Source organism: Pseudomonas sp. TTU2014-080ASC, from assembly GCF_001446935.1.
Classification (GTDB): Bacteria; Pseudomonadota; Gammaproteobacteria; order Pseudomonadales; family Pseudomonadaceae; genus Aquipseudomonas.
In genome coordinates, this window is the sequence record NZ_LKKK01000001.1 from 919,958 (window position 1) to 977,628 (window position 57,671).

Genomic DNA, 57,671 nt, shown 5'->3' on the forward strand with positions numbered 1-57,671 from the left:
AGGGCGCTTTATGCGCCCTTTGTTTTAAGACTGCGAGTTGTCCTGAGCTGTATCCGGTTTATCAACAGCACTTTCAAGTTGCTCCCACAAGTCCTCTGCACCGGCAAAGTCGCAACCTGTTTCAGCCGTCATTGCGTCAGGATCATATCGCTGCAAGCAGCCCTCTCCTACAACCGGGATCGGGCTTGACGCTGCACGCTGGAGCGGATCATTCATATCAACGCTCTACTCGCTGACTAAAGACAGGTTAAGACTAGTCGAACACTACAGTCTTATTGTCATGAACCAACACGCGGTCTTCTAAGTGGTAACGCAGGCCACGGGATAGCACCATTTTCTCAACATCCTTACCGAGGCGCACCATCTCTTCGATGCTGTCGCGGTGGCTGACACGCACCACGTCCTGCTCAATGATCGGACCGGCATCCAGCTCCTCAGTCACGTAATGGGACGTCGCACCAATAAGCTTCACCCCGCGCTGAGAAGCCTGGTGATACGGTTTAGCGCCAACAAAAGACGGCAGGAAGCTGTGGTGGATGTTGATCACTCGCTGCGAGTACTCTGCGCACAGCTGCGCCGGAAGGATCTGCATATAGCGCGCCAGCACAATCACATCAGCCTCGTGCGCCTTGACCAGGCGTTCAACCTCATCAAATGCAGGTTGCTTATCCTTAGGATCGACCGGGACATGGAAATAAGGAATGTCATGCCATTCCACCATGCTGCGCAGATCGTCATGGTTGGAAATAACGCAGGGAATATCGCAATCCAGCTCATCGCTATGCCAGCGATGCAACAAGTCGGCCAAGCAGTGTGAATCGCGGCTGCACATCAGCACCACACGTTTTTTCACTGCCGAGTCAGTAACCCGCCACTCCATGGAAAACTCACGGGCAATCGGCGCAAATGCTTGACGGAACCCATCTAGGTCAAACGGCAGCGAATCAGCGCGGATTTCATGGCGCATAAAAAACCAGCCACTCTCCGTATCCGAATGATGACTCGCTTCAGTGATCCAGCCGTTGTAAGTGGCCAAAAAGTTACTGACCTTGGCCACGATCCCTACCCGATCCGGGCAAGCGATCACCAATCGAAACGTACGCATTTACAACTCCACCACTTGGAAAAGTCGGCCATTTTAGTCGTTACGAAGAAAAACAACAGCCGTAGATCGCCCCAAGAGGGACTAAATCCCATTCTAGGGCCCTAGCAAGTTGAAGTAGCGCCAGCATAAATCAACTACAAATTGTGGGATTTTTCCGCGACACCCAAGTGTTAGTTAACTTTTTGTAGGACAAGCCTAATAGTCTTAATAATTAGAACAAATAAAACTTGGTCAAAATGGTTTACTTGTGAAAAGTGCATGACTATTATTAGTGCTACTTAGTAACCAATCGCTAGCACAGGTAATGCAGAATGTCCCTTATCAATGAATACCGCGCCACTGAAGAAGCAATTAAAGAGCTCCAGGAGCGTCTGAAGAACCTGTCCCAGGACGACAAGCTGAAAAAAGAGCTCGAGTTCGAAGGCAAACTGCGCGCACTGATGGGTGAATATCAAAAGTCCCTGCGTGACATCATCGCCATGTTCGACCCAGAAGCCAAGTCGACCAAAGCTGCTCGTGGTGCCAAAGCTGCAACCAGCAAACGCGCTCGCAAAGTTAAGCAATACAAAAACCCGCACAACGGCGAAGTTATCGAAACCAAAGGCGGCAACCACAAAACTCTGAAAGAGTGGAAAGCCAAATGGGGTAGCGACGTAGTTGAAGGCTGGGCCACCCTGCTGGGCTAACCCCAGTAGCTGTGCAGCGCTATGCACCAAAAAACGCCAGCTCTGCTGGCGTTTTTATTGTCTTTCCGGAACCTGACGAACAGCGAACGGGATTTGAAACTAATCACACACTTCAAGAATCAAACTGACTAACTCGTCAGTTCTATACGCGTAGTTATTCCAAGCCATAAACCGTTCTAATTCTGTTGCAGTAAGCGGTCCACGCATCCAATACCCCCTTCTGCTCTACCGACAAACTCCCCGAAAGTTCAGCCACTGCCTGAGTGAACTGCTGGATGGTATTCGGTGCACCATATTCCGGGTGACTCAAACGATTCCGGCAGAACTCTTGCCAAAGCGTTTTTTCGCTAGCCGTTAAAGTATCCGGGTAGTTGCGTGCACGGTAACGGAATAACAACTCTGGCAACCGTCCATCATCAAACATCCATCGCTCACCTGCTAATTGATGAGGATCGGAACTACGGACTTGCTCACACAAGCGTCGATCACGATCACCGATAAAACCGCTGTAGAGTTGCTGCTCGGGGTCTTCGGTGCCGGCGAAATTTTCCTCGGCATATACCTCCGGTAGTTTTTCCTTCCAATCGGACAAGCGGCTGCGCAATTGCTCTGCTCGCTGCTCACACAGCCCGATATCGAGCTGCAGGCGGGTTATATCCTGCTGACGTAATACATTCATCGGTGCAACTACAGGGCAACGGTTGATATGCAGCAACTTGAGCGGGACCGGCAATTGACCTTCAGACAATTCATCGCGGCGGGTATAGAGGCGGGTTCGCAAGGTTTCAGCAGACTCATCCAACAGCACTGAGATGTCGGATTGCAGATCACAGACGATCAGAGCATTCCGATTACGCGGATGCCACGCCAGGGGTAAAACCACTGCCAGATAGTGGCGCGCACCAGCGTAACGCCCGGAAATATGAACAAAAGGCTGCAGCAGTCGAATTTGATCCATCACCCGCTGCTTGCTGCGCAATTGGTAGAGGTACTGATACAGCTTTGGCTGCTTCTCTTTAAGCAGGCGCGCCAATGCGATTGTGGCCCGCACATCCGAGAGAGCATCGTGGGCCTGACCGTGTTCAATGCCATTGGCGACTGTCAGACGCTCCAGCTTCAAGCTGACCTGGCCATTATCCTCAGGCCAATTGATCCCTTCCGGGCGCAGTGCGTAGGCCGTACGCACCAGATCAATCAAGTCCCAACGGCTGTTACCGCCCTGCCACTCACGGGCGTAGGAATCAAAAAAATTGCGGTACAGGCTGTAGCGTGTGACTTCGTCGTCAAATCGCAAGCTGTTGTAGCCCACGCCGCATGTACCTGGCTGCGCCAGCTCAGCGTGCACACGGCTCATAAACTCAGCTTCATCCAGACCTTTACTCGCAAGGACATCTGGGGTTATTCCGGTGACCAGGCAGGCAGCTGGATGCGGCAAGATGTCATCACTGAGACGGCAATAGATGTTCAGTGGCTCACCGATCTCATTAAGCGCCTCATCCGTACGAATACCTGCCACTTGCAGCGGCCGGTCGCGGCGCGGGTCAATACCGGTGGTTTCGTAGTCGTACCAGAAAAGGCTTGCTGTCACGGTGTAATCCTTAAGTAAGGGCAGTGCAGTCTACCACTGGCTGAGTAACAGGCAGCGCAGTTTGCCGAGCCGACAACCTGCTGGTTGTACTGAAACTAACCCGCGCTAAGTGCCAGAAGAATCTGAATCAATAAGTAAGACAGGTTGCTTCGCGATCAGTCGCTGGCTAGCATCGGGCTTTACCCAACGTAATTTGCCGATGCCGCCAACCTCTCCTACCGGACTTGAAGCTTCGCAGCCTACTCGCCTGGACACCCGCCATCAGGTGGAAACCCCAGAAGGAATTGATCTGGTTCTGCGTCCTGCCGGAGCCGTACCCAGAGCATTGGCCTTCGCCGTCGACTTTCTGATTCGCGGCGCGCTGCTAGCGACCTTGCTTACCCTGTTTGCCTTCCTCGGTAAGTTGGGTGTGGGCTTATCCAGCATCCTTCTGTTCCTTGTGAACTGGTGGTACATGGTCTTGTTTGAAGTTCTCAATCAGGGCCGAACGCCTGGCAAGCACATGCTTGGTCTGCGGGTTATCCACGATGACGGCACTCCCATTGGCTGGGCGGCGTCCCTGACACGCAATCTGCTACGTACCGTCGACATGCTGCCATTTGCGTACGCTTTCGGCCTGATCAGCTGCCTCAGCCACCCTACATTCAAGCGCTTGGGCGATATTGCAGCCGGGACCTTAGTGGTGTACCGCGACACACCGCCGAATGCCAGACAGCTGGCAAGTGCCGATATCGTCCCAGCCCCCTTCCCCATGAGTCTCAACGAACAGCGCGCTATGATTGGTTTTTCTGAGCGAGCCGATGAATTGTCAGCCTCACGCCGCCAGGAACTGGCTGAAATCCTCGCCGAGCCGCTACGCGTCCCGGCGGAATTTGCCGAGTCGCGGATTCATGGCATTGCCCGTGGTTTGGTAGGGCCGACATGAAGCAGAGTCTGTTCGAACACCTGCATCAGCAGGACTGGAATGCATTCGATGAACGATTACAGGCGCTGGAGAGTGGTAAAGCCACGCAGGAGCAAAGCCGTGACTTTGCCCGGCATTACCGCCAACTCTGCCAACAACTGGCAATCGCCCAGGCAAGGGGCTATAGCAGCCATCTAGTTGATCGTTTGCAGCACCTGGCCATGCGTGGCCATCAGCAGTTCTACCGACACCGCAGCCCGTTGGGCGCACAGCTGTTGGGTTTTCTGTTAAGTGGCTTCCCCCGGTTGGTCAGAGCTCAGTGGCGCTTTGTCGCGGTAGCCAGCCTGATGTTCTTCGGCAGCCTGTTACTCATGGGGCTGCTGGTCTATAGCGTTCCGGAGTTGGTTTACAGCTTATTGCCGGTTGATCGTGTGGCCGAAATGGAGGCGATGTACGACCCGGAAGCGCACCGTATTGGGCGATTCAGCGAGCGCGGATCCAGCGATGACTGGGTCATGTTCGGTTTCTACATCATGAACAACATCGGCATCGCCTTTCAAACATTCGCCAGCGGCCTGTTGTTTGGCCTGGGCACACTGTTCTACTTGCTGTTTAACGGTCTGATGATCGGTGCCGTAGCGGGCCATCTGACGCAGATCGGCTTTGGCGAGACCTTCTGGTCCTTCGTTATTGGTCATGGTGCGTTCGAACTTACCGCCATCGCCCTGGCCGGTGCCGGCGGACTCAAACTGGGCTGGGCGCTGTTGGCACCCGGACGCCTGCGCAGAGGTGAGGCGCTGCGTCTGGCGGCCATTGACGGCGTCAAATTGCTCGGTGGGGCGGCTATTTTTCTGCTGATAGCGGCCTTTGTCGAAGCCTATTGGTCTTCGATGACGCTCGCCACTCCACAGATTAAATACTGGGTCGGTGCCGCACTGTGGATTATGGTGCTTACTTATCTGCTTCTGGCTGGGCGAGGTGACTATGCGCCCAAGTGATGCCAGCGTGATCATAAGGCCCCGTAACAGTTGGGAAGCGATTGATCTGGGCGTGCTGCTGGCGCGCAAACATGCCGGGCTGCTCATGCTCAGTTGGGCAATCGTCACACTGCCGCTCTTCGCCCTGCTGTGCCTGCTTTTCTGGGACAAACCGACCCTTGCCGTGCTGATCTTCTGGTGGCTGAAACCGGCTTACGAACGTCTGCCGCTGTATATCCTGTCCAATGCCCTGTTCGGTGCGACGCCCAGCCTCAGTCAGGCCCTGAAGGCCTTTCCGGGCCTACTCAAACCGCAGCTGATTACCTCCCTGACCTGGCGACGGCTGAGCCTGACCCGCAGCTTTGATCTACCCGTGGTGCAGCTTGAGGGGCTCTCAGGAGATGAGCGGAAAAAGCGTTTGATCGTCCTGTCCCAGCGTAATGCCCGACCGGCCAGTTGGCTGACGGTGATTGGGGTTCACCTGGAGACAGCTCTGTGGGTTGGCGGAGTCAGCCTGTTTTACATGCTGATTCCAGGCCAATTAGAGACCAACTGGCAATGGTCACAACTCATCGACAGCGCCGCTGAAGAGTGGCTGTGGTTAGAGCACCTATCCAACATGCTTTACGCCTTGGGCCTGATCGTCTGGGGCCCGGTGTATGTGGCGAGTGGATTTACCCTGTACCTCAACCGGCGGACAGAGCTGGAAGCCTGGGATATTGAGCTGACCTTCCGCCAGTTGGCGCAGCGCTTACGTAGTGTCGCCATAGCCCTGCTGCTGGGCTGCAGCTTGCTGTTGCTGCCTGCCACGGAAAAGGCGCTGGCAGCGGATCAAACCAGTTGCCCCATTCCTGCACAGGACCCGAACGGCCCACTCAGCGACCGCCTGCTCAACCAGCCCCTGACCAGCAAAGCCGCACAAGATGCGATCAGCGCGCTGCTGGAAAAGCCCCCATTCCGCAATACTGAAATGGTCACCCGCTGGCGATTCGGCGACGAACAGCCTGCCACCGATGATGGCTCATTTAACGATGCCATTAAGGCCTTTATGCGCGGCATGGAAGTCTGGCGTTACATCAACAGCATCAGCGCCGTGTTTGAGGCCTTGCTCTGGGCCGTACTGATCGGCCTGATTGGTTGGCTGATCTGGCGTTATCGGGAGTGGCTGACAACCTTCACGGCACGTTTGGGAATCAAGCGTCAGCAGACTGTTCAACCACCTCAACAGCTATTCGGACTCGATCTGGCACCACGAAGCCTACCGGATGACATTGCCGCAGAAGCCGAGCGCCTGTGGGATGAAGAACCACGCGCGGCGCTGGGCCTGCTTTACCGTGGCCTGCTCAGTCGCCTTGTGCACGACCAGCGGCTGCCACTACAAAGCTCCCATACCGAAACCGAAGTCCTGCATCTGGTTGAAGGCATCGGCCAAGCTGAACTTGATCAGTTCAGCCGGACGCTGACCGCTCACTGGCAGAATCTTGCTTACGGTCACCGACTACCACCCGCTGAACTCAAGAACACCCTCTGCTCGGCTTGGCGTCAGCTCTTTGCGCCCGGGGTTCAGGCATGAGTCGTAGAGCCCGAATCGTACTACTACTGGCCCTGTTGGGCGCGCTCCTGCTGCTGGGCGTGTACCTGGCCAGCAAACTAACGCCATACCAAGAGTCTGTTGAACACGGCCCGTCACCGGAAGCCCGCGCCACGCCATATCTGGCAGCGGAGCAATTCCTCCAGAAGCAAGGCCGACTCGTGACCCGTGCAGAAAATTTGGAGATTCTCAAAACCCTGCCCAGCAAAGGTCAGACCCTGCTGTTGCTCGGCGATCGCACCAACATGACGCCTGGTCAGACCCGACGCGCCCTGGAGTGGGTAGCAAAAGGTGGCCATCTGCTATTTGTCGCCGAACGACTGTGGGATGAAGACGAAGGTAAGAGCGGCGATCTGCTGCTCGACGCCCTGGGCATTCATCAGTACGAAACTGACGATCTCGACGACGAAAAAAACAGCGCTGAGGTCCCCGAGCATGATACCGACGGGCAAGCCTCCGATCAGCCTGAAGCGCATCAGCCAGACGCAAAAGATGGCACTCCAGCCAGTGAAAGCGTCAGCTATCCCGAACTCACTCAGCTGTATTTACAGAACGAGAAAGCACCGGCTTACATCAGTTTTGATACCAGCTTTCATCTCTACGATGCGCCCAACCGCGCACATGTCTGGGCCAACAGCGAATCGGCTACGCACATGCTGCAGACCTACCACGGTGACGGTCTGATTACGGTGCTGACCGACGCCTGGATCTGGCATAACGACAGCATCGGCGATTACGACAATGCCTGGCTGCTCTGGTACATGACCCAAGACAGTGAAGTGACGCTGGTCTACCGCTCCGACCGGGATAACCTATTCACCCTGTTACTACGCCACTTCCCGCACGCACTGGTGGCGCTGGCGCTGCTGATTGCTCTGGGCCTCTGGCATCTGGGCATGCGCCAAGGCCCGGTACTGCAACCGGCCAGCCGCAGCCGCCGGCAACTGCTCGAACACCTGCGTGGTAGTGCACACTTCCTCTATCGCCACAACGGACAACTGGCCCTGCTGCAGACCTTGCAGCAGGACATCCAGCGTCGCGCCCGACAACGTCACCCAGGCTTTGATCGCCTGCCAGTGGCGGAACAATGGCAGGTGCTTAGCCGCCTCAGCCGCCAGCCCACCAGCGCCATCAGCCAAGCCATGCGCCCCTTGTCCGCAGACAAGCTGAGCGCCGTCGACTTCACCCGCCAGGTCGCCAACCTGCAAACCCTCAGGAATGCCCTATGAGCGAACAACTGCCAGAACAGCCGGAAAACGTAGAAGCGCCTGACCAAGCACCGGAGCCAGCAGCGCCCGTGCCAAGCGCCAGCCCTCAAGCGACCCAGCGCCAGCGTGCCAGCCTGTTGGCGCAGACCTTGCGCAGCGAGTTGCAAAAGGCCCTGATCGGCCAGAGCGAGGTCATTGATGATGTGCTCAGCGCCCTGATCGCTGGTGGCCATGTACTGATTGAAGGCGTCCCCGGACTGGGCAAGACTCTGCTGGTGCGCTCCCTGGCCCGCTGCTTCGGTGGCGAGTTTGCACGCATCCAGTTCACCCCAGACCTGATGCCCAGCGACGTCACCGGCCACGCCGTATACGACCTGCAAAGCGAGCAATTCAAATTGCGCAAAGGTCCGGTGTTCACCAACCTGCTGCTGGCCGATGAAATTAACCGCGCCCCTGCCAAAACTCAGGCTGCTCTGCTTGAAGTGATGCAGGAGCGTCAGGTCACCCTGGAAGGCCGCGCACTGAATGTGCCGCAACCGTTTATGGTTCTGGCCACGCAAAACCCGATTGAGCAGGAAGGCACCTATCCGCTGCCGGAAGCCGAGCTGGACCGTTTCATGCTGAAGCTGCGTATGGATTATCCGCAGCAGCAAGAAGAGCTGGATATGGTTCGCCAGGTCGCTCGCTCCAGCAAAGCCGATATGCTCGAAGTCACCCCGTTGCGCACCTTGCTGCAAGCCCGTGATGTTCAGGCGCTGCAAAAGATTGCCAGCGACCTGCCGATTGACGATCAGGTACTCGACTATGCCGTCCGTTTGGCCCGAGCGACCCGCACCTGGCCAGGCCTGACGCTGGGAGCCGGACCTCGTGCATCCATTGCCCTGGTCCGTTGCGGCCGCGCCCGCGCTCTGCTGCGTGGCGGTGACTACGTACTGCCGGAAGACATCAAAGGCTGCGCCCTGGCGGTGCTGCGTCATCGCATACGTCTGGCACCTGAGCTGGATATCGAAGGACTGAGCATTGATCAGGTACTGCAACAGCTGATCAATCAGGTTCCGGCCCCCCGTCTATGACCTGCGCACACTAAGGCACGTGTCCATGAAACCGTCCCGCGCACTGATTCTCTGCCTGGCAGCCCTGTTCGTAATCGGCTGCCTGCTGGGCATTGCCAGTGCTGTAGAGCTCAAACTGCCAGCGCTCATCGACAGTCTGTACTGGGGCCTGCTGATTGCCCTGGCCAGCGCTGCCCTGCTTGATGCCTTGTGGCTGCGCCGCCTGCCGTCACCTCGCATTGAACGACAGCTGCCCGGCAACTTACCACTGGGGCGCTGGAGTGAAGTCACACTGGTGATCCACCATCCTTTCTCGCGGCCCACTCAACTGGAGATTTTCGACCACCTGCCCGGCACCGTGGCGTTTGAGAACCTGCCCTTGAGCGTCGACCTTCGCCCCGGCGAACACACCCAGAGCAGTTATCGCGTGCGCCCCTTGCAACGCGGTCACATCACCCTGCCCCGCTGTGAAATTGGCCTGCATAGCCCCTTGGGGCTCTGGCGCGGTCGCCGCTACTTGCCAATCAGGGGTGAATCCAAGGTCTACCCGGACTTCGCCCGTTTGTACGGCGCGCAACTGATGGCCGTTGAGGACTGGGTCAACCAACTCGGCATACGTCAGCATCAGCGCCGTGGTTTGGGCATGGAGTTTCACCAACTGCGCGAATTTCGTGATGGCGACACCCTGCGCCAGATCGACTGGAAGGCCACTGCACGTAAACGCACCCCCATCGCCCGCGAATATCAGGATGAACGTGACCAGCAGATCATCTTCCTGCTGGATTGCGGACGGCGTATGCGCAGCCATGACGGCGAGCTGGCGCACTTTGACCATGCACTCAATGCCTGCCTGTTACTGAGCTACGTGGCCTTGCGTCAAGGCGATGCGGTCGGCCTGGCCACATTTGCCACTCACCAACAGCGCTTTTTGCCACCAGCCAAAGGTCAGAGCCAGCTCAACGTGTTGCTCAACGGTTTGTACGACCTGGACAGCACACAGCAACCAGCCGACTTCAGCGCAGCAATCAGTGATTTACTCAAACGTCAGCGCCGCCGCGCCCTGGTGGTGCTGGTCAGCAACCTGCGTGATGAAGATGACCAGGAATTATTAGGTGCAGTTAAGCGCCTCAGCCAACAGCACCGCGTATTAATCGCCAGTTTGCGAGAAGATATTCTGGACACTTTGCGCCAGACACCTGTGGACAACTTTGATGCAGCACTGGACTACTGCGGCGGCGTTAATTACCTCACAGCCAGAGCAGAACTGCATGAGCGCTTAATCGCCAACCGGGTGCCAGTTCTGGACGTAAGGCCCGGCGAACTGGGCCCGCAACTGGTCAACAGCTACCTGACCTGGAAGAAAGCCGGGACGCTATAGGGCGCACCGGCTATGCCGATTTACAACCAGCTGACGTGCTGCTCCAACGGAAAACGTAAACGCGGGTTATACACTCCGCGCTCATCTTCCATGCCGACCGCCAGCAACATCACTGGCACGGCCTTCTTCGGAATATCCAGCGTCTTACGTAGGCGCACCTCATCAAAACCCTCCAGCGGACAGCTGGAGTAGCCATGGCTGTGAAAAGCCAACATCAAGTTTTGAGCCGCTAGCGCGGTGGATTTAACCGCCCAGACGCGCATCTGCGCATGACTATTCGGAGTGCGCATCAGCGGCTTGCGCAACCCAGCCACGCGTAACAGTTGACGCTTCAAGAAGCCCTTGATCCCCAGTGGCCCCTGGTCGTACTGAAACGGCGCTGTCTTGCGGTAGAACGCCTCAACTGCAGCAGGCACCTGAGGCTCGGGCCATTTGTCGATGATGTCCTGACAGGCCTGCTTCCAAGTATCCGGGCGCGCCAGTACGGCGATGATCAGTGGGGCTTTGGCCGCATGCTGAAACATGCATACGGTATGCAGCTTCTCCAGCAAAACCGGATCACGCACAACCTGAAAGTTCCACGGCTGTAGGTTGCAGGAGTTAGGTGCCAGTACAGCCATCTCCAGACAGTCCCGCACCACATCATCGGGCACAGGGTCCGTTTTAAAACGACGGACAGCGCGACGAGACTCAATCAGCGCTCTGAGTTCAGAGGCAGTGGCAGGTGTAACAGCGGGGGCAGATGTGAACGAGCTCATAGGGACTTCCTCGGCAGATCACCCCGATTAAGCCCGGATGCTCTGGTGCGGACAATCCCTACAGCGCATTGTCCGCAGCCTTGGCAGGAATGACCTCAACCCAGAGCTTTCTCGATGGCCTGGATGACCGCAGGATCATCCGGTGATGTGCGGGGGGAGAAACGTGCCAGCACACGACCGTCATGACCAACCAGAAACTTCTCAAAGTTCCAGGTGATATCGCCCGGAAATTCAGCTCCTTCACCGGCCAGCAAACGATACAGCGGATGGCGGTCCGGGCCATTGACCTCAAGCTTGCTGCCCAGCGGAAAGGTCACACCGTAGTTCAACGTGCAGAACTCGCGGATGGCCTCCTCACTGTCGGGCTCTTGTCCGGCAAACTGATTACACGGCAAGCCCAGCACGGTAAAACCACGGTTTTTGTACTGCTGGTAGAGTTTCTCCAGAGCCGCATACTGAGGGGTCAAGCCACACTTCGACGCAACATTAACCACCAGAACCAGCTGATCCTTGTAAGGTGCCAGTGGCAACTCCTGACCGTCCAATGCGCGCAGGCTGAGGTCGTGAAAGGCACTCATTGCTTTCTCCTTGAAATAACGCAGGCTCGTCACAGTGGATAAAAAAGGCGCCTCGGAAAGGCGCCCTTTATGTGTAGCAGCTTAGCAGCACGCTCCGAAAGCGTTGCAACCGCAAGTCGAAATCCGACAGTACTACTTAGTGGTGGTGACCACCTTCACCATGGATGTGGCCGTGCGCAACTTCTTCAGCGCTGGCATCACGAACGCTGACAACCTTGACCTTGAAGTTCAGGCGCTGACCAGCCAGTGGGTGGTTGCCGTCAACAATCACGTCGTCACCGTCCAGTTCACGAATCGTTACGATTTGCATGCCACCATCCGGTGCAGAAGCGTGAAACTGCATGCCAACTTCCAGCTCATCCACGCCTTCAAACATGGAACGGTTCAGGGTAGCAACCAGCTCCGGGCTGAACTCGCCGTAGGCTTCTTCCGGCTCAACGGAGACATTCAGTTCATCACCGGCTTGTTTGCCTTCCAGGGCCTTTTCCAGACCACGGATGATGTTGCTGGCACCGTGCAGGTAAACCAGAGGCGCTGCGCCTTCGGAACTGTCGATCACCTCACCGGCATCGTTAGTCAGGGTATAGTCGATGGAGACGGCCTTATTGGCGGCGATCAACATGGGGCGGGACCTTTTTTGAGGGAAAGAGAATGTGCAAGTTTACCCAAGGCCACGTGTGAAAGCTAACCACCACAGCCTCGGACGGACAAAATGCCATGCAAGTGAAGCTGATTGACTTTCGTCAGGATGAAGAAGGCCATTGGGTGGCAGTCTTGTCATGCGGTCATACCCAACACTTGCGTCATCAGCCGCCTTGGCAGAACCGAGCCTGGGTACTGGATGAGACTCACCGTAAAGCCCGCTTGGGCGAAGTTTTCAACTGCGGCTGGTGTGCAAAGAACCCTAACACCGGCGCGGCACTTCCCGAAGTCACAACTTCAGTAATAGCGCCAAAAGAGCGGAACAAGGAGCAGTAGATGCCCGCACGCAATATTCTGGTTATCAACTGTGGCAGCTCGTCGATCAAATTTGCACTGATCAATGAAAACCACACCGATACACGCCTCAGCGGCCTGGCCGAACGCCTGGGCAGCCCAGATGCACAGATTCGCTGGAAGCTGGATGGACAGAAAGAAAATCTGATCCTGCCCGGCGCCGACCATCGCAGCGCCCTGGCCAAGATTCTGCCGCTGGTGGAAAGCGCGACCAACGGTCAACTTCACGGCATTGGTCACCGCGTTGTCCACGGCGGCGAGCACTTCACCACAGCCTGTCTTCTAGACACGGTCAGCCTCGAGGGTATTCGCGCCCTGTCGCCACTGGCACCATTGCATAATCCTGCTAACGCTCTTGGCATTGAAGCCACCATGCGCCTCTTCCCCAATCTGCCACAGGTAGCGGTATTTGATACGGCGTTTCACCAATCGCTGCCTGAGCACGCCTACCGCTATGCCCTACCCGAGCACCTCTACACTCAGCATGCCGTTCGCCGCTATGGTTTCCACGGCACCAGCCACCGCTACGTAAGCGTACGCGCCGCTGAGCTCAGTCAATTGCCCGTCAATGACAGCTGCTGGCTGGTCGCACATCTGGGCAATGGCAGTTCCACCTGTGCCATCGTGAATGGACAGAGCCGCGACACCAGCATGGGCCTCACACCACTTGAAGGCCTGGTGATGGGAACCCGCAGTGGTGATGTGGACCCAAACCTGCACAGTCATCTGGCCCGTAATCTGGGATGGAGCCTGGAAAAGATCGACACCCTGCTTAACAACGACAGCGGGCTGCTCGGACTCTCCGGCTTATCCAATGACATGCGCACGCTTGAGCAGGCTCGCAGCGAAGGACACGCCGGTGCAACGCTGGCTATTGAGGTCTTCTGCTATCGTTTGGCTAAATCCTTGGCGTCTATGGCCTGTGCTCTGCCGCGCTTGGATGGCGTAGTGTTTACCGGCGGTATCGGCGAGAACTCGGCCCTGATCCGCAGCAAGACCATTGAACACCTGAAACTGCTCAACCTGGCGCTGGACAATGCACTTAATAGTGCAATGGTTGGCGGTCAGACTGGTGCCATCAATGCTGTCGGGCATCCGCGGGTGCTGGTGATCCCGACCAATGAAGAACGGCAAATTGCCCTCGATACACTGGAACTACTCAATCGCTGATTGCCGTCTTCCTGTTACAACGGAGCGTTTATGCACACCTTTTTCATCGCCCCCACCGGTTTTGGTGTGGGCCTGACCTCCATCAGCCTGGGCTTGGTTGGCGCACTTGAACGCGCTGGTCTTAAGGTCGGCTTCTTCAAACCCATCGCGCAGCCACATCCAGGCGATATGGGCCCGGAGCGGTCAAGCGAACTGATCGCCCGCACCCACGGCTTGAACTCCCCCAAACCGCTGGCACTGTCCCAGGTTGAGCACATGCTCGGCGATGGTGAGTTGGATGAGTTACTGGAGGAAATCATCAGCCTTTATCAACAAACCGCCACCGACAAAGACGTGGTGATTGTCGAAGGCATGGTGCCGACTCGCCAGGCCAGCTATGCCGCCCGAGTGAACTTCCATCTGGCGAAAAGCCTGGATGCCGAGGTTATTTTGGTGTCCTCGCCGGAACAGGAAAGCATCAACGAACTCTCAGACCGGATCGAAATTCAGGCGCAGATGTTTGGCGGCCCGAAAGACCCGAAAGTGCTGGGCGTAATTCTCAACAAAGTGCGTTGCGAAGAAGGCCTTGAAGCCTTTGCCGAACAGCTGACCGAACACTCCCCCCTGCTCAAGACTGATGACTTCCGCCTGCTGGGCTGCATCCCGTGGCGCGATGATCTCAATGCAGCCCGCACCCGAGATATCGCCGAACTACTGGGTGCCCGTGTTCTCAATGCCGGTGACTACGAACAACGCCGCGTGATGAATATCGTGCTGTGCGCCCGCGCCGTGGCCAATACTGTGCAGCTGCTCAAACCCGGCACGCTGGTTGTGACCCCGGGCGACCGTGACGACATCATCCTGGCCGCCAGTCTGGCCGCCATGAACGGCACCCAACTGGCAGGCCTGTTGCTGTGCAGCGACTTTGCCCCGGACTCGCGCATCCTTGAGTTATGCCAGGGAGCTCTGAACAGCGGTTTACCGGTGATGACCGTAAGCACCGGTTCCTATGACACCGCCACCAACCTGAACAGGTTGAACAAAGAAATTCCGGTAGACGACAAAGATCGTGCAGAGAAAGTCGCTGACTTTGTCGCCAGCCATATCAATCAGGAGTGGCTCCTGGCCCGCTGCGGCACGCCCCGCGAACTGCAGTTGTCGCCTCCCGCATTCCGCTACCAGCTGGTACAGCGTGCCAAAGCCGCGAACAAGCGCATTGTGCTGCCAGAAGGCAGCGAACCGCGCACCGTTCAGGCAGCGGCCATTTGTCAGGCTCGCGGCATTGCCCGCTGCGTGCTGCTGGCCAAACCTGATGAAGTCCAGGCGGTGGCCCGCACCCACGGCATCGATCTGCCGGAAGGGCTGGAGATTCTCGACCCGGAACGTATCCGCGAGCGTTACGTCGAGCCCATGGTTGAGCTGCGCAAGAACAAAGGCCTGACGGCACCGGTAGCCGCTGCGCAGCTAGAAGACAGCGTGGTACTGGGCACCATGATGCTCGCACTGGATGAAGTAGACGGCCTTGTTTCGGGTGCCATCAACACCACCGCCAATACCATCCGCCCGGCACTGCAACTGATTAAAACCGCGCCAGGCTACAACCTGGTGTCGTCGGTGTTCTTTATGCTGCTGCCTGACCAAGTGCTGGTGTATGGCGACTGTGCGGTAAATCCTGATCCAACGGCTCCCGAGCTGGCCGAAATTGCCCTGCAAAGCGCCGCTTCTGCTGAGGCGTTTGGGATCAATCCACGCGTAGCGATGATCAGCTATTCAACCGGCAGCTCTGGCAGTGGTGAAGAAGTTGAAAAGGTGCGTGAAGCCACCCGTCTTGCTCAGACGGCAGCGCCACAACTGCTGCTGGACGGCCCACTGCAATACGACGCGGCTGCAATTGAAAGCGTTGGCCGACAAAAAGCACCCAACAGTCAGGTAGCTGGCCGCGCCACCGTGTTCATCTTCCCCGACCTGAATACCGGCAACACCACGTACAAGGCCGTGCAACGCAGTGCCGACTGCGTCAGCGTGGGCCCGATGCTGCAAGGCCTACGCAAGCCGGTTAATGACTTGTCCAGGGGGGCTCTGGTGGATGACATCGTCTTCACCATCGCTCTGACAGCCATTCAAGCCGCCAGCCTTTCGCAGTAAATATCAGGGCTGTCTTCGGGCGGCCCTGACGCATAACGTGCATGAAAAAACGCGAAATGCGTTAATCAGGCCAGTAAATCAAAACTTGCAGTTCAGTGAACAATCGTTAACCTGTGCGCGGCATTAGCGCGAGTGTCCATCTTGCGCAGCGCCTCTTCAGTGGCAAACGCCCTTAATCACCGGACTCGCATTTCCCATGCTGCACTTTTTGCCTGCCCCGCTGCGCGGCCTGATCGCCGGCCTGCTGCTCGCGCTGAACACCCTGATCTGCTGCTGGCCACTCTTCGCTGTGGCCCTGCTAAAACTACTGATCCCAATTCCTCCCTTACAACGCGCGCTGCGTTTTGTCATGCATGGCATTGCAGAAACCTGGATCAGCGTTAATAAACGCTGGATGGACATGGTGGGGAAGACGCAATGGGAGGTCAGCGGCCTGCAAGGCTTCGACAAAAACCACTCATACCTTGTTACCAGTAATCACCAGAGCTGGGTGGACATTCTGGCTCTGCAGTACCTGCTCAACCGGCGCATGCCACTGCTGAAGTTTTTCCTTAAACAAGAACTGATCTGGGTACCGGTGATTGGCCTGTGCTGGTGGGCGCTGGAGTTCCCCTTTATGAAGCGTTTCAGCAAGGAGTACCTGGCCAGGCACCCGGAAAAACGCGGGCAAGACCTTGCCACCACGCGTAAAGCTTGCGAGCGCTACAAAACCAACCCGGTTGCCGTGTTCAACTTCCTTGAAGGCACTCGCCTCACTCCGGCCAAACATGCCCAGCAACAATCACCGTTCAAGCACCTGCTCAAACCCAAGGCAGGCGGTATTGCCTTTGTACTGGATGCCATGGGCGAGCAGCTGCACAGCTTGGTCAACGTCACCATTTACTACCCGCAAGGTAATCCGGGGTTCTGGGATCTGCTGTGCGGAAAGGTAAACCGCGTGGTTGTGCACTTTGAAGAAATGCAGATTCCACAAGCGTTTCTGGGCCGCAATTACGATCAGGACGAGGCCTATCGCCTGCAGTTCCAACAGTGGGTTAACCAACTGTGGCTGGATAAGGACGCGCAGCTGGAGCGCATGAAGCAGCACGGGCAAAACTGACCGACCGAGCACCTAGCACGCACAAAAAAACGCGCCCCGTTTCCGGGAGCGCGTTTTTTATTGCACGGCTTACAGCGGACGCAGATTGATCTCTACACGACGGTTCTGCGCACGACCTTGCTGGGTATCGTTGGAAGCAATCGGCTGGCTCGGGCCTGCGCCGTATGCCGAGATACGCGAAGCGTCGACACCATTAGCAGTCAGATAAGACGCAACGCTCTGCGCACGGCGGTTGGACAGGTCCTGGTTCAACTGCTGAGAACCAGTGCTGTCGGTGTGACCAACAATGTTGATGCCATTTTTGTTGAACTCTTTGAATACCAGCACCAACGAGTTCAGGGTTGGATAGAAGCTCCCTGAGATATCAGCCGAGCTGCTAGCAAAGGTGATATTGCCCGGCATGATCAGCTTCAGATCATCACCGTTACGCTGAACCTGAACGCCGGTACCCTGCAGGGTCTGACGCAGTTTGGCCTCCTGCGTATCGACGTAATAGCCATAGCCTCCTGCAGCTGCGCCACCGACAGCTGCGCCAATCAGAGCGCCCTTGCCGCGGTCTTTCTTGCTGGATGTGGCCGCACCAATCAGGGCACCGGCAACGGCACCGGCACCACCGTACATACCTGCTTTACTGGCTTCACTTTCACCCGTGTATGGATTGGTCGTACAACCCGCCAGAATGCTTACGCCCACAACCGTAACTGCCAGATTCTTAAACAATTTCATTGAATTTTCCTTATTAATACGACACGGGTTCGCATGCTTCGTCAGAGTAAAAAGTGCACGCGAAGTTCCGTAGAAAGCACAAAAGTACGAACTATCAAATAGCTTAGGCCCGAACGAACGGATTATCTCGCATCTCGTCCCCCAAAAGGGTATCACTGCCATGCCCGGTCACCACCGTTGCGTCCTCATCCAGCGTGTACAAGCGCTGTTTGATGGAACGCTCCAGCGCCTGGTAATCCCCACCCCACAAGTCTGTGCGGCCAATGCTGCGACGGAAAAGTGTGTCACCGGCAATCAGCAGCTTGGCCTCAGGGAACCAGAAACTCATCGAGCCCGGTGTATGCCCCGGCGTGTGCAGCGCAACCCCGCAACCGCAGGCCAGTTCCTCATCGTCCGCCAGCCACTGATCCGGCGCGGGCACCGGCGTGTACGGCACACCGAACATACGGCACTGCATCTCCAGGTTGTCCCACAGAAACTGGTCATCCTTGTGCAAATGCAGCGTTGCCCCGGTCTTCTCTTTCATCTGCCCGGAGGCCAGAAAATGATCCAGATGGGCATGGGTGTGAATGATGCTCACCACCTTCAGGCCATGAGCCTCCAGCCGCGCCATGATCAGATCAGGATTGCCACCCGGATCCACCACAATTGCCTTTCCTGTGAGCGGATCTCCAATGATTGTGCAATTGCACTGCAGCGGGCCGACGGGGAAGGTTTCTCGGATCAGGGACGGGGTTTCAGTCGGTGTCATGGCGCTCAGTCACGTCAAGAAGTGGGCAGGAGATTTTGGCACATTAGGGCCAATCCCGAGCAATGCTCTATTTCGCAACCGCCTCTGCAGACCTTTGGGCCAGCTTGGCAGTTGGGCGACTCTCTCCAGGCAGCTCTACCCCAACGCACAGACCTCCGTCGAAGCGGTTGGTGAAGGTGACTTGCCCGCCTCGATTGCGGCTGATCATCTCGACGATGGATAAGCCCAGCCCGGCGCCCAGCGGATTGCCGCTGCTATAGAAAGGGTCACATAGCCTGTCGCGTTGCGCTTCACTAACGCCAGGACCACGATCCAGAACCTCCATGCGGACATTCCCCCCCCCAATACGACGCAGGCGCACACTGATTTCACTGTTATCCGGCGCAAAGGTCAGAGCATTGCTGATCAGGTTCTGCAGCATGATCGCCAGGGACACCGAATCGCCGCTGATGTAGATGTCATCACTGGCATCCAGCGACAGTTCAATATTTCGCTTTAAGGCCAGCGGGGCCAGTTCCGCCAGCTCTTCACGTACCAATGAGGTGAAGTTGATCGACTCGCTGATGTGCTGCCGCGGCTCAAGGCGGGCCATGGCCAGTAACTGGCTGGCGATGCGGGTGGCTCGCTCAAGGCCGTGTTGGACATGCCCGAGGGCGGTTTCACGCTCCTCGGCGCAGCATGCCTCCCGGGCGTTGCGAGCGTGTATATCCAGTATTGCCAGTGGCGTACGGAGTTCATGGGCAGCAGCCGTGATAAATCGCCGTTCACGCTCCAGCAATTCCCGCAGCAGCTCCAGCTGCCGGTCCAAAGCCTGGCGCATGGGCTCAAGCTCGACAGGCAGGGGCTCGTGCGAAAGTGGCCGCAGGCTATCACGAGGTCGAGATCGTAACTGCCGGGCAAAGTTGTGCAGCGGGGTAAGCCCCCAGCCAAGCAACAACCGGATGATAACGACCAACACCGGCAGCCCTATCACCGTGGGCAATAAGGCTTGCTTGAGCATTTCCTTTATCACCCCATCGCGCAGATCCGCTCGCTCCCCCACCCAAATACTCATGCCGTGATCATTGCCTTTGACCAGCACGCCGCGCCAGCTTTGGGCTTCGTAGATAAAACTTTGCATCCCAGCACCAGGCGGAATATCCAGTTTCGGAGCATTACTTGAGCGCCCCATCAAGCTGCCATCTGCTGCCCACACCTGAAACTCCAGATGAGCCTGATAAGGCTGATCACTAAGCCCCTGTCCTGAGTGATTCAAGGCGGTGTCCATCGTACTGGCCAAGCTATACCAGTCGATTTGCTCCTGTTTGCGTAACAGCACCAGGCCATGCAGCAGACGTGCCCCCTGAACTAATTGGGCGTCGTACACGCTCTCTAGCCGATGCTGACTGTCGCGCAGTGTCAGCCAAGCCAACAGCAGGCTACCGACAATCACCAAGACAATGGTTGGAGCAAGAATCCGTGTCCGGATGGAGGTCATGCGTGGGACTCCACCAGATAGCCCACACCTCTTACAGTCCGAATCAGTCCGCTGTGAAGCTTCTTGCGCAGGTTGTGGATCAGCACCTCAAGGGTGTTGCCCTGACCACTTTCTTTCCAACCATAGAGGGTGCCTGTCAGGCGCTCCCGGGTGACAACTACGCCAGGACGAGCCAGCAACTGATGCAGCAACTGGAACTCCATGTGCGTCATCGGCACAACGTCGCCACGGTAGCGCACTTCCTGACTGGCGGGATCAAGGCTGACACCGGCATGCTCAAGCAAGGGCCGTGCGCGCCCCTGACAACGGCGTAAAAGAGCTCGAATCCGGGCTTTCAGTTCATCAATGTCGAACGGCTTGATCAGGTAATCGTCGGCCCCTGCATCCAATCCCTTGATGCGATAGGAGGTTTCATCACGTGCTGTCAGGATCAGCACCGGCACCTCTGAATCGGTTCGGTTGCGAATCATGCGCAGGATGTCCAGCCCGTCCAGCCGGGGTAATCCCAAATCAAGCAGAATCAGATCGAACTGCTCGCAACTCAGGGCGTGCGCGGCATCCAAGCCATCACTAAGCCAATCCAAGGTGTAACACTCACTGCGCAGTGCCACTCGGATGCCATCACCCAAAACCTTGTCGTCTTCAACCAATAACACTCGCATCCTGCGACCTCCCTGTTGCAGCAGGCCTTTAAAAGTCCCGCAACACTCGCTCACGCGTTTCCATGTGCTGCTAAGTATTAGTCGTTAAGACTTCATTAAGGTTCGCTCGAGAAAGGAATCGCCTGATAACCGGGGCAACTCTTTTATGCGCTCTTGCCCTGCTCTCTCCTTGCTCCTGTTGCCGTGTAGCACTCTGACTATGGCAAAAACTGTGTGCACGCCGATCAGCGACAAGGTGATCAAATCCGAGATATCGCCGCTGCAGTTTATGACGACGAGTTGCAACCTAACCTTTCAGACATGGTGAACCGCCAGCCGGGCCTGGTTGACGTTTTTTTCACAACTCGGATTCTTCCCCTTGTTAGCATGGCGACCTCTTTGGGGAGTAGCCTGCCTTCATCCATTTGAAGGCGCCTTGGTCAACATTCTCGGCGCATTGCCGTGGTCAAGGCATCCAAACGGAGTGGTGAGACCAACGACATCTCTGTACCAGAAGCTGGGCGTACAGGGACTGTTCGTTGTCTTGTTGCCCGGCAGGTGTTAACTCATGAGTCCGATTTCCCTCATTTTGCTAGCCTTTGCCATGTCTACCGATGCCTTTGCTGCGGCAATCGGCAAAGGTTCTGCCCTGAACAAACCGAACGTCCTGATGGCGCTGCGCACGGGGCTTATCTTCGGGGTCATTGAAGCCACTACACCCGTTATCGGTTGGCTACTCGGCCAAGCTGCCAGCAGTTACGTTGAACAATGGGATCACTGGATTGCCTTTGTGCTGCTCCTGGCGCTGGGGCTGCACATGATCCACAACGGCCTGAGCGGTAAGGACGATGAGGCCGGAGAAAAGCCTGATCAGCATTCATTCTGGCTACTGGCTGCCACAGCAGTAGCCACAAGCATTGACGCACTGGCCGTGGGTATCAGCCTGGCATTTGTCGATGTCAGCATCTGGGTTGCCGCCCTGGCCATTGGCCTGGCAACCACCACCATGGTCACCATTGGCATCATGCTGGGCCGGGTCTTAGGTGCGATCGTCGGAAAACGCGCGGAGGTGATCGGAGGGCTGGTATTGATGTGTATTGGTGGGGCCATTCTGTTTGAACATCTGTCACAGGTGAACAGATGAACACGTCAACATCACGCAAGCGCAGAGTTTGGCGCAGGCGGCTAAGAACCACACTGAGCAATCTGGGGCTGGTAGTGTTTATTGCCATGAGCTTCAGCGCTTGGAAAAATTTTTATCCACCCCAGATCATCACTGGCCTGTTTTATCACGCGCTGTGCTGATCGGTTGCCTAGCCCCAACATCAGGCCAATAAAAAACCCCGGTATAAACCGGGGTTTTCAGCAACAGCCTGTCACTCTTGTGGCGGTTGCCCTTTGTCGCTCCAACCACCACCCAGCGCCTTGTACAGTTCGACTTCACTGCTCAGCTGCGCCAGACGACTGGTCACCAGCGCCTGACGGGCACTGAACAGCTGACGTTGCGCGTCCAGCAAGGTCAGGTAGCTATCGACCCCTGCCTGATAGCGACGATCCGCTAGGTTGTAGTAGGTCTCGCTGGCATTTAACAACTCACGCTGAGCCTTCAGCTGCTGCTCATAAATGGTGCGTGATGCCAAGCTATCAGACACCTCACGGAAAGCCACCTGAACCGCCTTCTCGTACTGCGCCACCTGAATCTGCTCTTGCAACTTGGCGTATTCCAGGTTGGCACGCAGACGACCGGCATTGAAGATCGGCAAGTTGATCTGCGGCTGGAACAGCCACGATCCAGAACCCGCATCAAACAAGCCAGACAGTTCACTGCTGGAAGTACCAGCATTACCGGTCAGGGTAATGCTGGGGAAGAACGCGGCGCGCGCCGCACCAATGTTGGCATTGGCAGCCTTGAGCTGGAACTCCGCGCCCAGCAGATCAGGACGACGCTGCAGCAGATCAGACGGCAGTCCCGCTGGCACCGCACTGAGCACTTCAGAGTCCAGATCAAGCCCTTGCGGCAAGTCAGCTGGCAGTTCTGCACCAATCAGCTGTACCAACGCGTTTCGGTCCAGTTCCACCAGACGCTGATACTGGGTCAGACTGACCCGCGCGCTGTCCACCGCAGTGCGCGCCTGGCTCAACGCCAGTGCATCGGCCACACCGACATCAAAACTGCGCTGGGTCAGGGCGTAACTGTCTTCAAAGGTTTTCAGGGTGTCCTGAGTCACCTTCAGCAGAGTCTGATCCGCCTGCCACTGCAAATAGGCGGCTGCCACACTGGAGACCAAGCTGATCTGAGCGCTGCGGGCAGCCTGTTCGGTGGCGAAATACTGCTGCAACGCCTGCTCGCTGAGGCTACGCAGACGGCCGAAGAAATCCACTTCCCAGGCGTTCACGCCTGCAGTGACACCATACTGGCCACTGATCTGCGGCTCACCAGTCCCGTTGAGATCGCCCGGTGTACGCTGACGCGTGCCGCTACCGTTGATGCCAACACTGGGGAACAGCTCGGAACGTTGAATACGGTACAGCGCCCGGTAGGCGTCCACATTCAGGGAGGCAACCCGCAGATCACGGTTGTTATCCAGGGCTACCTGCATCAGTTGGCGCAAGGCCGGATCGCGGAAGAAACTGTTCCACTCCAGCACCTCGGCAGCGCTGCTGCCGGATGCTGCCGCCTGCGCCGCCGGGCCTTCAGGCCAGGCTTGCGCAACGGGGGCCTGAGGCCGCTCATAGTCAGGAATCAGGCTGCAACCACTGAGCAGACTAACGGCTAAAGCCAGAGGTAAGACTGAGCGTTTCACTGGTTAACCTCCTTGTTGCTATCAACCGCCGCCGGCTTCTTCTCGAAGATCGAGCAAACCACCACATAGAACAGCGGCACCCAGAAAATCGCCAGCACCAACGCACTAAGCATGCCGCCAATCACACCGGTACCAATCGCGTGCTTACTGCCTGAACCTGCACCCGCCGAAATCGCCAGCGGTACTACGCCGAGAATAAAGGCCAGCGAGGTCATCACAATCGGACGCAAACGCATACGGCACGCCTCGGCTGCTGCGTCGATCAGGCTCATGCCCTGTTCGTGCAGCGACTTGGCGAACTCTACGATCAGAATCGCGTTACGGGCTGACAAACCAATCGTCGTCAACAGACCGATCTGGAAGTACACGTCGTTGGACAGTCCCCGACCATAGGTAGCCAACAGCGCACCAATCACACCCAATGGCACCACCAGCAGAACCGAGAACGGAATCGACCAGCTTTCATATAGCGCCGCCAGACAGAGGAATACCACCAGCAACGACAGCACATACAGAGCAGTAGCCTGGTCACCCGCCATGCGCTCTTCGTACGACAGCCCCGTCCAGGCAATACCTACACCTGGCGGCAGCTGTGCCGACAGACGCTCGACTTCAGCCATGGCCTCACCGCTACTGTAGCCCGGTGCTGCAGCACCGAGGATTTCCGCTGCAGGAACACCGTTGTAACGGGCCAGCTTAGGCGCACCGTAGACCCACTTACCGCTGGCAAAGGCACTGAACGGCACCATCTTTCCAGCGCTGTTGCGGATGTACCACTTGTTCAGGTCTTCAGGGTTCATGCGCGCCTCGGCGACGCTCTGCACATACACTTTCTTCACCCGCCCACGGTCGATGAAATCGTTGACATAACCACTACCCCAGGCAATCGACAGGGTCTGGTTGATATCCGACAGCGACACACCCTGGGCGCGCGCCTTTTCATCATTAATGACCAACTGGTACTGCGGCTCATCGTTCAGACCGTTCGGGCGCACCTGCGCCAGCACCGGGCTTTTCGCAGCCATACCGAGGAACTGATTGCGTGCAGCGTTAAGCGCTTCGTGACCAATCCCAGCACGGTCCTGCAGGAAAAAGTTAAAGCCCGTTGCGTTACCCAACTCCATCACCGCCGGTGGCGCGAATGCGAACACCATGGCATCGCGGTAGCTGAAGAAGCGCTGCTGCGCACGCTTAGCCAGAGCGAACACGCTGAATTCTTCCTTAGCACGCTCTGCCCAAGGCTTCAGGCCGATAAAGGCCATTGCTGAGCTCTGGCCACGACCAGCAAAGTTGAAGCCAGTCACGCTGAATACGGAGCGCACCGTGTCGGACTCTTCCGTCAGCAGGTAGTCACGCATTTCATTGACGACCTGATAGGTACGCTCGGCAGTCGAGCCTGCCGGCGTCTGCACCTGCGCAAACAGCACGCCCTGATCTTCATCCGGCAAGAATGCGGTCGGAATCTTGGTGAACATCCAGCCCATGATGGCCACAATCACCAGATACAGCAGCACGTACGGAACTTTGCGCTTGAGCACAGCCTTCACGCCACTTTCATAGCGATCCACGCCGCGCTGGAAAGTACGGTTGAACCAGCCGAAGAAACCGCGTTTCTCGTGATGCTGACCTTTAGGAATCGGCTTGAGCAGTGTTGCGCACAGCGCCGGGGTAAAGATCAGCGCGACCAGTACTGACAGCGCCATGGCCGACACAATAGTGACCGAGAACTGCTGGTAGATAACCCCCGTCGATCCCGGGAAGAATGCCATCGGAATAAACACCGCCGACAGCACCAGACCAATCCCCACCAACGCGCCCTGAATCTGCCCCATGGACTTGCGCGTGGCTTCAAGCGGCGACAGGCCTTCCTCACTCATTACCCGTTCGACGTTTTCCACCACCACAATGGCATCGTCCACCAACAGGCCGATGGCCAGAATCATGGCGAACATGGTCAACGTGTTAATGCTGAAGCCAAAGGCGGCCAGGATGCCGAATGTGCCCAGCAGTACGACAGGAACAGCCAGAGTCGGAATGATGGTGGCCCGGAAGTTCTGCAAGAACAGATACATAACCAGGAACACCAGAGCAATCGCCTCGAACAGCGTAGACACTACGCCGCTGATCGATTCGGAAATAACCGGCGTGGTGTCGTACGGATAAACCACTTCCATTCCCGGCGGGAAGAACGGCTGCAGGTCGGCAATGGTTTGACGTACAGCTTTTGCGGTTTCCAAGGCGTTGGCACCGGTGGCGAGTTTGACCGCGATACCGGTGGCAGGCTTGCCGTTGTATTCCGCGCTGATGCTGTAGTTCTCACCCCCCAATTCAACCGTAGCTACATCACCCAGACGCACTTGCGAGCCGCTCGGCATGACTTTCAGCAGGATGTTGCGGAACTCTTCCGGAGTTTGCAGGCGGGTCTTACCGATAATGGTGGCCGTGAGTTGCTGCCCCGGCAGAGCAGGCAAGCCGCCCAACTGACCAGAAGAAACCTGGACGTTCTGTGCCTGAATGGCGGCACTCACATCAACAGGCGTCAGGCCGTAGTTGTTGAGTTTCTGTGGATCAAGCCAGATACGCATCGCGTACTGCGAACCAAACACCTGGAAGTCGCCCACACCTTTGGTACGGGACAGCGGATCCTGAATATTGGAAACGATGTAGTCCGCCAGGTCGTTCTTATCCATGCTGCCGTCCTGGGAAACCAGGCCGATCACCAACAGGAAGTTCTTAACCGATTTGGTTACCCGAATCCCCTGCTGTTGGACTTCCTGAGGCAACAGTGGCGTGGCCAGTTGCAGTTTGTTCTGCACCTGCACCTGGGCAATGTCTGGATTCACTTCCGGCTCGAAGGTAACCAGAATCTCCATGCTGCCGTCGGAGTTACTCGATGAGCTGATATAGCGCAGCCCGTCGATACCGTTCATTTGCTGCTCAATGACCTGCACCACCGTGTCCTGCACGGTCTGTGCGGAAGCACCTGGGTAGCGCACGGCAATACTGATTGTCGGTGGCGCAATGCTCGGGTACTGGTTAATTGGCAATTTGAGGATCGACAATCCCCCAGCCAGCATGATCACCAGGGCGATAACCCAGGCAAAAATGGGCCGGTCAATAAAGAACTTTGACATCAGTTAATCCCCGCTCAGCGCGTTTCAGTCTGTGACTCAGCCTGATTGGCGCTGAGATTGCCGGCTGGCTTAACATTGACCTCGACGCCCGGCTGAACGAACTGCAGGCCTTCGGTAATTACGCGGTCGCCTTCGTTGAGCCCGGAAATCACCAGCCAGTTATTACCGGCGGTGCGCTCAGCTTTAAGCGGTCGGGCTTCAACCACATTCTTCTCATTAACCACCATCGACATGGCCTCACCCTGAGGAGTACGGGTCACGCCCTGCTGGGGAACCAGAATGGCTTTTTGGTTAACGCCGGCAACCAGTTCAGCATGCACAAACATGCCTGGCAGCAGGTGATAGTCCGGATTAGGGAACACCGCACGCAAGGTCACGGAACCTGTGCCTTCGTCAACCGACACGTCGGAGAACTCGAGCTTGCCTTCCAGAGGATAGTCGCTGCCATCCTCCAGACGCAGGCGCACTTTGGCGGCGCCATCGGCAGCAGCACTCAGGCGGCCTTCGGCCAGGTCACGGCGCAGCTGCAGCAATTCTTTGGTGGACTGAGTCACGTCTACGTAAATCGGATCCAACTGCTGAATAGTTGCCAGTGCATCGGCCTGACCACTGTTGACCAGCGCCCCTTCAGTCACAATGGAACGACCGATACGGCCAGAAATGGGGGCGAGTACTTTGGTGTAACGCAGATTGATCTGCGCTTGCTCCAACGCCGCCTGCGCTTGCAGGCTGGAGGCGCGGGCCTCGTCGAATGCCTGTTGGCTAACGGCTTTATCAACCACCAGTAATTTATAGCGATCGGCCAATGCGCTGGCAGAAATCTGGGCCGCCTGAGCACTCTTGTATGCGGCCCGATAGGTTGCCGGATCGATTTGATACAGCTGCTGGTTGGCCTTCACATCACTGCCTTCAGTAAACAAACGCTTCTGAATAATGCCGCTGACTTGAGGGCGAACCTCCGCGATACGGTATGCGCTGGTACGGCCTGGTAGTTCTGTGGTCAGGGTATACGGCTGGGATTTGAGGGTCACCACACCCACTTGAGGAGCTTGCTGAGCCGGTGGTGCGGAGGATTCTTTACAGCCGGAAAGGCCGAAAACCGCCAAGGCGGCGGCGGAAACCAATGCGGCGAAGGTTGGCTTCGGATGCATCTAAGGGACCTCATGTGTGGAGCGATGCCCTGTAGGGCTGAAATTAATACTCAACGAAAGGCGGAAGATTATACCTACGTCACTGTATGTTTGTGCGCTGATTATAGAGATAAAACCAGCCTGGTTGCTTGCTAAAACTGCTCTGCATTGGAACTTAGTGTTACCGGATAAGAAGCCCCCGAGATGCCTTAATAGCATTTATAGACAGCCGCCAACCTCACTTGCGCGAGTCGCTTGAGCACAACAAACCGCTCAACTGCCAGCAGGGAGCCCCCAGCAGGCGGCTCTGGCTCCGCATCTCAAGACGCTCGCATAACATTGGAGCTGCTGTGGCCTTGCGCAATACGTCGGGTATTGATTGCGACCATGCGTATAGGTTCAGGTTCTCGCCATTCTGTGTGCAGCTGTTTCAGAACTTAATGAGACCTTGGTACTCAAACTCAAGTATTAGTTTTACACCCGAATAACCTGATTATTAAATGCCAGTTCGGCAGCAGATAAAACCATATGTTATTCAGGGACATAAATTTGCAAGCCAATTACTGTAATTCGGTTTGCATGACGCCATTTTTACAACACCCCTCTTATATACAGAACAGACGTTTTCCATCCGCTTACCTGACTATTCCTACCTACGAGGCCCGCTCCGCAAATGCCAGGATTTAGTCACGGGCAATGGTTGAAACAAATGGCCTGCTGCTACCCCCCCTGTACCTATGCTTTGAGCTCTACGCGGTGTCATACACACATAAGGCCTATGCTTCATACGACCTATGGGCTACAAGCCAGCTGGATATTGAAAATGCCAATAGAGAAGTAGCTCTCAATAGTCAGAGCCGAAAGTCATTAAGATTATTCTTGCTAAAGGCATCATCTCGGATAGAAATGTTTGCCAGCACTCGAATTTTCAGGGACTTCCGCTCAGATCAACCATGCAACAGGCAGTTGCTTAAGGGGCATTTCAGTGCTGATCAGTCAAGTTACCGCCTTTATCCGCGCCTCATCGCTCTACGCACTGCAGGAGTTTGCTGCCAGCCAGGGCTTGAACGCTCACGACCTGATCAACGATGCCGAATTACCCAACGATGTGTTGGAGCATCCAGAAAGTTTTATCCCCTACCGCAAGTTTGCCACCCTGCTTGAAAGCGCCGTGAACCGTTCCGGCAACCCGTTGTTCTGCCTGCAGTTTGGTATTTATCAGGGAGTGGGAGGACTCGGCCCGCTGCTGTATCTGATCCGCAACGCCAGTAATGTCGGTGAAGCACTCAAGGAGCTCAGCCAGTATTTCCACCTACATTCCAGCTCATCGCGTATTCGCATCGAGATTGAAGGCGAACACGCGCTTTTGCACTACGATGCGGGCAATGTCAAAGACGTGCCCAGCCACCGTCTGGTGCTGGAACTGGTGGTTGGCGGTGCCACACAGCTTATGCGCACCTTGCTGGGCAGCCGCTGGCAGCCCCACGCGTTGATGCTGCAGCATGCGCCGTTACGGGAACCGCAGGCCTACACCCGACTGTTAGGGCTGGCACCGCGTTTTAACGCGCCGTACAACGCCTGGGTATTTGATGCCAAGGTATTGAGCGCTCCCCTGAGTGCAGGTGATGAGAATCTGCATCGCCTGATCCAGAAGCACCTGGACACACTGGACAACATGTCAGTGCAAGAATTACCGGCCTATGTCAGTCAGCTGTTGGGCGACCTGCTGCCCAACGGACGCACTACGATAGAACAGATTGCCGACTACATGGACCTGTCGCCACGCACCCTGCAGCGTTATCTGGCCGAGGAAGGTACATCCTTTCAGATACTGCTGGACGAGACGCGCCAATCCATGGCTGAGCGCTATTTGGCCGACTCGACCCTGAGTCTGACGCATCTGGCCGCTATGCTCGGCTACTCCGAGTTGAGCGCATTTTCCCGGGCGTTCCAACGCTGGTATGGGATGAGCCCGAAACAATGGCGGGCCAAGCAGTTCCCGGGAAAATCCCGGCAACGCCTGCGCGCCCACCTAGAGCGGCAATTGGGTAAAAGCTGAAGTGCTCTATTCCTCGCTCGGTTTGAGCGCGGCAATCCACTGACTGACTGCCTCGACACGCTGCTGCCAACCCACTTCGCCCAGCAGCCAATGGCCATGCCCGGCAAACTCACGGTAATCCATGCGCGGACCATACCAAGTGGCTACGCGCCGGCTCACACCGACCGGGATGATCCGATCACTGTCGCCCGCCAGCGCCAGAATCGGACATCGCAGTTTGTCCCGGTCTACCCGGTTGCTGCCTGCTAGGTTCAAGCGACCATAGCCTACGGCGTAAGCCACCCGACCTGACTCGGCGATCAGCAGCTTGTGCAGAGCCGCGCGCTGCTCTGGCGCAACACGGTTAAACACCAGGTAATTGGCTTCCCACTCGGAGAGACGGAAGGAGCGCTTCCACAGCCCCCACTTGGCAAAATGCCGAACCAGCCCCGGCAGCATCACCGCCCGCAACGGAAACACCTGCCCCGGGGCTGCGCTGTTGACCATCACCACGCCACTTAAGTCGAGGTGTTGCGCCGCCAGTTGGGCCAGCAGACCGCCCAGTGAGTGGCCGATCAAGACGGGACGCGGGTATGGCTTGGCGACATTCACCACTGCATCCACGTAGGTCTGTAGCTGGACACCGGCCAGTTGCTGATCCGATCCGTGCTCGCTGTGGCCTGGCAAATCCATCGCCACACATTCATAGCCCTGCTCGCGGAACACAGGTAGCCACTCGTTCCAGACGTTATGCCGCGACCACATGCCATGAATAAAAATCAGTGTTGGTTTCATACCCGAATCTTCCTGCTCAGTGTGCTGAAACGAACAGCGCCGGGTATTTAATCCCGGCGCTGTAATGCCTAAACCTCTGACGCCATCAGGCGCGGCGGAATTCCAGATTCGCATCCTCGACACTCTGGTTGAGAAGCATCTTCTGATCATCCTCATAACTGTGCAGTACGCGCCATGGCAAACCACGGCCCTGACGCGGCAGCAGGTTCTGTGCACGCTGAATGTATCCCGACTGCAGCGAGCCGAGGACGGTCTCATCCGCCATCAGCTGGCCTTCAGGCGCTTTGGGCATAACCACATCCAGCTGGTTCTGCTTCATGTAGTTGAACAGGCGGCAGAGGAAGCTGGCCGTCAGATCGACTTTCAGTGTCCAGGGTGCGTTGGTGTAACCGAACACAAAGCCCATGTTAGGAATGTCCTGAAGCATGGAGCCTTTGTATGTCATCAGCTTATTCAAGTGCTTCTCTTCACCGTCCACTTTCAGCGCCATGCCGCCGCACGTCTGCAACTTGAGACCGGTAGCAGTAATGATGATGTCGGCCTGCAGGTGCTCACCAGACTTCAGCAAAATACCTTTCTCGGTAAAAGTGTCGATCTGATCGGTTACGACTGAGGCCTTGCCTTGTTTGAGCACCTTGAACAGATCAGCATCCGGCACCGCGCAGATACGCTCATCCCAAGGCATATAGCGCGGGGTGAAGTGGCGCATATCCACTTGGTCACCTACCTGCTTGCGAACACCTCGCAGCAGGTAAGAGCGCACCATGCCTGGGAACGCTTTGGAGGCTTTGTAGATCAGGCGTTGCATGACGATATTGCGCTTACGGGCCATGCCGTAAACAAAACGCTCTGGCAGGAATCGACGTAAAAACGCAGACAACTTGTCGTAACCCGGCACACTGAAGACGTAACTTGGCGAACGCTGCAGCATCGTGACGTGCTCAGCATCTTTAGCCATGGCAGGTACCAGAGTAACGGCCGTGGCACCGCTGCCGATGATGACCACACGCTTTCCGCTGTAATCCAGATTTTCAGGCCAGTGCTGAGGGTGAATCTGCAACCCCTGGAAACGCTCCGAGCCCGGAAACTCCGGCAAGAAGCCCTCATCGTAGTTGTAGTAACCGGTGCAGGAGATGAGGTATTGGCAGGTGAACTCACGGGTCTGCCCAGTCTCTTCTTCGAGGCAGGTCACCCGCCACTGACGCTCTTCGCTGCTCCAGGAGGCATCGGTGGTTTTCAGGCCGAACTGAACTTTACGTTCGATGCCGTACTCACGCGCCGTATCGGTAATGTAATTGCGGATGGCAGTGCCGTCGGCGAGCACTTTCAGCTCGTTCCAAGGGCGGAATGAGTAACCAAAGCTGAACATATCCGAGTCGGAACGGATACCCGGATAACGGAACAGATCCCACGTTCCACCGATGGCCTTGCGGCGTTCGATGAGCCCGACTTTGGCTTCCGGCATTTCTTCGGCCAAACGGCAAGCGGTTCCGACACCTGAAAGGCCCGCGCCAATGATCAAGACATCGTAGTGATTCTGCATGGATAAGCTCTCATCATTTGTCATTGTTTGGGTGCAGTATTGAGCCTGCTCCCGCGCCATGACTTGACCTTTATAGACTGATATTTGACATATGACGACAGTGCATTAATCCCGACCAAACGTACTGCGGGAGGACACCCGCCCGCAGTACCTCTGGCCTGGCAGTCTGTATCAGCGCACCCCGGAGGTACGCAACGCGGCGGGTGTGTAGTCGTTAGACGAGGCATTCACGCCGAAACGGATCCATTTGGCTTCTTCGTTGATCATGCCGTACACGCCGTAGCGGCCGGAGATCAGGTCGTACAGGGCTTCAAGGGCATACCACGGAGTCTGCGCGTTGTACTCCTGCATCAGCATAGCCTGCCCTACCCGCCACAACTGCCCGCGACCGTCATACAGTTCGGAGGCTGCGATGGTCCAAGAGTCTTCATCTATATAGAAGCGGCGTTTGGCATAGACATGACGCTTACCGTCTTTCAGTGTGCCTTCGACCACCCAAACACGGTGCAGCTCATAGCGGGCCAGGTCCTGATTGACATGCCCGACTTTAAGAATATCGGAGTACTTCAGGCTCGGTGAGGCCAGATCGTAGCTGTTGTAAGGGATATACAGCTCTTTCTTGCCGATCAGTTTCCAGTCGTAACGATCCGGCGCGCCGTTGTACATATCGAAGTCATCCGATGCACGGGTGCCATCCGCGTTATTGCCGGGGCTGTCGTACGCCACTTGTGGTGCGCGACGTACGCGGCGCTGGCCAGGGTTGTACTGCCAGGCCATACGGGCTTCCTTGACCTGGTTCAGGGTGTCATGAACCAGCAGTACGTTGCCTGCCAGACGTGCCGGAGCAGTGGTGACGCTTTTGAACACCAGCAGGGTGTTTTCAGCTTTGTCTTTAGTCATGTCCGGCAGCCAGGACGGGAATGCCACCTGATCCGTCATACGTACCAAGGTGTACTCACCGTTGCGCTGAGGGAATCCGTTGCTGGAATCACGCAGTACGTTTCCGCCCTTGTAACGGGTCAGATGATTCCACACCACCTCAATGCCGCTCTTGGGAATCGGGAACGGGAACACCCGCGACTCAGCAAAACCGTCCAAACCATTACCACCGTCAACCAACTTGACGTTGGCGGCGCTGACACGCGCCGCATCGTAGATGGCCTGAGGCATAGAAACAGTGCGATGGCTTGGGTAGACCTTCATCTTGAAGGTTTCCGGGTAGCGCTTGAACATCGCCAGCTGGCCTTCGTTCAGTTTGTCCCGGTACTGCTCGGCATTCTGGGCCGTGATCACGAACAGCGGCTGCTCGTCAGCAAACGGGTTGCTCAGAAAACCCTTGGCATCGACGCTTCCGGCCGACTTGGTTAAACCGCCAGTCCATTCAGGAATGGAGCCATCCGCGTTTGCGCCGCGCTCAGCGCCAATCGGAGTCAGGCTCGTGCCCAGTTTGGCGATTTCATCCGGACTGGCAGCGGCTAGCACACTGCTGGTCATTAATGACAAGGTGAGGCTTGCGAAAATTCTTGTAGTTGTCTTCATCACACACACTCTCAAGCAGGTTTAGAAGTTCACGCCGACGCTGAGGGCGAGAAAGTCACGGTCAATCTGGTTGTTGTATTCACCACCGAAGAAATCGGTGTAAGACAGACTTGCGGTATAGGTACTGCGGTATTCGGCATCCAGGCCGATGCTTACCGCCTTGGCACCTTCGTTAAAGGTCGGACCGTAGCCATCCACATCGTGGGCCCAGGCCAGATTCGGCTTAAGGTTGACCCCGGCAAACACGTCGCTGTAATCGAGCATTGCGCGTACGCGGTAGCCCCATGAATTGGCGGTGTAAAAACCGTTTGAGTTACTCGGACTGTAAGGGCCCACCTCGTTGATGCGGCCATAACGCAGATCACTGCGGGACTCCAAACCGCCGACATGGGTCATGCCGAACTCGCCCACAAGCGCCAGACGATCAGCCCCCAGCACACGATCGAAGAAGTGCGTCAGAGTGCTCTGAATTTGGGTGACTTCCTTGCGCTTATAGCCTTTGATATCGGTGTCGGCCATCGCCAAAGCACCTGCAATACCACCTGCCAGCCCAGCTTTACCAATCTCAATGACCGGTGCATTTACTGCATCGAGCAGGTTGAACTGCAGTGGCATGTTCGGACGATAGCTCACCTCACCGGACCACGCGGTACCGCTTTCCAGAGTTGTGGCAAAGCTCAGCCCGTACAGACGGATATCTTCCGGGTACTCCAGGAAGTACTTGCTGTTCCCCAGCATCGAGGTCTGCCCAACCGGGCCGGCCAGACCACCCAGCGGCATGCTCAGCGCCAAACCGATATCGGCTGCATTTGGCGTAGTCATCGACAGGTAAGGCGTGCGGCTGTGGTAGTTCATGGCGTAAGCGCCGTATTCGGTTTCATCGCCCATCCAACGCAAGGCGATACCCCACTGCCCGCTGTCCCGCGCATCGCGGTCACCTGCTCGCGGTACGATCAAGCCTTCCTGGGTCATTTTCACGCCCATAGCGTCGGCATATGGCCCCAGCAGATTTACTGCGGCAGGCTGGCCAACCGTCAGGCCCTCATCGCAGCCATCGGCGATGGCATCACCACCAAAGAAGGTGCCGCAGTTATCGGCAACGGTCTGATCCCATTCCAACTGGTAGAACACGTCTGCTGACAGGCGCTCAGTAATGCCTTGCGAGACAAACAGCATGTTGACTGGAATCAGGCCTTCCTTGAGCTCAGCCCCGGGACGGCGCAGTGCCGCTGCGTCGATCGGGTTGATGGCATTGATGCTGTTACCGATGAACGTACTTTCACCCCAACTGACGACTTGGCGACCGGCACGCACACTGCCCGGCAAAGTGGCGATGGTGTAGTTGTGATAGACAAACGCATCCAGAATTTCCGCACCGGAGGCTTGCGCCGCCTGCTTACGGTTGCTGTCACTGATGTCTTTAAACGGACGGCTTTCGTCTTTCAGTTCAAAGTCGTACCAGTACTTGCCCCGGACGAATACGCCGGTGTCGCCGTATTTCAGTTCGAGGTCATGCAGACCTTTGAAGATCTTCGAAAAAGTCTCGCCTTTTTTAAAGTTGAGGCGGCCGTCATCGTTGGAGGATGCAGCGGTCTTGCCGCCATTGACCATGCCGATCAGATCCGGGTCTGCATTACGCATGGCCCAGCTGGCGCCGACGGACAGCGACGAGTCCAGCTGACCTTCGATTTCGCCGATCTGAAATGAGACAGCCTGAGCTGCCGGGGATACGCATGCCAGGGAAATGGCCAGGGTTGATGCACGAGGCTTGAAGCGTTCGCGCCATTTTGTTTTTGTCATTTGGCTCTCCGCGAGTGGGGGTGGAACACTCGCAACATAACCAGCCAAATGCGCTCGCCATACAGACTAACGTACCGATTCAAGATCACACCTAACCACTATTTCAATCCGTGGCGGAGTCTGTACAAGCCTTGGCAATTCAGGCTTTGGCCCTATTTCAAGGCGCAATCTGACGAACGGTATAGGTTCACACCCTACCTGTCAGATTATGTCAAGTAGGCGGCACGGAATATCCAAAACCATGCCTAAGTTTTAGGCAGCATAGTCACCTATAGCCCAAGACGACTTGGCACAAATAACACCCCCCACCGGACACATGATGTCCGAGCCGCAGAGGTCGACATTTATGCACGCCCAAAGCCCTGTTTCCCTTGAATGGTCTAGCCAGCAAGTGGATCACCTGCCTCAACCGAATAACGGGCACGTTAACCGTCCTGTGTTGAGCCAATCACTGACAAACGACTCCAAGCGTTTGACCCTTTTCTGCGCGCCTGCCGGTTTCGGTAAAAGCGCCATGATGATCGAATGCGCCCGCCAGGCACCGGCCGACACCCGTGTGGTGTGGGTTGAAATGCTTGGCCACTCGATGACATCCCGTGACCTGCTCAACCGCATTGCAGCCGAGCTGGGCGAAGAAGTTGAAGAAGGCGAGCCGCTGGAAGTGTTGCACCGCATGCTGGCCCGGGTGCGTAAGCCGCTATGGCTGATGCTTGATGACTATCCACGTCAACCGTGCCCGGAGCTTGATGCCTGCATGGAAGACCTGATTGAGCGCACACCGAACAGCCTGCGCTGGTGGATCAGCAGTCGCCGCCGCCCAGCCTGGAGCTTGCCCCGTCTGGTCCTGCAGGGTTCGGTCCGTGAAATCGGTGCCCACTTGCTGGCCTTCGACAGCGCAGTGGTTCAGGAGCTGGTACGTGAACGTCAGCAGTTTTTCAGCGTGGAGTTGCGCAAGCGTCTGCTGGAAGAGTGCGAAGGATGGCCGGCACTGATCTGCCTGCTGCTGCACGAAAGCGCTTCTGACAACCTGCTGCAAAACCTCAACAATGGCACCAGCTTGCTGATCAATTACCTGCATCGTGAAGTGGTCAACAGTGCCGACAACGCCTGCCCACAGGTCAGCTCCTTGCGCCGTCGCCATCCGCAGTGGTTTAGCACTCAGGTACTGGGCAGCAGCCAGATCACCTATGGTGAGAACAATCGCTCACAACAGCCAGCCAGCAACATCTGCTCGCTGAGCAAACGCGAGCGGACCATTCTGCAACTGATCGCAACCGGCCTGTCCAACCGCGAAATTGCTGACCAGCTGTGCCTGTCGGTCAACACCGTCAAGGCTCACGCCTGGAATATCAACAGCAAACTGGGCACCGAGCGCCGCACCCAAGCGGTTGCCCGCGCACAGATGCAAGGCCTGCTCAACTGAGCAGGTGCTACCTGCAACAGCCCATAAAAAACGCCGCGTCCCAATCGGAACGCGGCGTTTTTTATGGTGCGGAAACCGGCTTACAGCGAGTTGATCACGTGTCCGCCATCGACCGCGATGACTTCGCCGGTGATAAACGAGCCTGCCTCGCTGGCCAGCAGCAGGAACGGTCCGTCCAGCTCGTGCAGCTGCCCCAGACGCTCGGTCGGAACAGCACGTTTGATGTAGTTCTGACCTTTTTCAGTCTCAAAGTACGCGTCGTTCATCTCGGTTTTGAAGAAGCCCGGCGCGATGGCATTCACACGAATCTTGTGACGGGCCAGATCCAGCGCCAGGGACTTGCTCAGCTGCACCACAGCGGCTTTGGCCGCTGAGTAATGGCTGTAACCCGTGCCAGGACGCAAACCAAGAATGGAGGCGACGTTGATAATGCTGCCCGGACGGCCGCTTTTGACCATGCGCTGCGCAGCGCACTGTGCAACCCGCCAGACGCCATCCAGATTGGTCGCTTGCATCGCCCGCCAATCCTCTTCACTGATATCCAGAGCACGCTGAGCATCACCAATCCCGGCGTTGTTGAGGACGATATCGACGCCACCGAACTGCGCCTCAGCAGCATCAAAGGCTGCTTCAACACTGTCACGACTGGTTACGTCCAGCTTCACCACCAGTGATTGCCCGCCCAGCCAGTGCACGTCACTGGCCAGTTGCTCAAGTCGATCCACCCGCCGCGCGGCCAGTACCACGTTAGCCCCGGCCTGGCTCGCAACGCGGGCCAGGTGAGCACCGATACCACTGGATGCACCGGTCACCAGAACGGTTTTACCTGTCAGTGCAAACTTCTTCAAAACGTCCATCAGCAGACCTCGAACAAGCCAGCAGCGCCCATGCCGCCACCGACGCACATGGTCACCACCACGTATTTGACTCCGCGACGCTTACCTTCCAACAGCGCATGCCCAACCATACGCGAACCGCTCATGCCATATGGATGCCCGATAGCGATGGCACCACCGTTGACGTTCAATTTAGCCGGATCAATACCCAGCGTTTGCGCGCTGTACAGCACTTGGCAGGCAAAGGCTTCGTTGAGCTCCCACAGGCCGATATCGTCCACGCTCAGGCCATGCTGCTTGAGCAATTTAGGCACAGCGAGTACCGGGCCGATGCCCATTTCCTCAGGTGCCAGACCGGCCACAGCGATACCTCGATAGATGCCCAGCGGATTGAGGTTGCGTTGCTCTGCCAGACGCGCATCCATCAGCACGCAGGCACTGGCACCGTCAGACAGCTGGCTGGCGTTACCGGCGGTGATGCAACCACCTTCAATCACAGGCTTGAGCTTAGTCAGGTCGCCCAGCACGGTTTGCGGGCGATTGCCCTCATCCAGGCTCAGGGTGACGTCTTCGTAAGTCACTTCACCGGTTTCTTTGTTCTGCACTTTTTTGCGGGCGCTGACCGGTACGATCTCATCCGCAAACAGCCCGGCCTGCTGAGCAGCAGCTGTGCGCAGTTGTGATTGCAGCGAATATTCGTCCTGAGCCTCACGGCTGATGTTGTAGCGCTTGGCGACAATCTCGGCGGTCTGCAGCATCGGCATGTAGGCGTGCTCAGCCATGCGCATCACCTGTTCATCGCGCTCGGCCATGGCCCACTCCAGATGGCGGTTCTGCACCAGGCTGATGTGCTCCTGCCCCGCACCGATGGTGACCTGCATGCCATCCACCATGATCTGTTTAGCCGCCGTGGCAATCGCCATCAGGCCGGATGCGCACTGGCGATCCAGTGTCTGCCCACTGACCGTCAGCGGCAGCCCTGACGCCAGTGCAGCCATACGCCCCAGGTTCCAGCCTGCAGTGCCACCAGGCATGCCGGTGCCCATCACCAAATCTTCGATTTCACCGGCCTCAATACCGGCGCGCTCTACCGCGGCGCGAATCGCGTAGCTGGCCATGGTAGGTGATTTCAGATCATTGAAGGCCCCGCGAAACGCCTTGGCAATCGGCGTACGTGCGGTGGAGAGAATAACGGCTTCTTTCATTGTTATACGTCCTATCTAGTTCCAGGCGATAAGGGCCGAGTAAACCTCGGCCCTGCTCATGTCCTTCAGATTTTCTCGATTCGCTGTTTACCGGCATCCACCAAGCGTTGCAGCATTGGTGCGGGCTTGAACCACATCTCACCATAAGCACCCAGGGCCTGACGGTAGTAGTTGATAACCGCCAGCAGGTTATCCAGGCCCATTTGCTCAGCCTCATGCATAGGGCCGCCACGCCAAGCCGGGAAGCCATAGCCATTGAGGAAGACCAGATCTATATCACTGCTGCGCAAAGCGATACCTTCATCAAGCAGCTGAATACCTTCATTGATCAGGCTGAACAGGCAACGCTCGACGATTTCCTGATCTGAAATTTTCCGCCGCTCAATCCCCAACTCAGCTGCCAGCCGTTTGGCCAGCTCAATCACATGCGGGTCTTCCACACGCTCGCGGCCTTCGTAACGGTAAATACCAGCCTTGGTTTTCTGGCCGAAACGGCCTTCGGCATACAGGGCATCCCCCAACTTGCAGTAACTCGGGTCGTGAGCGATGTACTGGCGACGCGATTCACGGATCAGATAGCCGATATCGATACCGGCTAAGTCCTGCACCGCCAGCATCCCCATAGCCAGACCATGCTCAGTCAGCGCCTGGTCAATTTGCGTCGGCGAAGCACCCTCCAGCAGCAGGCGGTATGCCTCGCGGCCATAGGGCTCGAACATACGGTTGCCGATAAAGCCAAAGCACACGCCGGAAACTACGGCGATCTTGCCGATCTTGCGGGCCAGCTTCAGCGTGGTAGCCAGCACCTCTGGCGAGGTTTCCCGGGCGCGCACAACTTCCAACAGGCGCATGACGTTGGCCGGACTGAAGAAGTGCAGACCGATGACATCCTGCGGACGGCGGGTGACAGCAGCGATGGCATCGACATCCAGCGTCGAGGTGTTGCTGGCCAGGATTGCGCCGGGCTTACACACCTCATCAAGGGTGCGGAATACCTGCTGTTTGATTTGCAGGTTTTCGAAAACCGCTTCGATAACCAAATCAGCATCGGCGAGGTCCGCGTAGTCCAATGTTCCGCTGAGCAGTGCCATGCGTTGCTCAAGCTGATCGGCCGTGAGCTTGCCGCGCTGGACACTGATTTCGTAGTTCTTACGGATTTGCGTCAGGCCGCGATCCAATGCCTCACCTTTCTGCTCCAGCAGCGTCACGGCAATCCCGGCATTGGCGAAGTTCATCGCAATCCCACCGCCCATGGTGCCAGCGCCGATGACTGCGACTTTGTTCACCGTGCGCAGTTGCGTCTCGGCTGTAACGCCGGGTACGCGACCGGCTTCACGCTCGGCAAAGAATACGTGGCGAAGCGCAGCAGACTCTGCTGAGGCTTCAGCCTCGACAAACAACTCGGCCTCGCGCTGCAGGCCTTGCTCCAGTGGCAATTCGCAGGCGGCCTGTACCGCAGCCACAACGCGCTGCGGAGCCTGACGGCCTTTCCAGCGCTGAGCGTGGCGCTGCAAATAGTCGGTGAAGAAGTCTGTGCTCAGCCCCTTCTCCGGCTCTTCGAAAGGCGCTTTCGGTTGCGCCGGCGCACCAGAACTGATCAGCTCTTCGGCGTACGCGCAGGCTTCATCCAGCAGGCTTTCCACCCGATGCGCCACCCGTTCAACAATGCCCAGCGCAACGGCGCGCTCAGCCTTGAGCGGTACACCGTGAAGGATAAATTCCAAGGCTGCTTCGGCTCCCACCAGACGTGGCAAACGCTGGGTACCACCGGCTCCAGGCAGCAAACCGAGGTTGATTTCCGGTAAGCCCAGACGCGCCCCCGGTGCAGCGATGCGGTAGCCGCATGCAAGCGCCAACTCCAGTCCGCCGCCCAGCGCCAGGCCTTCGATAGCGGCAAGGGTCGGTTTGCTCAGCGAGGTCAGATAGTTCAGCACATACGGCAGCGAAGGTTGTGCATGGCTGGCCGAGGTGCCGAACTCACTAATATCAGCACCGGCACTAAAGGGTGAACCGTACAGGATGATGGCTGCCACGTTGGTGTCACCAGCAGCGCGCTCAAGGGCTTGCTGCAAGGCCTCGCGCAGCCCCTGGCCAAGGGCATTGACTGGCGGTCGGTTCAGCGCGATCAGCGCCAGATTGTTTTCCACGCGGTAATGAACAAACTCGTTCATGGTCATTCCTTTTACTTGTACATAATCGGAGCGGCGGCGGTTAGAACCAGCTGTCGCGCATGTCAAAACAGATACGGTTGGCGGTGCTGAGCAGGCGCGCCCGGCCTTCGATCCCTGCCAATTCCCAGTCCATGAAGTAGCGGGCGGCCTGCAATTTGCCCTGATAAAATTCGGCTTCGGTGCCACTGGCACCGGCCTGCAGGCCACGGCTGGCAGCCAGTGCCTGGGACAGCCAGTTCCACCCCAGCACCAGCTTGCCGAACACATCAAGGAAAGCGGTGGCATTGCTCAAGCCCAGGTCCGCATTGGCCGCGACCTGCTCCTGCATATCCGCAGTCAGGCGCTCAACTATCCGCAGGGCCGTGCGCAGGGCTGTGGCTAACAGCATGCAATGGTTGTCCTGGGTCGCATCGGCCACGGTCTGATGGACTTTGTTCAGGAACAGCCCGTAGCCATCACCACCGCGTGGGCCCAGCTTGCGGCCCAGCAGGTCGATTGCCTGAATACCTTCGGTACCTTCGTGAATTGGATTGAGGCGGTTGTCGCGGTACAGCTGCTCAAGCACGTACTCGCGGGTATAGCCCGAGCCGCCCAGCACCTGAATACCGATCTCCGAGGCCAACAGGCCATAACGCGATGGCCAGCTTTTCACCACCGGCGTGAGCAGATCGAGCAGTTCAGCCGCCTCACGTCGCTGGATCGGATCGGCAGCAGTGTGGCTGTCTTCAACCAGACTACTGGCGTACAGGCACAGCGACAGGCTGCCTTCGGCATAGACCTTTTGCTGCAGCAGCATGCGACGCACATCAGCGTGTTCGATGATGCGCACCTGCGGGCTGAGCGGGTCTTTATTGCCGGGATGGCGGCCCTGCGGACGCTCGCGGGCATAGTCCAGCGCATGGACAAAACTCTGATAACCCAGACTGGCAGCACCCAGCCCCACGCCAACACGGGCCTCGTTCATCATCTGGAACATATAGGCCAGACCTTTATTGGCCTCGCCGACCAGGTAACCGACCGCACCGTCCTTCTCGCCAAAGCTGAGCACGGTTGAGGTGGTGTTGCGATACCCCATTTTGTGCAACAGACCGGCCAGGGCGACGTCATTGCGTGCACCTAAACTGCCGTCCTGATTGACCAGAATCTTGGGCACCAGAAACAGGGAAATACCCTTCACACCGACCGGAGCACCTTCGATGCGGGCCAACACCATGTGCACGATGTTTTCGGTCAGTTCGTGGTCACCGCCGGAAATAAACATCTTGCTGCCGGTAATGCGGTAGGTGCCATCTTCGGCTGCACGTGCGCTGGTGCGCAGGTCCCCCAATGCTGACCCCTGACCGGGTTCGGTCATGGCCATGGTGCCACTGAAACGACCATCGAGCATCGGCGGCAGATAGCGGCCGCAGAGTTCTGCGCTGGCAAAACTCTTGATCAGGTTGGCAGCGGCGATGCTGAGGAAGGAGTAACCCACCGTGGCGATATTGGCCGCGTTGAAGTAAGCCATGCAGGCGCGCAGCAATACTTCCGGCAATTGCAGACCACCGTCTTCGTAATCGTGGTGAGCAGCAAGAAAGCCCGCCTCGGCAAAGGCATCCCAGGCCGCTTTGGTCTCTGGGATGAGGCTGACTTTTTCGCCGTCAAAGGTGGGTTCGTTGGCGTCACCTTTCTGATTGTGCGGTGCGTAATACTGCTGAGCTAAGGTGCGGGCTGTTTCCAGCGTGGCATCGAAGACGCCCAGATCGTGTTCGGCGTAACGCGGACGCTGCAGCAGCGACTGTGTGTCGAGCATCTCATAGAGTTGGAAGCGTACATCGCGGTCGTTGAGCAACTGGTCGGTCATGGCAGTCTCGCAAGCAAATAATGGCAAGGCGCTGTTGTAGCAAAGCCATTTTTTGCCCGCGTCCAACTGCGGGTGGAGATTTCAACTCAAGCGGGTGGAATTCACTCCTCCGTCACTAGATTCAAGGCCCTGGCGACTTGAACTGCTGCCTCACGGTCCGCTGCGTCCAGTTTGCGGAATAAGTTGTTGATGTGGGTTTTAACTGTGCTCAGGCTGATAAACAGCGCATCAGCAATTTGCTGATTTTGCTGGCCCTGAGCGATGCGTCTGAGTACATCTTGCTCACGCCGGGTCAAGGGTTCAGCCAGCGCCTGACTGTTCTGCTCGCGCCCGCCCAACTCGCGCAACAGCCCGGCCAGTTGTTCACGCTCCGGCAAGGGCTGCAGCAGCTCGTACTGGCGGCGCAGCGCTGGGGTAAGTAACTGCCGCCACAGCTCTTCAAGCTCGCGACCTTCCTGCAGCAGCAGGCGACTGCAATCCACAGCGGCGGTCATTTGCAGAGCCTGCTCCAGATGCTGCAAAGCTGCCCCCCGCTCCCCCTGATCCTGACAAAGCGTGGCCGAGAGAATGTGCAGCTCAATGCTCAGTTGCTGATCCTGTTCCAGCTCAGCCTGCTCCCGCAGCTGCTGAACGATTTTGCCCGCAACTGGATGCTGGCCCAGATGCCGTTGCACCCAGGCGTAGGCCAGCCACTCCTCGGCGGACACAGCCTCAGCGTAACGGCGCGTGCACCAATGCCATTCACCGAGCCAGCCCATGATGAAATCCTGATCCCGCTCACGCACCGCCAGGCGCACCCGCTGCGCGCCAGTCTGCCGGTACAAGCCGAATAACTTGCTGCTGCGGGCCAAACGCCGCGCCTCATCCCAACGCGCCCTTGCCTGCTCAGGTTTGCCGCTGGCTAACAGACACAGTCCCTGATGATGCAAGACGCAAGGCAAACCGAAACCTTGGGCAAAGCCCAGCGCCAGAGTTTCAGCCTGAGCCAGATAAGCACTGGCCTGTGCAGTTTCACCCGCCTGCAACACCACCTGTGCCATCCCCAGCACCTGATAGAGATCATAAAAACCGTGGCCCTGCTCCCCCGCCGGGGTTTTGGCCATTTGCGTGAAGCGCGTTTTGGCCTGATCGAACTGACCTTGGGCCAGCTCGATTTGCCCCAACTGCCAGTGCAGCAAATTGGCATAACCGGCAAATTGCAGCGGTTCAATCTGAGCCAGTGCCGCCTCCGTGTCCCGACGCGCCAAGCGCAGCTGGCCAAGGGCGAGCAAATTGCTGCCACGGTTGAACAGCAACACCGCCGTGGCAGCATTGCTTTGTGGGTACTCATGCAGGGCGTGGCTCACCACCTCAATGCCGTGCGCGTAATTGCCCCCCAAATAAGCCAGACGACTGCGCAAGAAGGCCAACGTCTGCAAGGAGCGCTGCCGCCGTTGCACCGACAGTAGGCGCGCGCCCAACTGGCGCTGCAGTCGCCGCATACAACCGGCGGCCCGCTGGATATCGCCGATCACTGTCACCACACTGGCTTCGGTGATGGTCAGGGTGAGATGGTCATCAGCGCTGAAACCCGGCAGCTCCGCCATGAACGCCATCACCTCATTAACCTTGCCTTCACGCAGCAGATCAAAGCTGTGCTGTTCCAGCGTCAGCAGAAAGGTTTTGAAATCCCGGCCACGGCCTAACTGCAACATGGCTTCGGTGTAGCAGCGCTGCTGCAACAGCCACTGCGCAGCCTGACGGTGCAGCTTTTGCAGGTCCTGCACTGAGCGTTTCAGAGCGCGCTGGTAGAGAGCCAGACGTAACTGCGGATGCAGTTGGTAGGGCAAACGCTCATCTGGACTGTGGCGGATAAACACATCGGCGGCCAGCAAGCGCTCCAGCAGTTTGGGCGCATCAGCAAAGCCACTGAGATTAACGGCCAGGGCATCATCCCAAGCGTTGAGCAGGGATAAGCGCTCAAGCAAATGCTGAACGCGCGGCGGCAACGCAGCTAGCACCTCCTCCCGGAAATACTGGCTCAGCCACCCCAGAACCTGATTCTCCTGTGCCGAACTGAACTGCGGCAGTGCCTGACTGCTCGCCACACAGGCCTGCAAGCCCATCAGCACACCACTGATCCAGCCCTCATTGGCCACCCGCAACTGGTAAGCCAACGCGCTGGCAATTGGCGTACCACGGGCACGGGCCAGGGCTTCGATATCACTGCTGCTCAGCTCTAGCTGATAGCTATCAATCAGCTGCAATTGCCCATTACGACGTAAATGGCCAAAGGCAATCTGCGGCTGGCCCTGACTCCCGGCCAACAGGTGCAAGCCCGCGGGTGCATGACGCAGCAGGTCGTTGATAAAGCCTTTGCTGGCAGACGAATGCAGCTCATGCAGGTCATCCAGCACCAGCGTGAACACCGCTTGCTGCTCCAGATGACTGCTGATTTCAGCCCACACCTGCTGAGCGTTGAATGTCTGCTGGGGCGCAGCGGCGGGTAGGCCTAACGCCTGCCGCAGGTGCAGCAGCAAGCTTAACGGCTGATTATCCTGCGCCTCACAACGCAGCCACGCCCAAGGCGTCTCAAGCCCGGCCACGTACTGCGCCATCAGTGTGCTTTTGCCGTAACCCGGCGGAGCACAAAGCAGGCTCAAGCGGCAACCGCTCTGGCCAGCCCGCTGTAGACAAGCGAGCAATTCGGTCCGAACGATCGTGCATGAAGGCATGACCGGCGGTCGAATTTTATTCAATTTCACAACTGGTATTTGCATGAAAAAGTGCCGGTACTGACGAAGGATGCGCAGCGGAATAATCCATCAGCTGAATCTGAGTATAGGTGCTGGGGTAACGGCTCCGACAGACCCAAAAACTGTTCTTACGCCCCATATTACCGGCCTTACGCAGAACTAAAACCAAAGTGTTGCAGTAACTTTCACTTAACTCGCCCTGAGTTTTTTGAACTGTTCAGCGGTCGTTTTCTAGCCATAACCTCACAACACAAGCGTGCCAATAGAGCACCTCGTTCGGCACGAAACGACCACTAATTAGAACAAGAGACTCGTTATGCAAGCCCCATGGATTAACGCCTATCCTGAAGGTGTGCGCTGGGATACCGCGCTTCCTCCCCGCAATCTGCTGCAAGACCTGGATCAAGCAGTTGCCACATGGCCGCAACGGCCGGCTCTGGACTTTATGGGGCGCAAGCTCAGTTATCTGGAGCTTTGCGAACTGATCAACAAGGCCGCCAAAGGCTTGCAGGCACTGGGCGTCAAGCCCGGCGTGCATGTGGGCCTGTTCTTGCCTAACGTGCCGCACTACATCATCAGCTTCTTTGCGATTCTGCGAGCGGGTGGCTGCGTGGTGAACTACTCACCGCTGGATGCGGGCTGCGTGCTTGAACACAAGATCGAAGACAGCCAGACCGACATCCTTCTGACCCTGGACCTACAGGCCCTTTACCCGAAAATGGCCGAGCTGCTGCAGCATACCCGCCTGCAAAAACTCATCGTTGGCTCACTCGGGGAATACTCCGCCGCGCCGGAGCAGATTCAGCAGGGCCTGCGCCAGCAAGGGCAACTGGCTGACGTCAGCTATAACGCCGACATCCTGTCATTCGCAGCCCTGCTGGATAACGAAGGCGACTACCAAACCTACCCGATTGACGATCCAACCTCGGCCCTGGCCGTGCTGCAATACACCGGCGGCACCACCGGCCTGCCTAAAGGCGCGATGCTCAGCCACGCCAATCTGACGGCCGCCACCTCCATGTGCGCCCTGACCAGCGTGGATAATGATCAACTGCTGCATGTGGGCAAAGAGCGGGTGCTGACCGTGCTGCCGCTGTTCCACGTCTACGCCATGGTCGTAGAAATGCTGCTGTCGGTGCGCATCGGCGCGGAGATCGTGCTGATGGTCAAGTTCGATCCCGAGGCAGTCTTCAATGAAATCCACACTGGCCGCATCAGCCTGTTCCCCGGCGTGCCGACCATGTTCACCGCCCTGAGCAGCCATCCGCGCATCAGCGAGTTCACCCTCGATTCCCTGAAAATCTGCGTCAGTGGCGGTGCCCCGCTGCCGGTAGAGCTGGTCAGCCGCTTCAAGGGCCAGACCGGCTGCCGCATCACCGAAGGTTGGGGCATGACCGAGACCTGCTCGACCGGCACCTTTACCCCGGTGTTCAGCCAGCCACGACCGGGTTCCTGTGGGATTCCAGCGCCGAACGTGACCATCAGCCTACGCGACCTGGACGACAGCTCACGGGAGGTACCGGCAGGCCAGCCGGGTGAAATCTGCATTGCCAGCCCCAGCGTTATGCTCGGCTACTGGAACAAGCCGGAGGCCAACGCCGAAAGCTTCACCGCGGATGGATTCTTACGCACCGGCGACGTCGGCCATATGGATCAGGACGGCTACCTGTACATCGTCGACCGCACCAAGGACATGCTGTTGTGCAGCGGTTTCAACGTCTATCCGCGAGTGATTGAAGAGGCCATCTACGCGCACCCGGCCGTTGAAGAAGTGATGGTCATCGGCATCCCCGATGAGTATCGCGGACAGTCGCCTAAGGCCTACATGAAGCTGCGCGACAGCCATGCGCCGTTTGCACTGGAGGAGCTGCAGCACTTCCTCAAAGACCGTCTGGGCAAGCACGAAATGGTCCAGGCCATCGAATTCCGTGAAACCCTGCCCAAAACACCGGTGGGCAAGCTGTCCAAGAAAATGCTTCACGACGAATTAAACGCTTAAGCCGTTTACTGCACACAGCGCAATGGAGATGCACCCGATGAATGCCCCATCCCCTACCACGCCCCCGGATAAACCGGGGGCACCGGAGGAAAACACTGGCCCGTCCAGACTCCTGCTCGCCTTGGAAGGCCGGGCAGTTCTGGAATGGTTGTCCGTACCCCTGGCCATGCCCTGGCTACAGCGGCACGTACCGGCAGGTGATGGTCATGCCGTTTTGATTATTCCGGGCTTTCTCGCCGGTGACAGCTCCACCCTGCCCCTGCGCCGGTTCCTCGACCGGCGTGGATACCGCACTCAGGGTTGGCTCCAGGGCCGCAACCTGGGGCCACGCAATGGCGTGGTCGCCCAGCTGGTGCAACAGTTAAACAAACTACATGACAGCTCAGGCGGCAAAGTCAGTCTGATTGGCTGGAGTCTGGGCGGGATTCTCGCCCGCGAATTGGCCCGTCAATATCCGCAGTGGGTCAGGCAAGTCATCACCCTCGGCAGCCCGCTGTATGGCACGCCGCAAACCAGCACCAATGTCTGGCGTTTGTACCAGCATTTCAATGCCGGACATGAGCAGGAAGTTGAGCGCGGCGAAGGCGCACCACCCGTGCCAACCACATCAATCTTCAGCCGCGCAGACGGCATCGTCGGCTGGAAAGGCAGCCTCGAACAACAGGGTAAACAAATCGACAACATCGAGGTGAAAAGCGCCAGTCACCTGGGCCTCGGAATCAACCCCATGGTGTGGTTCATCGTGGGCGAGCGTCTGGCTCAGAAAGAATCGGACTGGAAACCCTTTGCGGCAACCGGGCTATGTCGCTGGCTGACACGCAGCCACCCACTGGCCGCTCCGACAACGCGCTAAATCTCACCGGCAGCAGCCGGTCAGTGCAGTTTCAGCGCTTCAGATTACTCGTATAACGGCGAGACAGCCCGCGCCAACCCGGGTTCGCCCAATGGAGCACGACGTGATGAAACATCTCAGTGGAATGGACGCAATGTTTCTGCACCTGGAGTCAGCAGAAATGCCGATGCATGTCGGTTCGCTGCAAGTGCTTGAAGTCCCGGAAGAGCGCCGGGAGGTTTTTTTTGATGACGTCAAAACCTTCGTGGCCGAACGCATGCACCTGGCGTCGGTATTCAACCGCAAACTGGCCAACATGCCCTTTGATCTGTCCAACCCGGTCTGGGTGGATGATGAAGACATCGACCTGGACCACCACATCCGCCACATGACGCTGCCCAAACCCGGTAGCAACCGCCAGTTGCAACAAACCGTGGCCCGCCTGCACTCCAGCCTGCTGGATCGCAGCCGCCCGCTGTGGGAGTTCTACATCATCGACGGGCTCAAGAGCGGCGAAGTGGCTTTTTACTCAAAGCTGCACCACGCCGCCATTGATGGTCAGGCAGGGATTGAAGTCGGCCGGGCCCTGTTCGACACCGAGCCCAGCGGCCGAAAAGTCCGCCCACCGCGCGCAAAAATGCGCCGCAATCAGTATCAGCTTGGGGTTGCCGAGCTGGCTGCCGCCGCTGTGCGCAATACCGGCGAGCAGGCGTTCAAAGCGCTGAAGTTGCTACCTGAAATGGGCCGAGTTTCCTTCAACGCCCTGCGTGGCCGCGAAGGCTCGCTGCTCAGCCAACTGGGCGCGCTGGTCCAGCCCGAACGCTGGACGGCCCCGCGTACCCCGCTGAATGTAGCGATTACCAACCAGCGCAGTTTTGCCGGACGCACTGTAGCGCTGAAAGAAATCAAACAAATCGCCAAAACACTCGACGTGTCCCTCAATGACGTGGTGATGGCCACCGTTTCCGGTGCGCTGCGTAACTACCTGCGCGACACCGACGAGCTGCCCGAACGTTCGATGCATGCGGCTATACCGGCAAGTCTGCGTGAGTCTGGCGATACCTCAGCGAACAACCAAGTCAGTTTGATGATGGTGGATCTGGCCACGGACGAGGATGACCCGGCCAGCCGCCTGCAGAAAATCAGCGCAACCATGAAACGCAGCAAACAGTCGCTTAACACCTTCAGGTCTATTTTGCCGACTGATTTCCCGGTAATCGCAGCGCCTTGGCTGATCTCGGGCATGGCCTCGCTGTACGGACGCTCCCGCATGGCCAACTGGATGCCGCCATTGGCCAATGTGATCATCTCCAATGTCGCCGGCATCCCGGTGCCGCTTTATTTCGCAGGGGCGAAAATCATCAGCTACTACCCGGTATCAATCCCCTGTCACGGCCTGGCCCTGAATGTGACGGTCGCCAGCTACAACGGACGCATGGATTACGGTTTGATTGCCTGCCGCAAGGCGCTGCCGGACCTCAACGAACTGGGTGATTACCTGCTTGAGGAGCACCAGCGCCTGTTCCAGCTGGTCCAGCCCACCGAGCCGGATAACAACACCGTGCATAAGATTACGGATAAACCTGCCAGGCTGGCTCCGCACACCAAGCGCAAAGCCTAGGATCGCTACCAGCGATCCAGGCTCTGCATGCACAGATCAATAAAGTGTTGAGCGGCGGGCGAGCGGGTACGCCCGCTCAGCTCAATGGTGCTGATCTGCGCTGTAAACGCCCAGCCCGGCACATCAAGTATCACTAACTCACCTGAACGCAGCTCTGCACTCAACTGAGAAACTGGAGCAGGCAACCAGGCATTGGTACGCAGCAGGGTTTGTTTAAGCAGCTCATAGTCACTGCTCAACAGGTGCACTTCAGGCGGCAGCCCTGTGGGCTTGGCCAGGTACTGGGAGATCGGATGGTTCGGTGCCAACTGGCTGGCCGAGAGCATCGGATACTCATACAGCTCCAGCAGACTGACGCCCTTTTTGTCCTGCAGCGGATGGCCGCTGCGCACAAAAATCGGCGACGGCACCGACTTCAGTTCCTGTACCCGCAGCCCTTCGCTGTCATTCACGCCGTTGAAGCTGGCCAACAACAGATCGAACTGGCGATTGCGCAACCCCTTAACCAACTCCTCCGGGCTGCCCTCGGTGATATGGATCTGAATCTTCGGGTAAAGGGAAATAAACTCCGGCAGTACCGGACGCAATGAAATTTCCCTGATTCCACGCCCCACCCCCAGATTGAGCCTGCCGGTATCGACTTTGCGATATAGCGAGGCCTCCCGCAAAAGATCGTCCACATCGAGCAGCAGCTTTACACAGCGCGCCAGAATCTGATCGCAGAACGGCGTAGGGTGCATCCCCGTTTTACTCCGGTCGAACAGCTGAACCCCAAGCTCCTCCTCAAGAATTGCAAGGCTACGCGTGAGCGCTGGCGGGGTGACGTGAAGCGTGTCCGCGGCGCGGTGAATACTGCCGTGGCGGACCACGGCCTGCAGATGCCTGAGTTGTTTTAATGTCAGCATTTTTCGGCTCTACACTTGAGCTAATCCAGGCTTAAGTAGCTCATAATTTGACCAGCTCAGGAATACGCGAAAGCACTAGGCATATAAGTACTTTCTGATATTGTGATGCACGTGGCCTTTATTCGCGGTAGCAGCCAGGCCCCTTGCCAGTCCAGCGTTTAAAGGCTCTGCGGAAGTTGGATGGGTCGCTAAACCCCATCTCGAAAGCCAGCTCGGCGATGGGCGTTTTACCGTCCTGCAGACAGCGTAATGCACGCTGACGGCGCTCCTGATCGAGTAAGCGCTGATAGCACCCACCCTGCTCAGCCAGATAACGGCGCAAACTGCGGCCGCTGACATGCAACTGGCGCGCGGCCTCATCCAAAGAGGGTAACGGCAGCCCGGACAGCGCCAACAACTGCGTAACCTGGGCGGTCCAGTCAACTCCAGGCGCATTGCGCTTACCGACAGACATAACCGAACTCAACTACGCAAAAAGGCCAGAGTGTCAGCCGCACTTTGTTCGGGAATTTCTTCCATGGGGATATGCCCGACACCGGGGTACGTCACCACGCGAATGCCGGGGAGATCTCGCTGCCACAACGCCACATGCTCCGGTGAAATCCACCGGTCTAACTCCCCCCAAAGCAACAATGCCGGAGCTTTGACCGCAGCAATCCGCGTAGCAGAGTTTTGAAGTTCATTGCGGTTGACCTGCAACAGCACGCGGAAGATCTCCATCATCGCCCGCCTATTACCTGGACGTCGGCTCAGGTCGTAATACCGATCCACCACGCCGGGTTTAACCCGCCCCGGATCGCCGTATACCTCACGCATCGCCTGACTGATCAGCGCTCTGGGCATCCACAACGGCATGGCCAGCGTCGCACCGGGCAACGCCGCTGAAGCGATCATCCAGGGTACCTTGCGCATGGGGTAGCCCGCAGGGTCAATCAACACCAGCTTCTCCACACGCTGCGGGTGCGCCAGGGCGAAATTCCAAGCGATGTAACCGCCCAACGAGTTGCCGATTAAACTGGCTTTCTCAACGCCAAGGTGGTCAAGTAGCATCATCAAAACGCCCAGCATGCGCTCAGCAAAATAACCGCCCCCCTTGCTCGGAGCCCCAGTCAGACCAAACCCTGGCAAATCCAAGCGAATAACCCGGTAATTGTCCTGAAAGAACGGCACCCACTCATCCCAAGTGTGCAGTGAGGACGCCACCCCGTGCATCATGACCACTACGGGTTTATCGGCACACCCTTCATCGCGGTAATGCACGGTAAAGTCATCCAGTTCGACATAGCACGAGCCCGACTGTGGATGGCCATAGCGGTTAATCAGACCTGCAAGCGGCAGCTCGCCAAAGCCAAAACGTGCCAGCCCAGTGGCCAACGGAGCGGGTGCAATAATTGGGGCATTCACGGGCGAACCTCACATCGGTAAAGGGATAGCGCTGTTATCGCACGCCGACAGGCACTTGCCGCCCCAACCTTGGATTAGCCCTGCTCAGGGCATAACGCAGCGATTAACAGGTCACTCAGAATCCGTTTAGCCTCCTCAATTTCTTCACGACTCGCCGCACGTCCCAGCAAGTCCAGTGAGGAAGATTCCAGCGCCCACAGCAAGGCGCGATAGGTCAGGGTTTCAGTCGGCTTGCTAATACCATCCAAACGCTCCGCCAGCAGACGCGCCATTTCCTCATGGGCACGCTGACGATGGGCAGCCAGCGGCGAATCTGCACGCAGCGCCTCCTCCTGCATCAGACGAATGATCGCGCCAACGGCCAAGTGGTAGTCAAAAAAACGCGCCACCATGCTGCGCAGCCAGGCCTGCGGACTACCCGCGACGCTCTGCATCTCGGCAAAGCGCGACAACAACAAGCCCACAGCGGTCTGGTAGATGGCTTCCAGCACCTCAATCTTGTTGTCGAAATATTTATAAAACGTCCGCCGCGACACATTGGCCGCTAGCAGAAGGTCATTCACCGTGGTGTCCTGCAAGCCTTTACGAGTGAACACAGGAATCGCCGCGAGTTGAATATTGGTGCGCTGCAGATGCCCCACCAGCGGTCCTTCGCCGCCCTGTTCCTGGGCAAGCGCGCCGTAGCCGCCAAGGTCTTCAAACACCGCGCGAACCACACCTAACTCAGCGTCAACCTGCTGCATCATTAATTTCCCAACCAAGGCCCGGTGACGGCAGCCAAGCAAGCTGGTTACTCTTAGCCAGCCATCACCGCAGGATCGTTACAGTGCCGACTACGCTAACACTCCGCTGGCCCTTCCCGCTGGCCATCCTTTTACTGGTTTTGCTAACGCCCCTGCAGGCGGCGGAACTGTTTTATCTCGGCCATAAAATCCCGGATATCCACAAGCCCTGGCGCAGCGGCGATTATCAGCAGTTGCTGGAAGCACTGGAGCAAGTCAATACGACTCAGCTCAACGCCCTGCCCCGGCGTAGCGGCGAGTTCACCGGGCCGATCTATGAGCGCATGGTCAGCGAAGAAAATTTCCGCCCACAGCTGAACATCTACGCGCCACTGGAACTGCGCCAGAATGAAGCCCGAGAGGTACTGTTCCGGTTAAAGGAACTGATGCGCCTGTATTTCGACTTCCGCGCTGTGCAGCAGCCGTATGCGGCCGAAGCGTTGAGTTTGATGAGTTACTCGCTGCGCCAACAGGCCGTGCTATTCACCCTCACCACCGAGTTCTGGACCACTCTGTCGCAGACTGAGCAAACCAACCCCGTGCGCTTGCAAGGCTTGCAGGAAACCAAAGAAGCAGCCGCCATGCTCACCTCCAGCGCGCTGGATTACCTGGGGCTGACCCAACAATTTGGCCGCAAAGAACTGGAGTTATACGCTGCCGAACTCAGCAAACAGCTACCCGAGCTGTTTGTGCACCTGACTGGCGATGTACGCCATAACCTGCTGCAGCGTGTCGCTGAGCTGGCCAGCCAGCATCCTTATAGCGCAGTGCAGAGCAGCATGAGACAACTTGAGCCGGTGCTTGTCGCCATCGAGCAGGATGTCCAAGCCAAACTGGCCGCCGCCAACGCCAAACCCGCTGCTAAGCCTAAAGCTCAGATAGATCTGTCCCTGCCTGCGCAATCAATTCAATAGGCCCAGTTCTGTCGCTCTGGCCACGGCCTGAGTGCGACGTTCAACACCCAATTTGCTGTTGATATGGCGAGCATGAGTCTTCACGGTATGCAGCGAGATAAACAGCTTCTCGCTGATTTCCTGGTTGGAGCAGCCCTGCGCAATCAGCTGCAAGACAGACAACTCACGGCTGCTCAACGGTTCAATCAGATCCGTTTCCGACTCGCCCGCTGCGGCGGCCATAAGAACTGGCGGCAGCAGATTAAGCAGATCATCCCGCAAGGACGATGACGGCACTTCGTTCAGTTGGCGGCGCAGCCAATCAGCCTGCTCGCGGATCAGCTCAGCAAAAGGCAGCAGGCCTCCGCCAGAAGCATTCTGCACCGCACTACGCAGTTGATAGCGGGCCTCGTCTTCGCGCCCCCGCTGCAACAACAACCGGGTCAGTTGGGTTTGCGCAGCCACAGCCACCAGCCCACCGCCGTCACTCTGATCTTGCAAGATCAGCCCGCGCAAGCGCTGCTCGGCCTCGTGATACAGACCGGAGGAACACTCGAGTGAGGCCAGTAAAATTTGGATGTGCATGGCGATCTGCGGATGAAACTCCGGGGCCGCCGCCGCTTGCTGCCCGCAATAAGCCAACAACAGACGCTTAAGCCAAGCCCCAGCCAGTTCACTCTGCCCCTGACGCAGCCATAGTTCACATTTAACCAAGGTAATCATGGCCAGGTGGTAAACCGGCGGCACATCCCAGATGTGCATCAAACGCTCAACCTCTGCCAGGCAGGCGAACGCGCGGCTGAGGTTGCCACAGCGCCCCTCAAGATTGGCCAACACGCAGTAGCCGATCAGCACACTGATATCCCGACAGGCTTTAGCCTCAGCAATACCAGCCAACAGACGCTCGCGGGCAGCCTCAGGCTGCAATCGCAGGCTAAGCAGATAGCCTTCATAAAGCATCAACCGACCACGAATAGCGTACTGTTTCTGGGCTGATAGGCGCGCAACGCACTGCTGCCCGGCCTGCACCTCTTGCATAGCCCGGAGGATTTCGCCTCTGGCCTGCAGCACCCGTGCCCGGTCGTAATGCGTCAGCGCTTCAAACAACGGATTACCCACTCGCTGTGCCAACTCCAGGGCATCTCGATTAAGCCCTCTGGCGCGCCATAAATCGCCTTGCACCACGGCGAGATTGGATAAGGTCGAGAGGCATAACAAGCGTTGACCATAGCGATCAGTAGGCAGGCAGCTCAGCGCCTCCGTGCAATAACTGCGTGCTTTGGCCGTATCACCGCGGCCCCTGGCAATTACTCCGCTTAAAGCCAGCCACTGCGCCAGCAAAGACTCATGCTCAGCAGGCTCGCGCCCCGGCAAGTAGCGCTCAAGGCGCATCAATAAATCTTCCGCCGCATCCAGCTGGCAGGCCATGGTCAGTGCCCAGCTGTACATCAGAATCAGGCGTGGCGTGCTGATCAGCAGGCTGTCCGGCAAGTCCATCTTCCAACGCAGTAAGGTGGCGACATTCTGCTCACCCAATAGCTGATCTTCAGACAGGTTCTGCACCAAATTGGCCGCCACATCGGGCTGCCCCGCGCGCAACGCCTGCTCAATCGCCTCATCCAGCAATCCCTGGCCACTGAACCAGCGGCAGGCACGCAGATGCAGACTCGGAGACGGTTGCAGACGGCTGCGCAGCAAATCTGAAAACAGGTGGTGATAGCGAAACCATTTGCCCTGCTCATCCAGTGGAACCAGGAAAACCTGATGCGCCTGCAGATGCTGGAGGATGGCTGCGCTGTCCATCGCATCACGCAAGGCGTCGCACAGATCGGCGCAGAAGCGTTCCTGGCTGGCAGTCTGATAAAGGAAAGTCTGCACCTCGGGCGGCTGTCGTTCGATGACTTCTTCAAGCAAGTAGTCATGGATCAGCTCATTGCTGCCCTGCAGCAACACAGGTAACGCATCTGTGCTGTGTGCCTCGCCCGCCGCCAGTGACCACAAACGCAGGCCAGCGACCCAACCCTCACTGCGCTGCAGCAAAATGGCCCGCTCCTCCGCGGATAACTCAGTGCCTTGGTTTGCCAGCAGCTCGCAGCATTCCGCGTCGGTCAGGCGCAGATCCTGTTCATTCAGTTCCAGTAACTGGCGGGACAAACGCAACCGCGCGAAATGCCAGTCCGGACGTTGGCGGCTGGTGACCAGCATGGCTAATCCAGCCGGCAGGTGATTGAGTAGAAATTGCAGGCTGCGATCCAGAACCGGTCCCTGCGCCAGATGGTAATCATCAATCACCAGCAACAGTGGCTGTTCGGGATCAAGCCGCAGCGCCAGTTCATCCAGTAGATCATCCATCCACTGTTCAAAGGCAAACGGCTGATGGCGCTGACGCAAGCGCAATAGCGAAAGCGCTTCTTGCCCCACGCCGGGATAAAACTGTTGCAGCCCGCACACCAGCCGCTCCAGAAAGCGCCCCGGCTCACTGTCACGGGCACTCAGGCCAAGCCAAAGGCTATGCCAATGCTCTGGTAGGTGCTCACAAAATTCGATGGCTAACGAGCTTTTGCCAAAGCCCGCCGGTGCACTGATAAGCAGTAAACGCCCGCTGATTCCTTGCAGCAGGTGCTCACATAAACGCGGACGCGGCACATACCCCAACGGCAACGGCGGGCGAAAAAATGCGCTGCCAGCATGGATAGTGCCAGAAGATGGCGTTCCCGGATTTCGTGACAAGTCTGGCATCAACCTCTTCCTGTGGTGAGCGTGCTGAAACACATCCAGAGGCCCGAAGACTATCGGTTTGTTTTTACGATTTGAATAGTCGACGCCAAGATAATGGCATATTCATATCACCCCAGAACACCTAATTCGTTAAAAATCCGGGCATAAAAAAACCGGCCCTGAGGCCGGTTTTTTCGTACTGCGTGCAGTGCTTAGCGAACACCCGCCTGACGCAGCGCTGCTGGGGTGTAGTCGCTTTCTTTAGCTGGGTAGTCGTAAACGTAGGAGCTCTTCTCCTCGTTTTTCATACCCAGAGCCAAGTAACGGCCAGACAGCAGGTCATACAGAGTTTCTACGCTGTACCAAGGCACTTGCTTGTCGTAGTAGTGCTGAGAGTGAGCCTCAGCCACACGCCACAGGGTGCCACGACCGTCGTAGTGGTCGATCTGAGCTGCTTGCCAGGTATCCTCGTCAATGAAGAAGTCACGCTTGGCATAGATGTGGCGCTCGCCTGCCTTCAGGGTTGCAGTCACATGCCAAACACGGTGCAGCTCGTAACGGGTCAGGTCTTGGTTGATGTGACCAGCCTTGACGATCTCGCTGTACTTCAGCTTCGGCGAGTCCAGACGGTAGCTGTTGTAAGGAATGTAGATTTCCTTCTTGCCATTGAGCTTCCAGTCATAACGATCTGGTGCACCGTTGTACATGTCGA

At 57.4% G+C, this 57,671-nt stretch carries 46 protein-coding genes and 1 riboswitch (1 of these 47 cut by a window edge); of the genes, 18 read left to right on the forward strand and 28 right to left on the reverse strand.

What is annotated here, in order from left to right; all coding sequences use genetic code 11:
- Window positions 1-24: 24 nt before the first annotated feature.
- Window positions 25-216 (reverse strand): hypothetical protein, encoded by a 192-nt coding sequence (locus AO726_RS04225; RefSeq protein ID WP_058066785.1) that lies wholly within the window; start codon window positions 214-216, stop codon window positions 25-27.
- Between the two features lie 37 nt (window positions 217-253).
- Window positions 254-1,105, reverse strand: coding sequence for a formyltetrahydrofolate deformylase (gene purU / locus AO726_RS04230; RefSeq protein ID WP_058066786.1), 852 nt, complete (start codon window positions 1,103-1,105; stop codon window positions 254-256).
- Window positions 1,106-1,416: 311 nt separating this feature from the next.
- Here purU and mvaT point away from each other — a divergent pair, with 311 nt between their 5' ends.
- The gene (gene mvaT / locus AO726_RS04235; protein WP_058066787.1) at window positions 1,417-1,791 is read left to right on the forward strand and encodes a histone-like nucleoid-structuring protein MvaT; all 375 of its coding nucleotides are present in this window, start codon (window positions 1,417-1,419) and stop codon (window positions 1,789-1,791) included.
- A 154-nt stretch (window positions 1,792-1,945) separates the two neighbouring features.
- Here mvaT and sbcB read toward each other — a convergent pair whose 3' ends face one another.
- Entirely contained in the window at window positions 1,946-3,379 is a 1,434-nt protein-coding gene (gene sbcB / locus AO726_RS04240; protein WP_058066788.1) for an exodeoxyribonuclease I, read from the reverse strand.
- 199 nt (window positions 3,380-3,578) lie between these two features.
- On the opposite strand from sbcB, the gene AO726_RS04245 reads away from it, so the two are divergent.
- Genes AO726_RS04245 through AO726_RS04270 form a run of 6 tightly spaced genes read left to right on the forward strand, consistent with a single transcriptional unit; the run spans window position 3,579 to window position 10,489 of the window.
- Entirely contained in the window at window positions 3,579-4,304 is a 726-nt protein-coding gene (locus AO726_RS04245) for an RDD family protein (protein WP_058066789.1), read from the forward strand.
- A complete protein-coding gene (locus AO726_RS04250; RefSeq protein ID WP_058066790.1) occupies window positions 4,301-5,281 on the forward strand; it encodes a stage II sporulation protein M in 981 nt (326 codons plus the stop codon). Before AO726_RS04245 ends, AO726_RS04250 begins: the two co-directional genes overlap by 4 nt.
- The gene (locus tag AO726_RS04255; RefSeq protein ID WP_058066791.1) at window positions 5,268-6,833 is read left to right on the forward strand and encodes a DUF4129 domain-containing protein; all 1,566 of its coding nucleotides are present in this window, start codon (window positions 5,268-5,270) and stop codon (window positions 6,831-6,833) included. The genes AO726_RS04250 and AO726_RS04255 overlap by 14 nt, the downstream gene beginning before the upstream one ends.
- Entirely contained in the window at window positions 6,830-8,080 is a 1,251-nt protein-coding gene (locus AO726_RS04260; protein WP_058066792.1) for a DUF4350 domain-containing protein, read from the forward strand. The genes AO726_RS04255 and AO726_RS04260 overlap by 4 nt, the downstream gene beginning before the upstream one ends.
- Window positions 8,077-9,132 carry an AAA family ATPase gene (locus AO726_RS04265; protein WP_058066793.1) on the forward strand — a complete coding sequence of 352 codons (1,056 nt, stop codon included), beginning with the start codon at window positions 8,077-8,079 and terminating at the stop codon, window positions 9,130-9,132. The genes AO726_RS04260 and AO726_RS04265 overlap by 4 nt, the downstream gene beginning before the upstream one ends.
- 25 nt (window positions 9,133-9,157) lie before the next feature.
- Entirely contained in the window at window positions 9,158-10,489 is a 1,332-nt protein-coding gene (locus tag AO726_RS04270; protein ID WP_058066794.1) for a DUF58 domain-containing protein, read from the forward strand.
- Window positions 10,490-10,509: 20 nt separating this feature from the next.
- Here AO726_RS04270 and AO726_RS04275 read toward each other — a convergent pair whose 3' ends face one another.
- The 3 genes from AO726_RS04275 to AO726_RS04285 form a co-directional block, all read right to left on the reverse strand.
- The gene (locus tag AO726_RS04275; protein WP_058066795.1) at window positions 10,510-11,247 is read right to left on the reverse strand and encodes a nitroreductase family protein; all 738 of its coding nucleotides are present in this window, start codon (window positions 11,245-11,247) and stop codon (window positions 10,510-10,512) included.
- A 95-nt stretch (window positions 11,248-11,342) separates the two neighbouring features.
- A complete protein-coding gene (locus AO726_RS04280) occupies window positions 11,343-11,825 on the reverse strand; it encodes a glutathione peroxidase (protein WP_058066796.1) in 483 nt (160 codons plus the stop codon).
- Window positions 11,826-11,961: 136 nt separating this feature from the next.
- The gene (locus AO726_RS04285) at window positions 11,962-12,447 is read right to left on the reverse strand and encodes an FKBP-type peptidyl-prolyl cis-trans isomerase (RefSeq protein ID WP_058066797.1); all 486 of its coding nucleotides are present in this window, start codon (window positions 12,445-12,447) and stop codon (window positions 11,962-11,964) included.
- A 95-nt stretch (window positions 12,448-12,542) separates the two neighbouring features.
- Here AO726_RS04285 and AO726_RS04290 point away from each other — a divergent pair, with 95 nt between their 5' ends.
- From AO726_RS04290 to AO726_RS04305, 4 genes are all read left to right on the forward strand, one after another.
- A complete protein-coding gene (locus tag AO726_RS04290; protein ID WP_152987225.1) occupies window positions 12,543-12,803 on the forward strand; it encodes a DUF3565 domain-containing protein in 261 nt (86 codons plus the stop codon).
- Window positions 12,804-13,991: an acetate kinase gene (locus AO726_RS04295; RefSeq protein ID WP_058066798.1), complete on the forward strand. Its 1,188-nt coding sequence runs from the start codon at window positions 12,804-12,806 to the stop codon at window positions 13,989-13,991.
- Between the two features lie 30 nt (window positions 13,992-14,021).
- Window positions 14,022-16,115 (forward strand): phosphate acetyltransferase, encoded by a 2,094-nt coding sequence (gene pta / locus AO726_RS04300; protein WP_058066799.1) that lies wholly within the window; start codon window positions 14,022-14,024, stop codon window positions 16,113-16,115.
- Between the two features lie 196 nt (window positions 16,116-16,311).
- A complete protein-coding gene (locus AO726_RS04305) occupies window positions 16,312-17,214 on the forward strand; it encodes an acyltransferase (protein ID WP_058066800.1) in 903 nt (300 codons plus the stop codon).
- A 69-nt stretch (window positions 17,215-17,283) separates the two neighbouring features.
- Here AO726_RS04305 and AO726_RS04310 read toward each other — a convergent pair whose 3' ends face one another.
- The 4 genes from AO726_RS04310 to AO726_RS04325 form a co-directional block, all read right to left on the reverse strand.
- Window positions 17,284-17,940 (reverse strand): OmpA family protein, encoded by a 657-nt coding sequence (locus AO726_RS04310; RefSeq protein ID WP_058066801.1) that lies wholly within the window; start codon window positions 17,938-17,940, stop codon window positions 17,284-17,286.
- Window positions 17,941-18,043: 103 nt separating this feature from the next.
- Window positions 18,044-18,691, reverse strand: a complete 648-nt coding sequence (locus AO726_RS04315) for an MBL fold metallo-hydrolase (protein WP_058066802.1) — start codon at window positions 18,689-18,691, stop codon at window positions 18,044-18,046.
- A gap of 67 nt (window positions 18,692-18,758) precedes the next feature.
- Window positions 18,759-20,168, reverse strand: a complete 1,410-nt coding sequence (locus AO726_RS04320; RefSeq protein ID WP_058066803.1) for an ATP-binding protein — start codon at window positions 20,166-20,168, stop codon at window positions 18,759-18,761.
- Window positions 20,165-20,830, reverse strand: a complete 666-nt coding sequence (locus tag AO726_RS04325) for a response regulator (protein WP_058066804.1) — start codon at window positions 20,828-20,830, stop codon at window positions 20,165-20,167. The genes AO726_RS04320 and AO726_RS04325 overlap by 4 nt, the downstream gene beginning before the upstream one ends.
- Window positions 20,831-21,203: 373 nt before the next feature.
- A riboswitch (yybP-ykoY riboswitch) is annotated at window positions 21,204-21,369 on the forward strand.
- A gap of 8 nt (window positions 21,370-21,377) precedes the next feature.
- On the opposite strand from AO726_RS04325, the gene mntP reads away from it, so the two are divergent.
- Entirely contained in the window at window positions 21,378-21,953 is a 576-nt protein-coding gene (mntP, locus tag AO726_RS04330) for a manganese efflux pump MntP (RefSeq protein WP_058066805.1), read from the forward strand.
- 232 nt (window positions 21,954-22,185) lie between these two features.
- On the opposite strand, the gene adeC is transcribed toward mntP, so the two are convergent.
- The 3 genes from adeC to AO726_RS04345 are packed head-to-tail and all read right to left on the reverse strand — an operon-like array spanning window position 22,186 to window position 27,898.
- Window positions 22,186-23,613 carry an AdeC/AdeK/OprM family multidrug efflux complex outer membrane factor gene (adeC, locus tag AO726_RS04335; protein ID WP_058066806.1) on the reverse strand — a complete coding sequence of 476 codons (1,428 nt, stop codon included), beginning with the start codon at window positions 23,611-23,613 and terminating at the stop codon, window positions 22,186-22,188.
- Window positions 23,610-26,747, reverse strand: a complete 3,138-nt coding sequence (locus AO726_RS04340) for an efflux RND transporter permease subunit (RefSeq protein WP_058066807.1) — start codon at window positions 26,745-26,747, stop codon at window positions 23,610-23,612. Before AO726_RS04340 ends, adeC begins: the two co-directional genes overlap by 4 nt.
- 14 nt (window positions 26,748-26,761) lie before the next feature.
- Complete coding sequence (locus tag AO726_RS04345; RefSeq protein WP_058066808.1) at window positions 26,762-27,898, reverse strand: efflux RND transporter periplasmic adaptor subunit; 1,137 nt, start codon at window positions 27,896-27,898, stop codon at window positions 26,762-26,764.
- 964 nt (window positions 27,899-28,862) lie between these two features.
- Between AO726_RS04345 and qhpR the strand changes: the two genes are divergently transcribed.
- Window positions 28,863-29,936, forward strand: coding sequence for an AraC-like transcriptional regulator QhpR (gene qhpR / locus AO726_RS04350; protein WP_241492046.1), 1,074 nt, complete (start codon window positions 28,863-28,865; stop codon window positions 29,934-29,936).
- A 6-nt stretch (window positions 29,937-29,942) separates the two neighbouring features.
- Here the strand turns inward: qhpR and AO726_RS04355 are convergent, their stop codons facing one another.
- From AO726_RS04355 to AO726_RS04370, 4 genes are all read right to left on the reverse strand, one after another.
- Window positions 29,943-30,710, reverse strand: coding sequence for an alpha/beta hydrolase (locus AO726_RS04355; protein ID WP_058066809.1), 768 nt, complete (start codon window positions 30,708-30,710; stop codon window positions 29,943-29,945).
- Window positions 30,711-30,795: 85 nt separating this feature from the next.
- Window positions 30,796-32,253: a flavin-containing monooxygenase gene (locus AO726_RS04360; protein ID WP_058066810.1), complete on the reverse strand. Its 1,458-nt coding sequence runs from the start codon at window positions 32,251-32,253 to the stop codon at window positions 30,796-30,798.
- A 171-nt stretch (window positions 32,254-32,424) separates the two neighbouring features.
- Window positions 32,425-33,792 (reverse strand): DUF1329 domain-containing protein, encoded by a 1,368-nt coding sequence (locus AO726_RS04365; RefSeq protein ID WP_058066811.1) that lies wholly within the window; start codon window positions 33,790-33,792, stop codon window positions 32,425-32,427.
- 21 nt (window positions 33,793-33,813) lie between these two features.
- Window positions 33,814-35,592: a DUF1302 domain-containing protein gene (locus tag AO726_RS04370; RefSeq protein WP_058066812.1), complete on the reverse strand. Its 1,779-nt coding sequence runs from the start codon at window positions 35,590-35,592 to the stop codon at window positions 33,814-33,816.
- Between the two features lie 346 nt (window positions 35,593-35,938).
- Here AO726_RS04370 and AO726_RS04375 point away from each other — a divergent pair, with 346 nt between their 5' ends.
- Window positions 35,939-37,015 carry a helix-turn-helix transcriptional regulator gene (locus AO726_RS04375; protein ID WP_058066813.1) on the forward strand — a complete coding sequence of 359 codons (1,077 nt, stop codon included), beginning with the start codon at window positions 35,939-35,941 and terminating at the stop codon, window positions 37,013-37,015.
- Between the two features lie 80 nt (window positions 37,016-37,095).
- On the opposite strand, the gene AO726_RS04380 is transcribed toward AO726_RS04375, so the two are convergent.
- The 5 genes from AO726_RS04380 to AO726_RS04400 form a co-directional block, all read right to left on the reverse strand.
- Window positions 37,096-37,872, reverse strand: a complete 777-nt coding sequence (locus AO726_RS04380; RefSeq protein ID WP_058066814.1) for an SDR family NAD(P)-dependent oxidoreductase — start codon at window positions 37,870-37,872, stop codon at window positions 37,096-37,098.
- Entirely contained in the window at window positions 37,872-39,056 is a 1,185-nt protein-coding gene (locus tag AO726_RS04385) for an acetyl-CoA C-acyltransferase (RefSeq protein ID WP_058066815.1), read from the reverse strand. The genes AO726_RS04380 and AO726_RS04385 overlap by 1 nt, the downstream gene beginning before the upstream one ends.
- A gap of 65 nt (window positions 39,057-39,121) precedes the next feature.
- The gene (locus AO726_RS04390; protein WP_058066816.1) at window positions 39,122-41,227 is read right to left on the reverse strand and encodes a 3-hydroxyacyl-CoA dehydrogenase NAD-binding domain-containing protein; all 2,106 of its coding nucleotides are present in this window, start codon (window positions 41,225-41,227) and stop codon (window positions 39,122-39,124) included.
- Window positions 41,228-41,267: 40 nt separating this feature from the next.
- The gene (locus AO726_RS04395; RefSeq protein WP_058066817.1) at window positions 41,268-43,070 is read right to left on the reverse strand and encodes an acyl-CoA dehydrogenase; all 1,803 of its coding nucleotides are present in this window, start codon (window positions 43,068-43,070) and stop codon (window positions 41,268-41,270) included.
- A 101-nt stretch (window positions 43,071-43,171) separates the two neighbouring features.
- On the reverse strand, window positions 43,172-45,712 hold the full coding sequence (locus AO726_RS04400) for a LuxR C-terminal-related transcriptional regulator (protein WP_058066818.1): 2,541 nt from the start codon (window positions 45,710-45,712) through the stop codon (window positions 43,172-43,174).
- Between the two features lie 409 nt (window positions 45,713-46,121).
- Between AO726_RS04400 and AO726_RS04405 the strand changes: the two genes are divergently transcribed.
- From AO726_RS04405 to AO726_RS04415, 3 genes are all read left to right on the forward strand, one after another.
- Complete coding sequence (locus AO726_RS04405; RefSeq protein WP_058066819.1) at window positions 46,122-47,804, forward strand: long-chain-fatty-acid--CoA ligase; 1,683 nt, start codon at window positions 46,122-46,124, stop codon at window positions 47,802-47,804.
- A 37-nt stretch (window positions 47,805-47,841) separates the two neighbouring features.
- Window positions 47,842-48,657: an esterase/lipase family protein gene (locus tag AO726_RS04410; protein WP_058066820.1), complete on the forward strand. Its 816-nt coding sequence runs from the start codon at window positions 47,842-47,844 to the stop codon at window positions 48,655-48,657.
- 106 nt (window positions 48,658-48,763) lie between these two features.
- Window positions 48,764-50,257 (forward strand): WS/DGAT/MGAT family O-acyltransferase, encoded by a 1,494-nt coding sequence (locus AO726_RS04415; RefSeq protein WP_058066821.1) that lies wholly within the window; start codon window positions 48,764-48,766, stop codon window positions 50,255-50,257.
- A gap of 5 nt (window positions 50,258-50,262) precedes the next feature.
- On the opposite strand, the gene AO726_RS04420 is transcribed toward AO726_RS04415, so the two are convergent.
- From AO726_RS04420 to AO726_RS04435, 4 genes are all read right to left on the reverse strand, one after another.
- Complete coding sequence (locus tag AO726_RS04420; RefSeq protein ID WP_082629047.1) at window positions 50,263-51,162, reverse strand: LysR family transcriptional regulator; 900 nt, start codon at window positions 51,160-51,162, stop codon at window positions 50,263-50,265.
- Window positions 51,163-51,280: 118 nt separating this feature from the next.
- Complete coding sequence (locus AO726_RS04425; protein ID WP_058066823.1) at window positions 51,281-51,616, reverse strand: helix-turn-helix domain-containing protein; 336 nt, start codon at window positions 51,614-51,616, stop codon at window positions 51,281-51,283.
- An 8-nt stretch (window positions 51,617-51,624) separates the two neighbouring features.
- Window positions 51,625-52,566, reverse strand: a complete 942-nt coding sequence (locus tag AO726_RS04430; RefSeq protein ID WP_058066824.1) for an alpha/beta fold hydrolase — start codon at window positions 52,564-52,566, stop codon at window positions 51,625-51,627.
- Between the two features lie 74 nt (window positions 52,567-52,640).
- Window positions 52,641-53,309, reverse strand: coding sequence for a TetR/AcrR family transcriptional regulator (locus AO726_RS04435; RefSeq protein ID WP_058066825.1), 669 nt, complete (start codon window positions 53,307-53,309; stop codon window positions 52,641-52,643).
- 83 nt (window positions 53,310-53,392) lie between these two features.
- On the opposite strand from AO726_RS04435, the gene AO726_RS04440 reads away from it, so the two are divergent.
- Window positions 53,393-54,262 (forward strand): hypothetical protein, encoded by an 870-nt coding sequence (locus tag AO726_RS04440; RefSeq protein ID WP_058066826.1) that lies wholly within the window; start codon window positions 53,393-53,395, stop codon window positions 54,260-54,262.
- Here AO726_RS04440 and AO726_RS04445 read toward each other — a convergent pair.
- The gene (locus AO726_RS04445) at window positions 54,251-56,980 is read right to left on the reverse strand and encodes a LuxR C-terminal-related transcriptional regulator (protein WP_058066827.1); all 2,730 of its coding nucleotides are present in this window, start codon (window positions 56,978-56,980) and stop codon (window positions 54,251-54,253) included. The genes AO726_RS04440 and AO726_RS04445 overlap by 12 nt on opposite strands.
- A gap of 191 nt (window positions 56,981-57,171) precedes the next feature.
- Window positions 57,172-57,671: the final stretch of a DUF1329 domain-containing protein gene (locus tag AO726_RS04450; protein ID WP_058067095.1), read on the reverse strand. It continues 868 nt past the right edge of the window; the window shows 500 of its 1,368 coding nt (coding positions 869-1,368); its start codon lies beyond the right edge, outside the window — the gene reads right to left on this strand; its stop codon occupies window positions 57,172-57,174.

What these genes read in the sequence shown, in the direction of transcription:
- AO726_RS04320 (WP_058066803.1), bottom strand. Translation starts at nt 20,168, where the DNA reads ATGACCTCCATCCGGACACGGATTCTTGCTCCAACCATTGTCTTGGTG.
- AO726_RS04270 (WP_058066794.1), top strand. Translation starts at nt 9,158, where the DNA reads ATGAAACCGTCCCGCGCACTGATTCTCTGCCTGGCAGCCCTGTTCGTA.
- pta (WP_058066799.1), top strand. Translation starts at nt 14,022, where the DNA reads ATGCACACCTTTTTCATCGCCCCCACCGGTTTTGGTGTGGGCCTGACC.
- AO726_RS04385 (WP_058066815.1), bottom strand. Translation starts at nt 39,056, where the DNA reads ATGAAAGAAGCCGTTATTCTCTCCACCGCACGTACGCCGATTGCCAAG.
- AO726_RS04285 (WP_058066797.1), bottom strand. Translation starts at nt 12,447, where the DNA reads ATGTTGATCGCCGCCAATAAGGCCGTCTCCATCGACTATACCCTGACT.
- AO726_RS04260 (WP_058066792.1), top strand. Translation starts at nt 6,830, where the DNA reads ATGAGTCGTAGAGCCCGAATCGTACTACTACTGGCCCTGTTGGGCGCG.
- AO726_RS04275 (WP_058066795.1), bottom strand. Translation starts at nt 11,247, where the DNA reads ATGAGCTCGTTCACATCTGCCCCCGCTGTTACACCTGCCACTGCCTCT.
- AO726_RS04265 (WP_058066793.1), top strand. Translation starts at nt 8,077, where the DNA reads ATGAGCGAACAACTGCCAGAACAGCCGGAAAACGTAGAAGCGCCTGAC.
- AO726_RS04425 (WP_058066823.1), bottom strand. Translation starts at nt 51,616, where the DNA reads ATGTCTGTCGGTAAGCGCAATGCGCCTGGAGTTGACTGGACCGCCCAG.
- AO726_RS04390 (WP_058066816.1), bottom strand. Translation starts at nt 41,227, where the DNA reads ATGAACGAGTTTGTTCATTACCGCGTGGAAAACAATCTGGCGCTGATC.
- AO726_RS04445 (WP_058066827.1), bottom strand. Translation starts at nt 56,980, where the DNA reads ATGCCAGACTTGTCACGAAATCCGGGAACGCCATCTTCTGGCACTATC.
- AO726_RS04345 (WP_058066808.1), bottom strand. Translation starts at nt 27,898, where the DNA reads ATGCATCCGAAGCCAACCTTCGCCGCATTGGTTTCCGCCGCCGCCTTG.
- AO726_RS04410 (WP_058066820.1), top strand. Translation starts at nt 47,842, where the DNA reads ATGAATGCCCCATCCCCTACCACGCCCCCGGATAAACCGGGGGCACCG.
- AO726_RS04370 (WP_058066812.1), bottom strand. Translation starts at nt 35,592, where the DNA reads ATGACAAAAACAAAATGGCGCGAACGCTTCAAGCCTCGTGCATCAACC.
- AO726_RS04380 (WP_058066814.1), bottom strand. Translation starts at nt 37,872, where the DNA reads ATGGACGTTTTGAAGAAGTTTGCACTGACAGGTAAAACCGTTCTGGTG.
- AO726_RS04280 (WP_058066796.1), bottom strand. Translation starts at nt 11,825, where the DNA reads ATGAGTGCCTTTCACGACCTCAGCCTGCGCGCATTGGACGGTCAGGAG.
- AO726_RS04415 (WP_058066821.1), top strand. Translation starts at nt 48,764, where the DNA reads ATGAAACATCTCAGTGGAATGGACGCAATGTTTCTGCACCTGGAGTCA.
- AO726_RS04405 (WP_058066819.1), top strand. Translation starts at nt 46,122, where the DNA reads ATGCAAGCCCCATGGATTAACGCCTATCCTGAAGGTGTGCGCTGGGAT.
- purU (WP_058066786.1), bottom strand. Translation starts at nt 1,105, where the DNA reads ATGCGTACGTTTCGATTGGTGATCGCTTGCCCGGATCGGGTAGGGATC.
- AO726_RS04420 (WP_082629047.1), bottom strand. Translation starts at nt 51,162, where the DNA reads ATGCTGACATTAAAACAACTCAGGCATCTGCAGGCCGTGGTCCGCCAC.
- AO726_RS04225 (WP_058066785.1), bottom strand. Translation starts at nt 216, where the DNA reads ATGAATGATCCGCTCCAGCGTGCAGCGTCAAGCCCGATCCCGGTTGTA.
- AO726_RS04355 (WP_058066809.1), bottom strand. Translation starts at nt 30,710, where the DNA reads ATGAAACCAACACTGATTTTTATTCATGGCATGTGGTCGCGGCATAAC.
- mntP (WP_058066805.1), top strand. Translation starts at nt 21,378, where the DNA reads ATGAGTCCGATTTCCCTCATTTTGCTAGCCTTTGCCATGTCTACCGAT.
- AO726_RS04305 (WP_058066800.1), top strand. Translation starts at nt 16,312, where the DNA reads ATGCTGCACTTTTTGCCTGCCCCGCTGCGCGGCCTGATCGCCGGCCTG.
- AO726_RS04255 (WP_058066791.1), top strand. Translation starts at nt 5,268, where the DNA reads ATGCGCCCAAGTGATGCCAGCGTGATCATAAGGCCCCGTAACAGTTGG.
- mvaT (WP_058066787.1), top strand. Translation starts at nt 1,417, where the DNA reads ATGTCCCTTATCAATGAATACCGCGCCACTGAAGAAGCAATTAAAGAG.
- AO726_RS04315 (WP_058066802.1), bottom strand. Translation starts at nt 18,691, where the DNA reads ATGACACCGACTGAAACCCCGTCCCTGATCCGAGAAACCTTCCCCGTC.
- AO726_RS04295 (WP_058066798.1), top strand. Translation starts at nt 12,804, where the DNA reads ATGCCCGCACGCAATATTCTGGTTATCAACTGTGGCAGCTCGTCGATC.
- AO726_RS04435 (WP_058066825.1), bottom strand. Translation starts at nt 53,309, where the DNA reads ATGCAGCAGGTTGACGCTGAGTTAGGTGTGGTTCGCGCGGTGTTTGAA.
- AO726_RS04245 (WP_058066789.1), top strand. Translation starts at nt 3,579, where the DNA reads ATGCCGCCAACCTCTCCTACCGGACTTGAAGCTTCGCAGCCTACTCGC.
- AO726_RS04340 (WP_058066807.1), bottom strand. Translation starts at nt 26,747, where the DNA reads ATGTCAAAGTTCTTTATTGACCGGCCCATTTTTGCCTGGGTTATCGCC.
- AO726_RS04365 (WP_058066811.1), bottom strand. Translation starts at nt 33,792, where the DNA reads ATGAAGACAACTACAAGAATTTTCGCAAGCCTCACCTTGTCATTAATG.
- AO726_RS04360 (WP_058066810.1), bottom strand. Translation starts at nt 32,253, where the DNA reads ATGCAGAATCACTACGATGTCTTGATCATTGGCGCGGGCCTTTCAGGT.
- AO726_RS04250 (WP_058066790.1), top strand. Translation starts at nt 4,301, where the DNA reads ATGAAGCAGAGTCTGTTCGAACACCTGCATCAGCAGGACTGGAATGCA.
- AO726_RS04375 (WP_058066813.1), top strand. Translation starts at nt 35,939, where the DNA reads ATGCACGCCCAAAGCCCTGTTTCCCTTGAATGGTCTAGCCAGCAAGTG.
- AO726_RS04395 (WP_058066817.1), bottom strand. Translation starts at nt 43,070, where the DNA reads ATGACCGACCAGTTGCTCAACGACCGCGATGTACGCTTCCAACTCTAT.
- AO726_RS04290 (WP_152987225.1), top strand. Translation starts at nt 12,543, where the DNA reads ATGCAAGTGAAGCTGATTGACTTTCGTCAGGATGAAGAAGGCCATTGG.
- AO726_RS04310 (WP_058066801.1), bottom strand. Translation starts at nt 17,940, where the DNA reads ATGAAATTGTTTAAGAATCTGGCAGTTACGGTTGTGGGCGTAAGCATT.
- AO726_RS04325 (WP_058066804.1), bottom strand. Translation starts at nt 20,830, where the DNA reads ATGCGAGTGTTATTGGTTGAAGACGACAAGGTTTTGGGTGATGGCATC.